This window comes from Streptomyces sp. NPDC052079 (assembly GCF_040680275.1).
Classification (GTDB): Bacteria; Actinomycetota; Actinomycetes; order Streptomycetales; family Streptomycetaceae; genus Streptomyces.
The window spans coordinates 1-56,576 of the sequence record NZ_JBFAWL010000025.1; the positions used below are offsets into that span (position 1 = coordinate 1).

General features: G+C 71.1%; 48 protein-coding genes, 3 tRNA genes and 1 pseudogene (1 of these 52 running past the window's edge). 22 read left to right on the forward strand and 30 right to left on the reverse strand.

Annotated features, from left to right (window positions below; all coding sequences use genetic code 11):
• Window positions 1–192: 192 nt before the first annotated feature.
• From AB0L56_RS27150 to AB0L56_RS27175, 6 genes are all read right to left on the reverse strand, one after another.
• Window positions 193–2,013, reverse strand: coding sequence for a DUF6339 family protein (locus AB0L56_RS27150; RefSeq protein WP_365427566.1), 1,821 nt, complete (start codon window positions 2,011–2,013; stop codon window positions 193–195).
• Between the two features lie 2 nt (window positions 2,014–2,015).
• Window positions 2,016–2,909 (reverse strand): hypothetical protein, encoded by an 894-nt coding sequence (locus AB0L56_RS27155; RefSeq protein ID WP_365427569.1) that lies wholly within the window; start codon window positions 2,907–2,909, stop codon window positions 2,016–2,018.
• Window positions 2,906–4,858 (reverse strand): hypothetical protein, encoded by a 1,953-nt coding sequence (locus tag AB0L56_RS27160; RefSeq protein WP_365427572.1) that lies wholly within the window; start codon window positions 4,856–4,858, stop codon window positions 2,906–2,908. The genes AB0L56_RS27155 and AB0L56_RS27160 overlap by 4 nt, the downstream gene beginning before the upstream one ends.
• Complete coding sequence (locus tag AB0L56_RS27165) at window positions 4,858–5,883, reverse strand: PD-(D/E)XK motif protein (protein WP_365427575.1); 1,026 nt, start codon at window positions 5,881–5,883, stop codon at window positions 4,858–4,860. Before AB0L56_RS27165 ends, AB0L56_RS27160 begins: the two co-directional genes overlap by 1 nt.
• Complete coding sequence (locus AB0L56_RS27170; RefSeq protein ID WP_365427578.1) at window positions 5,880–8,429, reverse strand: Z1 domain-containing protein; 2,550 nt, start codon at window positions 8,427–8,429, stop codon at window positions 5,880–5,882. Before AB0L56_RS27170 ends, AB0L56_RS27165 begins: the two co-directional genes overlap by 4 nt.
• Window positions 8,430–8,629: 200 nt before the next feature.
• Window positions 8,630–9,022: a very short patch repair endonuclease gene (locus tag AB0L56_RS27175; RefSeq protein ID WP_365427731.1), complete on the reverse strand. Its 393-nt coding sequence runs from the start codon at window positions 9,020–9,022 to the stop codon at window positions 8,630–8,632.
• A gap of 145 nt (window positions 9,023–9,167) precedes the next feature.
• On the opposite strand from AB0L56_RS27175, the gene AB0L56_RS27180 reads away from it, so the two are divergent.
• Complete coding sequence (locus AB0L56_RS27180; RefSeq protein ID WP_365427581.1) at window positions 9,168–9,533, forward strand: DUF1801 domain-containing protein; 366 nt, start codon at window positions 9,168–9,170, stop codon at window positions 9,531–9,533.
• A 64-nt stretch (window positions 9,534–9,597) separates the two neighbouring features.
• On the opposite strand, the gene AB0L56_RS27185 is transcribed toward AB0L56_RS27180, so the two are convergent.
• Together AB0L56_RS27185 and AB0L56_RS27190 are read right to left on the reverse strand one after the other, a co-directional pair.
• On the reverse strand, window positions 9,598–10,056 hold the full coding sequence (locus AB0L56_RS27185) for a DUF3592 domain-containing protein (protein WP_365427584.1): 459 nt from the start codon (window positions 10,054–10,056) through the stop codon (window positions 9,598–9,600).
• A 100-nt stretch (window positions 10,057–10,156) separates the two neighbouring features.
• On the reverse strand, window positions 10,157–11,170 hold the full coding sequence (locus AB0L56_RS27190; protein ID WP_365427587.1) for an SEC-C domain-containing protein: 1,014 nt from the start codon (window positions 11,168–11,170) through the stop codon (window positions 10,157–10,159).
• A 211-nt stretch (window positions 11,171–11,381) separates the two neighbouring features.
• Between AB0L56_RS27190 and AB0L56_RS27195 the strand changes: the two genes are divergently transcribed.
• Window positions 11,382–11,696, forward strand: coding sequence for a DUF6412 domain-containing protein (locus AB0L56_RS27195; protein WP_365427590.1), 315 nt, complete (start codon window positions 11,382–11,384; stop codon window positions 11,694–11,696).
• Window positions 11,697–11,826: 130 nt separating this feature from the next.
• Window positions 11,827–12,543: a YidC/Oxa1 family membrane protein insertase gene (locus tag AB0L56_RS27200; protein WP_365427593.1), complete on the forward strand. Its 717-nt coding sequence runs from the start codon at window positions 11,827–11,829 to the stop codon at window positions 12,541–12,543.
• A gap of 158 nt (window positions 12,544–12,701) precedes the next feature.
• On the opposite strand, the gene AB0L56_RS27205 is transcribed toward AB0L56_RS27200, so the two are convergent.
• Together AB0L56_RS27205 and AB0L56_RS27210 are read right to left on the reverse strand one after the other, a co-directional pair.
• Window positions 12,702–13,190: a heme-degrading domain-containing protein gene (locus tag AB0L56_RS27205; RefSeq protein WP_365427596.1), complete on the reverse strand. Its 489-nt coding sequence runs from the start codon at window positions 13,188–13,190 to the stop codon at window positions 12,702–12,704.
• A complete protein-coding gene (locus AB0L56_RS27210) occupies window positions 13,187–14,254 on the reverse strand; it encodes a Gfo/Idh/MocA family oxidoreductase (protein ID WP_365427599.1) in 1,068 nt (355 codons plus the stop codon). The genes AB0L56_RS27205 and AB0L56_RS27210 overlap by 4 nt, the downstream gene beginning before the upstream one ends.
• 64 nt (window positions 14,255–14,318) lie before the next feature.
• Between AB0L56_RS27210 and AB0L56_RS27215 the strand changes: the two genes are divergently transcribed.
• The 4 genes from AB0L56_RS27215 to AB0L56_RS27230 all read left to right on the forward strand — a co-directional run bounded on the left by AB0L56_RS27215 (window position 14,319) and on the right by AB0L56_RS27230 (window position 18,507).
• Entirely contained in the window at window positions 14,319–15,443 is a 1,125-nt protein-coding gene (locus AB0L56_RS27215; RefSeq protein ID WP_365427602.1) for an ROK family transcriptional regulator, read from the forward strand.
• A 124-nt stretch (window positions 15,444–15,567) separates the two neighbouring features.
• The gene (locus AB0L56_RS27220) at window positions 15,568–16,347 is read left to right on the forward strand and encodes an HAD-IIA family hydrolase (RefSeq protein ID WP_361030513.1); all 780 of its coding nucleotides are present in this window, start codon (window positions 15,568–15,570) and stop codon (window positions 16,345–16,347) included.
• A gap of 96 nt (window positions 16,348–16,443) precedes the next feature.
• Window positions 16,444–17,076, forward strand: coding sequence for a sortase (locus tag AB0L56_RS27225; protein ID WP_365427605.1), 633 nt, complete (start codon window positions 16,444–16,446; stop codon window positions 17,074–17,076).
• 396 nt (window positions 17,077–17,472) lie between these two features.
• A complete protein-coding gene (locus AB0L56_RS27230) occupies window positions 17,473–18,507 on the forward strand; it encodes a glycoside hydrolase family 6 protein (RefSeq protein WP_365427608.1) in 1,035 nt (344 codons plus the stop codon).
• A gap of 102 nt (window positions 18,508–18,609) precedes the next feature.
• Here AB0L56_RS27230 and AB0L56_RS27235 read toward each other — a convergent pair whose 3' ends face one another.
• The 4 genes from AB0L56_RS27235 to AB0L56_RS27250 form a co-directional block, all read right to left on the reverse strand.
• Window positions 18,610–22,839 (reverse strand): trypsin-like peptidase domain-containing protein, encoded by a 4,230-nt coding sequence (locus AB0L56_RS27235; RefSeq protein WP_365427611.1) that lies wholly within the window; start codon window positions 22,837–22,839, stop codon window positions 18,610–18,612.
• Window positions 22,840–23,018: 179 nt separating this feature from the next.
• Window positions 23,019–24,959 carry a galactose oxidase-like domain-containing protein gene (locus AB0L56_RS27240; RefSeq protein WP_365427614.1) on the reverse strand — a complete coding sequence of 647 codons (1,941 nt, stop codon included), beginning with the start codon at window positions 24,957–24,959 and terminating at the stop codon, window positions 23,019–23,021.
• Window positions 24,956–26,989 (reverse strand): glycosyltransferase family 2 protein, encoded by a 2,034-nt coding sequence (locus tag AB0L56_RS27245; protein ID WP_365427617.1) that lies wholly within the window; start codon window positions 26,987–26,989, stop codon window positions 24,956–24,958. Before AB0L56_RS27245 ends, AB0L56_RS27240 begins: the two co-directional genes overlap by 4 nt.
• Window positions 26,990–27,447: 458 nt before the next feature.
• Window positions 27,448–27,521: transfer RNA gene (locus tag AB0L56_RS27250), tRNA-Lys, on the reverse strand.
• A 389-nt stretch (window positions 27,522–27,910) separates the two neighbouring features.
• On the opposite strand from AB0L56_RS27250, the gene AB0L56_RS27255 reads away from it, so the two are divergent.
• Together AB0L56_RS27255 and AB0L56_RS27260 are read left to right on the forward strand one after the other, a co-directional pair.
• Complete coding sequence (locus AB0L56_RS27255) at window positions 27,911–29,029, forward strand: SPFH domain-containing protein (protein ID WP_365427620.1); 1,119 nt, start codon at window positions 27,911–27,913, stop codon at window positions 29,027–29,029.
• Window positions 29,030–29,650: 621 nt separating this feature from the next.
• Entirely contained in the window at window positions 29,651–30,256 is a 606-nt protein-coding gene (locus AB0L56_RS27260; RefSeq protein ID WP_365427623.1) for a lytic polysaccharide monooxygenase, read from the forward strand.
• Between the two features lie 65 nt (window positions 30,257–30,321).
• On the opposite strand, the gene AB0L56_RS27265 is transcribed toward AB0L56_RS27260, so the two are convergent.
• The 6 genes from AB0L56_RS27265 to ehuB all read right to left on the reverse strand — a co-directional run bounded on the left by AB0L56_RS27265 (window position 30,322) and on the right by ehuB (window position 34,492).
• Window positions 30,322–30,395: transfer RNA gene (locus AB0L56_RS27265), tRNA-Lys, on the reverse strand.
• Between the two features lie 83 nt (window positions 30,396–30,478).
• Window positions 30,479–31,237: an IclR family transcriptional regulator C-terminal domain-containing protein gene (locus AB0L56_RS27270; protein WP_365427626.1), complete on the reverse strand. Its 759-nt coding sequence runs from the start codon at window positions 31,235–31,237 to the stop codon at window positions 30,479–30,481.
• 196 nt (window positions 31,238–31,433) lie between these two features.
• Window positions 31,434–32,204, reverse strand: coding sequence for an ectoine/hydroxyectoine ABC transporter ATP-binding protein EhuA (gene ehuA / locus AB0L56_RS27275; protein ID WP_361030869.1), 771 nt, complete (start codon window positions 32,202–32,204; stop codon window positions 31,434–31,436).
• 13 nt (window positions 32,205–32,217) lie between these two features.
• Window positions 32,218–32,868 (reverse strand): ectoine/hydroxyectoine ABC transporter permease subunit EhuD, encoded by a 651-nt coding sequence (gene ehuD, locus AB0L56_RS27280; protein WP_361030474.1) that lies wholly within the window; start codon window positions 32,866–32,868, stop codon window positions 32,218–32,220.
• Entirely contained in the window at window positions 32,865–33,575 is a 711-nt protein-coding gene (ehuC, locus tag AB0L56_RS27285; protein WP_365427630.1) for an ectoine/hydroxyectoine ABC transporter permease subunit EhuC, read from the reverse strand. Before ehuC ends, ehuD begins: the two co-directional genes overlap by 4 nt.
• Window positions 33,572–34,492 carry an ectoine/hydroxyectoine ABC transporter substrate-binding protein EhuB gene (ehuB, locus tag AB0L56_RS27290; RefSeq protein ID WP_365427633.1) on the reverse strand — a complete coding sequence of 307 codons (921 nt, stop codon included), beginning with the start codon at window positions 34,490–34,492 and terminating at the stop codon, window positions 33,572–33,574. Before ehuB ends, ehuC begins: the two co-directional genes overlap by 4 nt.
• A 97-nt stretch (window positions 34,493–34,589) precedes the next feature.
• On the opposite strand from ehuB, the gene AB0L56_RS27295 reads away from it, so the two are divergent.
• Window positions 34,590–35,084, forward strand: coding sequence for a DUF3830 family protein (locus tag AB0L56_RS27295; protein ID WP_361030465.1), 495 nt, complete (start codon window positions 34,590–34,592; stop codon window positions 35,082–35,084).
• Here the strand turns inward: AB0L56_RS27295 and AB0L56_RS27300 are convergent.
• Window positions 35,065–36,456: an amidase gene (locus AB0L56_RS27300; protein ID WP_365427636.1), complete on the reverse strand. Its 1,392-nt coding sequence runs from the start codon at window positions 36,454–36,456 to the stop codon at window positions 35,065–35,067. The genes AB0L56_RS27295 and AB0L56_RS27300 overlap by 20 nt on opposite strands.
• A gap of 18 nt (window positions 36,457–36,474) precedes the next feature.
• Window positions 36,475–37,422 (reverse strand): D-2-hydroxyacid dehydrogenase, encoded by a 948-nt coding sequence (locus AB0L56_RS27305; RefSeq protein ID WP_365427639.1) that lies wholly within the window; start codon window positions 37,420–37,422, stop codon window positions 36,475–36,477.
• Between the two features lie 160 nt (window positions 37,423–37,582).
• Between AB0L56_RS27305 and AB0L56_RS27310 the strand changes: the two genes are divergently transcribed.
• From AB0L56_RS27310 to AB0L56_RS27330, 5 genes are all read left to right on the forward strand, one after another.
• Window positions 37,583–38,416 carry a decarboxylase gene (locus AB0L56_RS27310; protein WP_365427734.1) on the forward strand — a complete coding sequence of 278 codons (834 nt, stop codon included), beginning with the start codon at window positions 37,583–37,585 and terminating at the stop codon, window positions 38,414–38,416.
• Complete coding sequence (locus AB0L56_RS27315; RefSeq protein ID WP_361030456.1) at window positions 38,413–39,144, forward strand: decarboxylase; 732 nt, start codon at window positions 38,413–38,415, stop codon at window positions 39,142–39,144. The genes AB0L56_RS27310 and AB0L56_RS27315 overlap by 4 nt, the downstream gene beginning before the upstream one ends.
• Before the next feature lie 936 nt (window positions 39,145–40,080).
• Window positions 40,081–40,446, forward strand: a complete 366-nt coding sequence (locus tag AB0L56_RS27320; RefSeq protein WP_361030453.1) for a hypothetical protein — start codon at window positions 40,081–40,083, stop codon at window positions 40,444–40,446.
• Window positions 40,447–40,583: 137 nt separating this feature from the next.
• Entirely contained in the window at window positions 40,584–41,177 is a 594-nt protein-coding gene (locus AB0L56_RS27325; protein WP_361030450.1) for a hypothetical protein, read from the forward strand.
• A tRNA-Lys gene (locus AB0L56_RS27330) sits at window positions 41,168–41,241 on the forward strand. The genes AB0L56_RS27325 and AB0L56_RS27330 overlap by 10 nt, the downstream gene beginning before the upstream one ends.
• A 51-nt stretch (window positions 41,242–41,292) precedes the next feature.
• On the opposite strand, the gene AB0L56_RS27335 is transcribed toward AB0L56_RS27330, so the two are convergent.
• Window positions 41,293–42,612, reverse strand: coding sequence for a M6 family metalloprotease domain-containing protein (locus AB0L56_RS27335; protein WP_361030447.1), 1,320 nt, complete (start codon window positions 42,610–42,612; stop codon window positions 41,293–41,295).
• 353 nt (window positions 42,613–42,965) lie between these two features.
• Here AB0L56_RS27335 and AB0L56_RS27340 point away from each other — a divergent pair, with 353 nt between their 5' ends.
• A complete protein-coding gene (locus AB0L56_RS27340) occupies window positions 42,966–44,801 on the forward strand; it encodes an EAL domain-containing protein (RefSeq protein WP_365427644.1) in 1,836 nt (611 codons plus the stop codon).
• Here the strand turns inward: AB0L56_RS27340 and AB0L56_RS27345 are convergent.
• The gene (locus AB0L56_RS27345) at window positions 44,777–45,868 is read right to left on the reverse strand and encodes an LLM class flavin-dependent oxidoreductase (RefSeq protein ID WP_365427647.1); all 1,092 of its coding nucleotides are present in this window, start codon (window positions 45,866–45,868) and stop codon (window positions 44,777–44,779) included. The two genes, AB0L56_RS27340 and AB0L56_RS27345, sit on opposite strands and share 25 nt — an antisense overlap.
• Window positions 45,869–46,298: 430 nt before the next feature.
• On the opposite strand from AB0L56_RS27345, the gene AB0L56_RS27350 reads away from it, so the two are divergent.
• A complete protein-coding gene (locus tag AB0L56_RS27350) occupies window positions 46,299–46,583 on the forward strand; it encodes a hypothetical protein (RefSeq protein ID WP_365427650.1) in 285 nt (94 codons plus the stop codon).
• Complete coding sequence (locus AB0L56_RS27355; protein WP_365427653.1) at window positions 46,580–46,819, forward strand: hypothetical protein; 240 nt, start codon at window positions 46,580–46,582, stop codon at window positions 46,817–46,819. The genes AB0L56_RS27350 and AB0L56_RS27355 overlap by 4 nt, the downstream gene beginning before the upstream one ends.
• Window positions 46,820–46,973: 154 nt before the next feature.
• Here AB0L56_RS27355 and AB0L56_RS27360 read toward each other — a convergent pair whose 3' ends face one another.
• The 4 genes from AB0L56_RS27360 to AB0L56_RS27375 are packed head-to-tail and all read right to left on the reverse strand — an operon-like array spanning window position 46,974 to window position 51,964.
• Window positions 46,974–48,323 (reverse strand): AAA domain-containing protein, encoded by a 1,350-nt coding sequence (locus AB0L56_RS27360; protein ID WP_365427656.1) that lies wholly within the window; start codon window positions 48,321–48,323, stop codon window positions 46,974–46,976.
• Complete coding sequence (locus AB0L56_RS27365; protein WP_365427659.1) at window positions 48,320–49,921, reverse strand: hypothetical protein; 1,602 nt, start codon at window positions 49,919–49,921, stop codon at window positions 48,320–48,322. The genes AB0L56_RS27360 and AB0L56_RS27365 overlap by 4 nt, the downstream gene beginning before the upstream one ends.
• Entirely contained in the window at window positions 49,912–51,054 is a 1,143-nt protein-coding gene (locus AB0L56_RS27370) for a hypothetical protein (RefSeq protein WP_365427737.1), read from the reverse strand. Before AB0L56_RS27370 ends, AB0L56_RS27365 begins: the two co-directional genes overlap by 10 nt.
• Window positions 51,005–51,964 (reverse strand): phosphatase PAP2 family protein, encoded by a 960-nt coding sequence (locus AB0L56_RS27375; RefSeq protein WP_365427662.1) that lies wholly within the window; start codon window positions 51,962–51,964, stop codon window positions 51,005–51,007. The genes AB0L56_RS27370 and AB0L56_RS27375 overlap by 50 nt, the downstream gene beginning before the upstream one ends.
• A gap of 133 nt (window positions 51,965–52,097) precedes the next feature.
• On the opposite strand from AB0L56_RS27375, the pseudogene AB0L56_RS27380 reads away from it, so the two are divergent.
• Window positions 52,098–52,184 (forward strand): annotated as a pseudogene (locus tag AB0L56_RS27380) (histidine phosphatase family protein); the annotation flags it as partial.
• Between the two features lie 175 nt (window positions 52,185–52,359).
• Here the strand turns inward: AB0L56_RS27380 and AB0L56_RS27385 are convergent.
• Window positions 52,360–53,808 (reverse strand): hypothetical protein, encoded by a 1,449-nt coding sequence (locus tag AB0L56_RS27385; RefSeq protein WP_361030424.1) that lies wholly within the window; start codon window positions 53,806–53,808, stop codon window positions 52,360–52,362.
• 289 nt (window positions 53,809–54,097) lie between these two features.
• On the opposite strand from AB0L56_RS27385, the gene AB0L56_RS27390 reads away from it, so the two are divergent.
• Both AB0L56_RS27390 and AB0L56_RS27395 read left to right on the forward strand, forming a co-directional pair.
• Entirely contained in the window at window positions 54,098–54,502 is a 405-nt protein-coding gene (locus tag AB0L56_RS27390; RefSeq protein WP_365427740.1) for a hypothetical protein, read from the forward strand.
• Window positions 54,503–54,829: 327 nt separating this feature from the next.
• Window positions 54,830–55,702 carry a fused MFS/spermidine synthase gene (locus AB0L56_RS27395; protein ID WP_365427666.1) on the forward strand — a complete coding sequence of 291 codons (873 nt, stop codon included), beginning with the start codon at window positions 54,830–54,832 and terminating at the stop codon, window positions 55,700–55,702.
• A 29-nt stretch (window positions 55,703–55,731) separates the two neighbouring features.
• Here AB0L56_RS27395 and AB0L56_RS27400 read toward each other — a convergent pair whose 3' ends face one another.
• Window positions 55,732–56,274 (reverse strand): hypothetical protein, encoded by a 543-nt coding sequence (locus tag AB0L56_RS27400; RefSeq protein WP_365427669.1) that lies wholly within the window; start codon window positions 56,272–56,274, stop codon window positions 55,732–55,734.
• A 109-nt stretch (window positions 56,275–56,383) separates the two neighbouring features.
• Here AB0L56_RS27400 and AB0L56_RS27405 point away from each other — a divergent pair, with 109 nt between their 5' ends.
• Window positions 56,384–56,576, forward strand: the beginning of a protein-coding gene (locus tag AB0L56_RS27405; protein WP_361030415.1) for a response regulator transcription factor. The gene runs 527 nt beyond the window's last position; only the first 193 of its 720 coding nucleotides appear in the window; its start codon is at window positions 56,384–56,386; the stop codon falls past the right edge of the window.

A 56,576-nucleotide genomic window follows, 5' to 3' on the forward strand; every position in this document is an offset into this window, starting at 1 on the left:
GAACAAGGACCTCGACAATCCTCATTCTTGCTGGTCAGAGGCACTTCTGCGTTTCTGATCAACCACTGGACAGGCCACCTCGTGAAAGCGCGAGGTTAGTCACTCGTGCCCGCCGAACGGGTGCAGGTACGGGAGATCGATGACGACGAGGGCCGAAGATTGCTGCGGGGGCGAACGTTGCCTGATGCGGCACTAGCTGCGCAGTGCTGCCGCGATGCTGCGGCCCACAGCAGTGGCCAGAGGCGGGGGCATGGCATGGCCGATCTGGCGGTAGCGGGAGGTCTTGCCACCGACGAACGTCCACTCGGTGGGGAAGGATTGGATGAGCGCAGCCTGCTCCACGGTCAACTTGGGCATGTCGGCCGGGGAGAAGTCGGCACCGGGCGGCTCGTCGCCCAGGCTGTTGCCGTTCACTCCCAATGTGGCCCAGGCCTTCTTGCTGCCTGTGGGGCCGAGATCGGCGCCCCCGCGCCGGTCGGAGCCGCCGACGAGGGTCGGGGCGATCCGGTCGGCGTTCCTGGCCCACGTCCCGGCGCCGGACCAGCCGCAGGACGCCATGGAGGGGCCCAGGATTTGACCCACGGTGGGGGTCGGGGTCCCGCTCGGCTCGGGCCACGAGAAGGCGCCGTACCACGGCTCGCGCATCGCGACGAGAAAGCCGCTTCTCCGATTCTGCGGTACACCGAAATCCGACGCGTTCAACACTTTCCAACTGCATCGCAGCCCGATTTGCGCCAGTGTGCTCTCGATCCAGTGCCGATCCGACTCGAATTCCTGTCCTTCGACGAGTTCGGGCACGTTCTCGAAAACGACGGCGCGGGGTCCGATTCTCCATGCTAGGTCGATCGCCACGCGCAGAACCCGGCGCTCCTCGGCGTCCTCGGGGCAGGAAAGGGTCGCCACCGACTTCACCCGGGGCAGCCCACCGCTGAGAAGATCGACGTTCATCACGTCGGGGCGCTCGTCCGGCTGGAACTGCGCGAGGTCGATACAGATGGTCTCCCACCGGGGGCGGTTCCGGATGAGGGTGGAGCAGGCGTCGGGCTTGCTGTCGATCAGCACGACCGGGTCGAAGCCGGCTGCCTCCAGTCCAAGGGCCTGGCCTCCGGCTCCTGCGCAGATTTCCACCGACGTGAACCGCCGGTCGACAGTGGCGGGCGCAGGTACGGGCTGTGGGGCGGAATCGACGGCGGTGGGTGCTTTCACCTCGCCCATCTGCTGAGCGGGGATCGAGGGCGTAGGTGCCGGGCCGGTCGAAGACGATCCGCGCTGGGCATCGACTGCTTCTTGGGCTACGGCACGCAACTCGTGGTCCAGAGCCTGCTCGTCGATGCCGTCGAACAGCACGAAGGGGGCGAGGCGGAGCAGACGCTTGAGGAAGTCCTGCAGCGTTTCGCGCCTCTTGAGCCCGGTCAGATCCACGCCGTTCCAGACCCGGAGGATGGCACGCACGAGATGAGGGCTCCCACCCAGCGCGGCACGGCGGGCGTAGATCTGGTCGAATGCGGCTTCTCCCAGGATCTGCAGCGCGTGGTACGGCTCCGGATCCTCAGGCGCCCGAACCAACTGGGCCCGCCACCAGAGCCGACCGAACACATGACGCGTCAGGTCCGTGGCGAGGATGCGGTCCCCCGGTGGCTGCGGATAGCGCCAGAAGGCCACGTCCGGCATCAGGACCAGCGCGAGGAACGCCCACACGTCCCGGGCCGCGGCCTCGGCCGGCACCATGCCCGTCTCGGAGTGCAAGAACGCGGCCAAGGCCAGGTCGAACTCGGAGTTGTGCGCACGGTCCGAGTCGTCGGGGAAGCCTGCCCGTCTCGCGAGGTCGAGCACGCCCTCCCGTAGTTCCTTCAGACGAGACTCGGGGACCCGGTCTCCCCCCGTCGCCACGTAGACGGCGGATTCGTGCGTCACGTCGACGCGGGCGGCCAGTTCGGTCACGGACAGCTCGCGGTACTCGTGGAACAGCGGACTCGCCTGGTCCGCGAGCAGCCGAGGATAGAGGAAGCCCATGTCTACACCTTGAAGATCTTCACTGCCGCCTGCAGGTCGGAGGCGAACAAGGCAGGGGACTGCTGTCGGCGCAGTCGGATGTCGGTGATCGACTGTCCGGGGAAGAGCTGTTCCACGAGGTTCAGGAGGGTGGCTCCCAGTGATCCCTCGGAAAAGTCGGTGTCCTCGGTGAAGTCGTCCTGGTTGAGCGCATGCTCGACCATGGTGCGTGCCGCGTCCGCGTAGACGGCGGACAGCACGACCCGGTCGACGGGGCCGGGTTTCGACGCCTTCCGGAAGGCACTGGCGGTGGTGCTGTTGCGCTCGTTGACGAGGAGCAGCAGGGAACCCATGGTCGCGCTGTCGAGACCGCCGCTGATCTGCAGGTGCCAAGCGGCATCGTCGGGGAACGACGTCCGCGCGAAGTCGATGACAGCCATGGGGAACTGCGGTGCGTCACCCTGGAGTCGCAGAGTCTGTCGGTCGCTCCACAGCACCGATCCAGCTCTGCGGGGGGTTGAGGGGCGTGCGTCGACCCTGCGTTCGGCGAGCAGTAGCGCGGTGTCCAGGAGGACCACGCCTCCCAGGTCGGCGCCGCGCAGACGGAAGTCGAACTCGGCAGTGCCGGTGGCTTGCGCGGGCATCCGGACCTGCTGGGCCGGACCGCTCAGGTTGGAACCGGTGGCCGTCCAAACTGCGGACAGCACGAGCGGCGCGTCGTCGGGCAGTCCCGACTGGCGTCGTGCGCGTTCGAGATCGACGCGAACGGTCCGGCGCAGGAGCAGGTCCATCTGGTAGTCCCAGTCAGGCATGGCTTCAGGCAACGGCACCTCGCCGTCCTCGACGACAAGCCGCCAGGACTGCGCCGCGACGACGTCCTCCGTCGGGACGCGGTAGGGAAGGACGCGGCGGGTCACGACTCCTTCACTCCCTCGACCTTGATGCCGATCTCGGTCATGGTGTCAGGGGCGGGACGGACAAGCACACGCCACAGAGCATCGCTCCCCTCGACGACGCAGGGGTCGCCGTCGTGCACGCGCCCCGCCGCGTCCCGCCAACCGACGAGCACGGGCATGGTCGCCCCGATGGGCGGGTCCGTCTCGCGTCCACCCGTTCCCGGCAGCGTGACGGCCAGGTCGCTCCGGACGCGCTGCGGACCGGGCACGGGTAGCCGGAACTCCTGCACCAGCAAAGTGCTCTCCCCGTGGTCCTCGTAGTAAGGGTCGCCGACGTACTGGACCCGGGGGCGTCGGCGAGGCGTCGAGTCGCTCGTACCGTGCGACGCACCGGCGTCCGCCTGGTACCCACCACCGGCAGTCGCCGCTCCAGCAGCCCGGCCCTTCCTCGTGGTCCGCCGTCCGCGTCCACCGGTGTCGTCGTCGACGTCGGTCGACCGGGTGGCGGTGCTGCCCGGCTTGGAGTAGTCGGTGGCTCCGCCGATGCCCCATGCTCCGCCCACCAGGCCGGAGAAGTACGAGCTGGCGGCTCCCAGGGCCACGGTGCTTGCGCCCTGGCCGGCGTTCCCGTTGAGGGAGAGCAACCCGTTCAGCGCCTCGCTGATACGGGTGAACGTGGTGTGGACGTAAGTGCTCTCCGGCCGCTCCAGCGAGTGAGGGTTCCAGGCGTCGTGGGTGGGTGGTTCGGCCTTGGCGTAGACCTCGTCCATGGACTCGTCGGCTCGGAAGACGCCCGCGTAGCCCTGATGAATGCTGGGCGGCTTCGGTCCCGGACGGTAGGTGACGACTAGTTCTGCCGGGCGCATCAGGCACATGTGATGAACGACGTCGTCGATGCCGAGAAGCTCCCTGGCACGGGACCGTTCGAGCGCCGGCATGATGCGCCTGTCCAGGCCGAGACGACCCAGATGTTTCTTCGGCTTCAGACATGAGAGGTCACGGCCCTGCCCACTCTTCATCACCTCGTACGCCTTGACGAACATGTGCAGCGGGGACGTGGTGCGAGGGTCCGGTACCTCGTACAGGACGCCGTCGCAGGTGACGGAGAAGCGCATTGCGGGGGGCTTGCCGTCCGTCGAGATCATCTTGGGCCAGAGGTGCCAGGCGATCGTCTCGGCCAGGTAGTCGGCCGCGTCCGTCGGCTGCTCGAACTCGTCGAGGTTCGGGTCGATCACCACCACGGTCGTGCCCGTCTCCTGTGGGCCGAACGGCCGCAGACCCAGCCGCTGGGCGGCGGCGTCGGCCGCCGTGCCCACGAAGGGCTCGACCACGTCGCCAGAGGTGTCACCCCACCAGTGCCGGCCCGTGTAGCGACGGTCTTCTCCGCGCTCGGTGGCCACGTAACTCTTCCAGAGCGTGCACCCGATGAGACGGGTCTCGTAGCCTCCATCGGAGGTGCGGCAACGGGAGTGCACCAGCACGGAGCCGGACTTGGAGAGCAGGTAGAAGATGCCCTTTCCGAAGCCGTACGTGCCGCCCCCCAGAGCCCTGTCACGGGGCTCGCCGATGTTGCGGATGAACGACACGAAGTCCCGATCGGTACCGACCGCGTCGTTGGCGCGCGTCGGACCTCCCAAGCCACGTGTCCCCCGGTCGGATACGGCGAGCACGCGGATGACGGGGTGCCTCAGCGTGTTGCGCAGCGGGAAGTGATCGGGGTTCGTGGGGGCTCCGGCCGGGAGGAGAGTCCGCCATGCCCCGGCGTGCGCGGGTCCGACCGTCCACATGTCGATGCCGTAGTCGACCGGTGCCGAGGAGTCTGGTAGGCGGGCGTCCCAACTGTTCTGCGCCGACTCCCGGACCAGGATGGTCAACAGGTCCAGTTCCGGACGTCCCAGCTGGTTACGAATGCCTTCGGCGGCGCTGGCCCCCTCGGGCGGGTAGGGCTGGGAATACCACGAGGCTTCCATCAGTCGGACTCCTGAGTGATGCGCTCGACGACACGCGACACCTCGTCGGGCGTCAATGTGCCGGCGACCTCGCCCGTGAGGTCGATGGTGTATTCGACCTCCAGTACGGAGACCGGAAGGCCGGCCGCGGCGAGCGCGCCGCCGGTCAGTCCGGGAAACCCGGGGAGCACGCTGAACCACGTCTCCTCCCCGACACCGAAACGGACGTCCCGGTAACGGTCGGCCTCGAAGTGGCGGTAGCCCGCCTCGGAGAGGAGGCCGAGCAGGGCGCTCTCGTCGTCGCAGCGTTGCAGCGTGCGCTCGACCAGTTCCACGAAGCCCGTGCCGCCCCCCGACGTCGTCATCCGGTGCAGCCCGACCCACACCAGGTGAAGACTGCCGTCCTGCAGAGGCTCCAACTGGTCCAGTCCGTGTATGCGGGGCTTGCGACCGGAGGGGTCCACCGCCGCCTTGACCTCGATCGCGTCGAGGCCCGTCGAGAAGTCGTGGCGGTGTCCCTTTGGACCGACCCACAGGCGGTGGGCGCCGGGATCGCGTTGCAACAGTCGGTCCAGGACGAGCAGCTCGCCGAACAGGCCCGCAAGCTGCTCCGGCCCCAGAGCGGTCCCCTGGGTCTGGAACAACGCCTTCCAACGGTCGAGAACGCGATACAGCCCCTTGACGGGGTGCTCGGGAGCTTCCTGCACCGTGGACAGCACATCGGCGCACAGTCTGGTGAACAGGTCCTCGAAGTCGTCCCGGAGACAGGCCAGGTCCGCGTACGTCTGGTAGGTCTCCTCGTCCTCCAGCGGGCGCTTGCGCAGGCGCAGCACCGGACCGTCGAGGCCGGAGCGGACCTTGGTGCGGCTGTTCACCGGCACCAGCAGATGATGGTGCCCTTCGTGGTCGACGGCAGCGGCTATCGGCCCCTCGTCGGTCGATACCGGGAGGTGCGACACACGGAGGCGGTGCTCACCGGAGGTGGGCCTCGCTTCCAGTGCGCTCCATCGGTCCTCGACGAGCTTGTTCAATCCGGGCTCGATCACGCCTCCTCACTCTCCAGGAGGCTGAGGTCCTCGTCCTCGATGCGAACGCCGGAGAGGTCGGCCGAGATGTACTTCTCCACGGTGCTGTCCGCGTTGCGAGGTTCGGGGAAGACGAGGCCGACACCGATGACGTGCTCCTCGGCGTTCAAGGGCCGACGCGTCGGCTTGGGCGGGTTGGGCGCGGACGTCTTGTCGATGGGGTACAGGATGAGGAGTCCGGTGTCCGGGAGCTGCGCCTTCCGCTCCTTCATGATCTCCTCCTCCTTCAGCTTCGACACGTCGCCCGACAGGTCGACCGCGGCGTCGCGACGGCTCATCAGCGTCTTGATGTCGGCGTGCTCGGGGCCCAGCGTGTCGGCCAGACGGGCACGGACACTCCGGCCAACGGCCACGTTCGGCGTCAAGGCGAACGGTTCTCCCTTGGGGTTGCCGACGACGGCCACGTTCCAGCGGCGCAAGGAGCCGGCCGCGGAGACGCGCTTGCGGATGTACGCGCTCATGAGCTCGCCGTCGTTCTCCGGCGACTTTTCGTGGAACTTGTACTCCGCCAGGAAGTCGGTCACCACGTCGTAGGGCACGTCGCGGAACACGAAACGCCCCTCGGTCGACCGGTCCTCCACCCGCACGGCGTTCGCGATCGACGCGCCGACCAGCTTGCGGGCTGCGTCGATGTTGCCGCGCAGCCACTCGGCGTCGGTGCGGAAGTAATGGGTCTGCACGCGCCGGCCACCGTAGGAGGACGCGGCCGTGACCGCCGAGCGCATCTTGGCCGCTGCCGTGACGCGCAGCGAAGGGTGCGTGCGCAACCGGACCGCGAAGGTCAGGGGGGTCTCGGACTCCGTCATGTAGACGTCGACGTCCCGCCTCATCTCTGTCTCGACCGTCGCCAGGTGACGGAACCACTCGGCCAGTTCGTCCGTCATCCAGATCCTGGGCAGGTCGGCGTAGCCGTTGCGGAACCCGAACCAGCGCCCCATCTGCAGAAGCGTGTCGTAGGCGGAGACCGCCCGCACGAAGTAGCTGACGGACAGGCCCTCGAGCGTCAGACCACGCGACAGGGTGTTGCCACCCACGGCGATCCCGACCACCGGGCCGTTCTCGTAGTCCAAGCGGTCCTCGCTGCTGGAGTTGTCCATGATGACCCGGCAGCTGTCGAGGACACCGGGCAACTCGGGGAGCAGCGAGTCGAACGGCACCTTGGTCTCGCCGAACTCCTCGGCGGCGACGCGAGCCGTCTCCTCGTCCCACAGCGCGCGCAGTCGCCGGAGCACGTCGGCGTCGCCGAGCGACTCGGCCCTTCTCCGCCTCAGGTGTTCCAACGGCTCCTTGAAGCTGTTGTGCACCGCCGTGTTGACACTCGTGTGGACGAGCATCGTGCTGTGCGGGTTGCCGGTGCCACGGACCCTGCGGGCGGCCGTGACCAGCCAGAAGTAGTCGATGGCCCGCTGAAGGCTGTCCGTGATCACGGGCTCGAAGCCCTCGACGTCGGCCTTCGTCTCGGGGCGGACGCACTGCACGTCGTCCTGCGGCACCGAGCGGATCATGTCGTGGCCGTCGTCGACGTCCTCCTTGTCCTCGCCCTCCAGCGCGTATCGGCCGAACAACACCTCGGTGCCGAAGTGGCCCTTGGGCTTGGGCAGGTTGACCACGAAGTCACGGGGATAAAGGTCCTCGGCGGCGGGGTCGATCAACAGGTTGGCGAACGGGGAGGCCGTGTAACCGACGTAGGCGGAGCGCGGCAGGCTGTTCATGATGCTGAGGATCAGCGGGTTGATGGACTTGGTCGCCACCGTCGCCTGGTCGGCCTCGTCGTCGATGATCAGTGCCGGGCAGTCCTCCAGGTAGTCGGAGGCTTTGGCCAGCCACTGCGACAGCTTGCGCAGCACCGTCGCGTTCTTCTTCACCACGCACAGGACGTGCGTCTTGTTGCTCTTCCCGAAGTAGCCCGCGGGGTTTTCCTGCGGCGTGAAGTCCTTGTCCAGACCCGTGAGTTGCGACCACATCGAGGGGTTGGGCTCGACGAGTTGTTGCACCAGTCGGGCCTGCGTCTGGCGGCGGAGTCCGTTGTGGATGCCGGCCAGCACGATGAAGAGCTTGTAGCCGCGGTCGGCCGCCTTGGCCATGACCGAGGTGAAATTCGTGGTCTTGCCGGACTGCACGTACCCGACCACCAGGCCGCGGGTCGAAAATGCCTTTTCCTTGGGGTGGTTGAGCAGGGAGACGACCCGGGTGGACGAGTCGTCGAGATCTTGGATGGCGGGTTTCTCCGGCCAGCCGTCCTTGCGGAGCAACTTCTGGATCGCGGGCCAGCACTTGTCCTTGGCCTGCGGGCCCGTGTACCAGGTGTCCCGGTTGCCCAGGACCACCGCGTGGGGCTCCTGGAGCTCCCTGATGCGGATCGTGCGCTCCTCGTGACGCCGGCGGATCTCCTCGATGACGTGTTGTTCGACGCCGAGCAGTTCGAGCCGCTTGACGGCCTCCGAGGGCGGAAACGTTTCCAGAAGTGCCTGGAACGTCTCGTACATGGCATCGAAATCGTCGGTCATGTGTCGACCGCCCCCGCTTTCGTTCATCGTTCGCCTGTTCGGCAGGCATCCTGCGACACAGATCAACGCCCCCGCGTTCACATCGCCTACACATTATTGGTGTAGGTCGTTGCTTAGTAAATCGATCTCGCAACCCGCTTTACGAGCATGCGGACTCATAACGGACTAAATGGGACGAGGAGTGAGGAGCCCGTCTCCGTTCAGGATCGGTTGTCGGCCTCCCGTCGCGGTTCCACCACGGCGGTGATCCGGGAGGCCACGTCGTCGACGGCCTCGTGCTCCCAGAAGCGGAGGACGGTCCATCCCTCCTCTGTCAGATGCTCGGTCGTTTCGGCGTCGCGCGCAATGTTCTTGTCGAGCTTGGTACGCCACCACTCGGCGTTCGCCTTCGGGCTGGTCGCATGCTGCGGGCATCCGTGCCAGAAGCAGCCGTCGAGGAACACGGCGACCTTGGCCTTGGGGAAGACGATGTCGATCGTGCGTCGCGGCATGCCGGGCACGGGCACGTTCACCCGGTACCGCAGGCCGTCGGCGTGCAGGATGCGCCGGACAGCCACCTCGGGAGCGGTGTCGCGGCGGTTCTGGCGACTCATGCGGGCGGAGACGCCGGGGGAGGACGGGATCGCACCAGGCACACAAGCATTCTGCCGGCGCCACCGAAGGTGCGGGAGGCGGTCGGGGACGTCGGCTGACTGGCGTGCGCACACCGACTCTGCAAGCCCGCAATAAACTCCCCACATGGTGCAGAGCAGCGCAGGAGATGTCGATGCCTACCTGGCCGAGGCCCCCGAGGAGCGCAGGGACGTTCTCGGCAGGCTGCGGCGGCTGTGCCGGGCCGAGCTCGGCGGGTTCGACGAGGTCATGGCGTACGGCATGCCCGTGTATGAGCGGGGCGGGGTCGGGGAGATCGCGTTTGCGAGTCAGAAGCAGTACATCTCGTTCTATCTGATGCGCGGCGACGTCCGGGACGCGTTCGAGGAGCGGCTGGCCGGACATGACATGGGCAAGGGATGTCTGCGGTTCCGCAGGCCGGATCGCGTTGATTTCGAGCTCGTGCGGGATCTGCTGAGGGCGGTCGCGACTGCGCCGGGGGCCGTCTGCTGAGTGACGGTTGGCACGCCGGCGCGGGCCGCGCTGGACGGCATCGAGGAGTGGGTCGCCGGGTGCTTTACAGGAACGCCGCCATGCCCATCCCCACCCCGAACAGCACGAAGAAGACCCCCCAGGTGAGATTCGCCGTCGCCGAGTACGACACGTTTCCCGGTCTGCCGTCCTTCGTGTGGACGACGACCACCCGGCGCGGGTCGCTCGGGTCGTAGCGCACGACGACCGGGACGCCCGCGTACAGGGGGTGGGACTCGTGGTTGAGCGGGGCGCGGCGGTAGGTCTGGGTGCGCGGGGCGTCGGGGCGGCCGACGGGCGGGCCTTGGTAGCGGACCTGCGGGGGATGGATCGTCGGGCCCTCGCGGCGGGCGTTGCGGGCCACCTCGCCGCGGGTGCGGACGCCCCGGACGCCGAGGCGGTACAGGGCCCGCCGTTGGTGCAGGGCGCCGCGCATGACGTGGACACCCAACGCCACCGCGGCGGCAGCAACGATGAGCATGATCGTGAGCCATGGCTGGTCCATGCGGCCTCCCCCGAGTTGATTTCTTCCCCACGAGACGAACGCGGTCGGGCTCCGGTTCCGGCCAGCCGACACCGACCGGTGGTGGCACCTGTGCGTCCGGTCAGTCGGCCCCGTGACACTCCCCGTACGCCCGGCCCGAGCCGCACCAGCACGCGGCCGTCCGCTCCGGGGGCCACGCCACCGCGCGGCCCCGGGCCGCCAGGGTCGTGGCGTACTGGGGGAGCAGGGCCGGGTCGGCGGGGGAGCTGAGCTCCGAGGCCGCGAAGGCCTCGTACGACGGGACCGTGCCCGTGACGATGCCCAGGTTCGGTGTGCCCGACAACGCGAGCTCGCGCAGGGCCGCCTCTATCGTCGCCAGGTGGGCCTCGTAGGACGGGTACTCCTCCGCCAGGGCCGGGTACGCCTCCGTCAGCTCGGCCAGCTCGTTCGCCGGCCAGTGCAGGACCGCCACCGGGAACGGGCGGGACAGGGCCTCGCGGAACGCGCCCAGTTCCGCGCGCAGGCGGATGATCTCCGCCTCCAGTTCCGCCGGGTTCTCCGAGCCCAGGGACCACACGCGCTTGGGGTCGTGGAGTTCGTCCAGGGTGATCGGCAGCGTGTGGACGGTGTCCGCCAGGGCGTCCCACTCGTCGTGCGCCGCGCCGAGCATCCTGCGGACGCGGTGGCGGCCGAAGAGGAGCGGGTGGGTGGCGCGGGGAGGCCGGGTCCCCTCGGTCAGCAGGAGGCGTACCGCCTGCGTGAACGTCTCGTGCGCCTGCTCCAGCTCGTCGTGCGACTCCAGGGACTCCGCGACGATCACCCAAGGGGCCGGGTCGCGCGGGGCCGCCGCGCGGATGCCGGTGATGATCGCGCGGGCCTCCGCCTCGTGGCCGTACTCCCACAGGTTCGACGCCTTCAGGGCGCGGACAAGGAACGGCTGGTCCAGGTTCGCGTCCGAGGCGAGGAGGCGGTCGTAGAGGGTCGTCGCGGCCGGGCGGTCGCCGGAGAGTTCCCGGTGGGCGGCGGCCCGCAGGAGCAGGGCCTCGGCGTCCTCGGGGTAGAGATCGGCGGCCCGCTCCAGTCGAGCGGCTTCGGCGGTGTGGTCGACGTTTTCGGCAGGCGTGTCGGGGCGCATGGGGGACACCGTACTGCCGAGGGGTGACAGGAGGTGAGAGCGCGGGGGGAGGTCGGTTCGGGGCAGGGCCGTTCTCGCAGAACCAGGAAGGTCCGGCCTGTGGAACTGTGGTGCCGTGGCGGACGTTGTGGGGGTGCGGGCTCGAGCGGGACCCGGTGAGGTCGATCCGGTATAACTCCGGTACGGGCTGTTTCGATAGGGGAGGGGCGACGTGATCCGTCAGTGGGTGACCGTGCGTTCCGTGCTCCTCCCGTTGCTCCCGGTCGTGCTGCTTCTGCTGCCCGCCGCCGGTGGTCTCTCCGTGGTCGACGTCGCGCTCGCCGCGACCGCCGCGGCCGGCACCGCGCTCTCCGTCTGCGCGTTCGTCGCCGCGCGCTGCGTGCCCGCCGTCCCGCCCACCCGGGTGCGTACGGCCATCCGCGACCGCGACCGGCGTACCGCCTTCCTGCCTCAGCGCGATCCCGACGCCAAGGGACGCACCCGGCCCCGGGCGCCCGGACACGCCCTGCCGGCGACCGCCGCGTAGGGCACGGCACCTTTTTCGCGTTCGTTCATCATGTTCGTCCGCCGCGCCTTGCTGCGGGTCGTCATGCCGCCATTTCACATACCGGTTTTCCGGTACTTCCGGCACGACGAGACCCTCGGAGGGCTCACCCATGTCCGTCTTCGCCAGCCTGGTCGGCCGCCTGGCTGACCTGCTTCAGCCGGTGTTCGGCGTCTCCGCGGCGGCCGCCGCGATCGTTCTGTTCACCGCGCTGGTACGTCTTCTCGTCCACCCTCTCTCGCGGGCCGCCGCGCGCGGTCAGAAGGCTCGGGCGGCGCTTCAGCCGCGCATCGCTGAGCTGCGGCGCAAGCATCGGCATAACCCCGAGAGGCTTCAGCGGGCCGTGCTGGAACTGCATACCGCGGAGAAGGTTTCGCCGGTGTCCGGGTGTCTGCCGAGTCTGTTGCAGCTGCCTGCGTTCTTTCTGCTGTACCACCTGTTTTCGAGCGAGACGATCGGTGGGCGCGCCAATGAGCTCCTGGGGCACCGGCTGCTCGGGGCTCCGCTTGGCGGGCGGTGGGCGGATGCGCTGGGGGACGGCGGGGTGTTTGGCGGGGCGGGGCTTGTCTATCTCGGGCTGTTCGCGGTCGTCGCGGTGGTCGCGTGGTTCAGCTATCGGCTGTCGCGGGGCATGATGGCTGCGCAGCCGGTGGTAGCGGGTGCGGGGGACGGGGAGCAGGTGCCGGGGGTGGGGGCGGTGGTCAAGGTGATGCCGTTCATGTCCTTCTTCACGCTTGTCACCGTGGCTGTGATGCCGCTGGCGGCCGGGCTTTACATGGCGACGAGCACGGCCTGGAGCGTGGTGGAGAGGGCCGTGCTTTATCGGTGAGTGCCGTTCACCTACGTCATCCTTTTTTCGCCCCCGCCGCCCCTTCCCTTCCCGTCCCTGGGGCTCCGCCCCAGACCCCGTTGCGCAGTTCCCCGCGCCCCTAAGCGTCCTGGGCCTGGGCTTCGCGCCAGACCCCGTTTGCGCAGTTCCCCGCGTTCCTAGGCGTTCTGGGGCTGGGTCAAGTAGTGGGTCAGGGCTTCTACTACCAGCTTGTGGTCTTCCAGTTGGGGGAGGCCTGAGACCGTTACCGCGCCGATGACGCCTGCGCCCTCCACCGTGATGGGGAAGGAGCCGCCGTGGGCCGCGTAGGTGTCGGGGTCGAGGCGGGAGGAGGCCTCGAAGGTCGTGCCCTTGGCGCGGTGGCGGGCGCCCACCAGGTAGGAGGCGGAACCGTAGCGCTCCACCACACGGCGCTTGCGGGCGATCCACGCGTCGTTGTCGGGGGCCGAACCGGGCAGGGCGGCGTGGAAGAGCTGCTGGCCGGAGCGGTGGATGTCGATGGCCACGGGGGCCTGGCGCTCCCGGGCCATCTCCACCAGCAGCGAGCCGAGCGCCCACGCGTCGTCGTAGGTGAACCGCTGGAAGACCAGGCGGCGTTCCTGGGCCTCGAGTTCCTCCACCGTCGGGGTCGGTTCGGGAGTGGTCACAGGGTCACCGTCACCTTCTCGTCGGCGGAGCGGCGGGCCGCCTCCAGTACGTCGAGGGCGGCGGCCGCCTCCAGCGCGGTCACCGGGTTGGGGGCGCCGTCCAGGAGGGCGCGCGCCACGCCCGTGTAGTAGGCGGGGTAGTCGCCCGGGAGGGTCGGTACGGGGGTGCCGCCGCCGGTCACCGGGGACTCGCCGGCGCCTACGCGGCCCCACAGCTCCTCGGGCTCCGTGCCCCAGCCGGGGCCGGGGCGTGCGCCGTCGCGCAGGGCGGCCTCCTGGGGATCCAGGCCGTGCTTGACGTACCCGGCCTTCGAGCCGAGGACGCGGAAACGCGGGCCGAGCTGGGCCGTGGTCGCGGAGACATAGAGGTGGGAGCGGACTCCGCTTTCGTGCGTGAGCGCGATGAACGTGTCGTCGTCGGTCCGCGCGCCCTCGCGGCGGATGTCCGACTCGGCGTACACGGAGGTCACCGGGCCGAAGAGGACCAGGGCCTGGTCGACGACGTGGCTACCGAGGTCGTAGAGGAGACCTCCGATCTCCGCCGGGTCGCCGGACTCGCGCCAGCCGCCCTTGAGCTGCGGGCGCCAGCGCTCGAAGCGGGACTCGAAGCGGTATACGTCGCCGAGCCCGCCCTCGTCGATCAGCTTGCGCAGGGTGAGGAAGTCGTTGTCCCAGCGGCGGTTCTGGAAGACGGAGAGGAACAGTCCGCGCTCCTCCGCGAGCGCCGCCAGCGCGCGGGCCTCGGCCGCCGTACCGGCGATGGGCTTGTCCACGACGACCGGCAGACCGGCCTCGAGCGCGGCGGTGGCGAGCGGGACGTGCGTCTTGTTCGGGGACGCGATGACGATCAGGTCCAGCTCGTCGGCGCGGTCGAACAGCTCGTCCGGGGTCGCGGCGATGCGTACGTCCGGGAACGCGGCGCGGGCCTGCTGCTGCCGCTCGGGGTTCGAGGTGACCACCGTGTCGAGCGCGAGGCCCTTGGTCGCGGCGATCAGCGGGGCGTGGAACACGGAGCCCGCGAGGCCGTAGCCGACGAGGCCGACGCGGAGGGGAGTGCCAGTCATGGGACTACTTTCGCAACGCTGTTGCCAAAGTGCAAGCGGGAGGGAGAATGGGCGGGTGAGGAGCATGAACGAGGGCAGTGACGCGGGCGGCGCGGGGCGGGCGGGGCAACTGGGGGCGAATCTTCTTGCCCTGCGCAGCCATAACACCGCGCTCGTGCTGGATCTGCTGCGGACCGCGGGGACGGAGGGCATCAGTCGGCTGGAACTCGCCGAGCGGACCGGGCTCACCCCGCAGGCGGTCAGCAAGATCACGGCCCGGCTGCGGGAGGACGGGCTCGCCGCGGAGGCGGGACGCCGGGCATCCACGGGCGGCAAGCCGCGCACGGTGCTGCGCCTGGTGCCGGAGGCCGGGCACGCGGTGGGCGTGCATCTGGACCGCGACGAGACGCGGGCGGTGCTGGTCGACCTTGACGGGGCGGTGGTGGCCCGGCGGAGGGCGCCGCTGGATCTGGGGGCGGGGGCGGATGAGGTGCTCGCGGGAGTGGCCGGGGTTGTTGAATCGCTGCGGGTGGAGGTGGACGGAAGCCGGCGTGCGCTGCTCGGGGTGGGGGTGGCGCTGCCGGGGCCGCTCGATCACCGGCGGGGTGTGCTGCACCGGGTGACCGGGTTTCCCGAGTGGGACGGCTTTCCGCTGCGGGACGCGCTGGCGGAGCGGCTGGATGTGCCGGTGGTCGTCGACAAGGACACCAACGCGGCGGCGCTGCGGCTTGCGGTCGGGGGAGTGGGCGGTTCGTTCGCCTATCTGCACCTGGGGACGGGGCTGGGGGCGGGGCTGGTGATCGGCGGGAGCGTGCACCGGGGGCCGCGGACGGGGGCGGGGGAGTTCGGGCACCAGGTGCTGCAGTTGGACGGGCCGCCGTGCGGGTGCGGGGACCGGGGGTGCGTGGAGGTGCTCTGTCTGGGTGCGGTGGCTCGGGGGGAGGTCGAGGAGGCGGCGCGGGTGCTGGGGGCGGCTGCGGCGAATCTGGTGGGGTTGCTGGATATTGACCTGGTCCTCCTCGGGGGGCGGACGATCGAGGCGGGGGCCGGGGCGTTTGTGGAGGGGGTGCAGGCGGTGTTGGCGGCGCGTGCGGAGCGTACGGGGGAGACGACGGTGCCGGTGCGGCTTGCGGGGGGTGGGGTGCTGGGGGTTGCGGAAGGGGCGGCGCAGCTTGTGCTGGCGCCGGTGTTCGGGCGGGGGGACGCGTGAGGGCGGGCCGTTAAGGTGCTGCGGGAGTCGCGATTGCCCGCGCCATGCGTGGGGCATTCCCTCATGATCCCGGGCTGTTTAGGCTGGGCGGACGCAGGAACGCGTACGGCAGGAGATCCCGCACATGGCAGACCGCAAGCCGATCACATCGTGGCTCACCGACATGGACGGGGTGCTGATCCACGAGGGCGTACCGATCCCCGGCGCCGACGCCTTCATCAAGAAGCTGCGTGAATCCGGCAGCCCCTTCCTGGTCCTCACCAACAACTCGATCTACACCCCGCGCGACCTGCACGCCCGGCTGCGCCGCATGGGCCTGGAAGTCCCGATCGAGAACATCTGGACGTCCGCCCTCGCCACCGCCCAGTTCCTGGACGACCAGCGTCCCGGCGGCTCGGCGTACGTCATCGGCGAGGCCGGACTGACCACCGCGCTGCACGACATCGGCTACATCCTCACCGACCACGAGCCCGACTATGTCGTCCTCGGGGAGACCCGGACGTACTCCTTCGAGGCCATGACGAAGGCGGTCCGTCTCATCAACAACGGTGCCCGTTTCATCTGCACCAACCCCGACGAGACCGGCCCGGCCCCCGAGGGCCCGCTCCCGGCGACCGGTGCCGTGGCCGCGCTGATCACCAAGGCGAGCGGCAGGGACCCGTACTTCGCGGGCAAGCCGAACCCGCTGATGATGCGCACCGGGCTGAACACCATCGGGGCCCACTCCGAGAGCAGCGCGATGATCGGCGACCGCATGGACACCGACGTCCTGGCCGGCATGGAGGCGGGGATGCAGACCTTCCTGGTGCTCACCGGCGTGACCAAGCCGGAGCAGGTGGAAAACTTCCCGTATCGCCCTTCGAAGGTCGTGGACTCCGTCGCGGACCTCGTCGACCTGATCTGATCCGCCGCGTTCACCCGTACGGAGCAGTCGGCGCCGGGGCGGGGATGCGGGCCCCGGGCCCGCGCGGGAACCTCCAGGTGTGTCTGGAGGTTCACGATGGGTTCCCTGCGTATCACTGTCCGTGCGGGTGGGGGTCGCGAGGAGGTACGCCTCCCGTCGGGCATGGGGCGGCTGCTCGCCGGGGTGGCCTGGCTGGTGCTGCTGCTCGGGCTGTGGCTGTGGGGCGGTCCGGCGCCGGCCGGTACGCCCGCCGGGCTGACCGGGCCCGCGACCGGCGACATGGCGGCGGCCGGACGCCCGTCCCTCGCGCACTCCGCCACGGTGCCGCGCCGCCTCGACATGCCCGCGCTCGATGTACGGGCTCCGGTGACCGCCCGCGGTCTGGACGAACACGGCGTCCTCGCACCGCCCCCGCCCGGTGCGGTCGCCTGGTATGCGGACGGGGCGGTCCCGGGTGCTCCCGGCACCGCGCTGATGGCGGCGCGGATCGGCGACGCCGGGAACCTGCCCGCCGTCGGCCAGGAGATCAGGGTGGTCGGTGCGGACGGCGAGGCCGCCGCGTTCACCGTGCGGGACGTCCGGGTCGTCGACCGGGACGGCCCCGACGCCCGGCAGGCCCACGCCCCGCGCCGCGACGGACGGGCCGAGCTGCGGCTGATTACCTGCGGCGAGGCCGCCGGCGCCTGCGCGGAACACGTGATCGTCTCCGCGTACCCGGCCGGCGGCTGAAACATCGGACCCCGAGCCCGCCTCGCCCTCACACTCACCGGGCCTCGACCGCGCGGGCGGCCCGGGCCGCGGGAGTGACCCGCGGCCGCGCGGGAAGCCGGTAGGGACCGGGGCGCGGGAGTGACCCGGACGGGTCGGTGCGCACGACTTCAGAGAGAAAACGGTGCCGGGCCGCACCGGAATGATCGACGCCAACGTCCTGTACCGGTAGCGGTCCGTGACATCGCCGCAGGTGGCCCCAGGCACGGGCCCCGTCGGCGCGCCGGTGCGCTCCCGCATCGGCACCATGCTGTAACAGCTCACGGACAAGGCGGACTTGGCCTCGTGGGTGCCGCGGGGCGTATGTCAGGATTGGGGCTCGGAACACTTGGAACAAGTGCACCCAAGGGGGGTTGGATGTACGGCAGCAGGGGGGTCGGGGCGTTCGCCGGGAGGCGGGCGTCCGCAGCGGTGCTGGGGGCGGCACTGCTGATCACGGGGTGTTCCTCCTCCGGCGACGACAAGGGGAAGGGCCAGGGGGATGCGGCCGGTGTCATCACGCAGCAGCCGAAGGAGGCCGACCCCTTTTGGGTCAATCCCGAGGGTCTCGCCGTACGGAAGGTCGCCGAACTGCAGCAGGACGGCAAGAAGGCCGAGGCCCAGCAGATCCGCAAGATCGCCGAGCAGCCCGTCGGCGAGTGGATCAGTCCGGAGAACCCCGAGGAGCAGGCACGCGGCTTCACCGAGGGAGCCGACAAGGTCGGCCGCACCGCACTGCTCGTGCTCTACAACATCCCGCACCGCGACTGCGGCCAGTACTCCCAGGGCGGCGCCGCCGACGGCAACGCCTACCGGGAGTTCGTCGACGGGGTCGCCAAGGGCATCGGGAACCGTCCGGCGACGGTGATACTCGAGCCCGACGCGGTGCTGCACCTGGCGGACGGCTGCACCCCGGAGCAGTTCCACGAGGAGCGCTACGACCTCCTCAGCGGCGCCGTCGCCAAGCTCAAGAGCCTGAAGAACACCAAGGTGTACCTGGACGCCGGCAACGCGGGCTGGGGCAACCCCGATCAGATCTACGACCCGCTCAAGCGGGCGGGCATCGACCAGGCCGACGGCTTCTCGGTGAACGTGTCGAACTTCTACACGACCGAGGACTCCATCGCCTACGGCAAGCAGCTCTCCGCCAAGTTCGGCAACAAGCCGTTCGTCATCGACACCAGCCGCAACGGCAACGGCCCCTACACCGAGGGCGCCGCGGACGAGCGCTGGTGCAACCCGCCCGGCCGCGCGCTCGGCGAGACCCCGACCGTGGACACCGCGGACCCGCTGGTCGACGCCTACCTGTGGGTGAAGCGCCCCGGCGAGTCGGACGGCGAGTGCAAGGGCGGCCCGAAGGCGGGCCAGTGGTGGGCGGACTACGCCCTGGACCTCGCCAAGGCCAGCGACTGAAACCCGTGCCGCGCCCGGGGCAGGCCGACGCGCCTGCCCCAGGGGGTCGGCCGTGCAAGGCCCAAGGCTTGACGTGCTGCCGGACCGTGGTCGGAGGGACGCTCAGTGACCGGAGCACAGGTCGTCGACCTCGCCCCGGTCGGCCGCGAGGTCCTTCTCGGCGTCGGTCAGGTTCCGTTGGGCGAGTGTGCAGACCCGCTCGATCCATCGCTCGGGGTCGAGCGGAACGACGGAGGCACGCGATCCGTCCAGGAGGGCGAGCTTCTTGCCGTCCGGACTCGGGGAGCCCGTCGCCCCGGGGCCGACGTAGTAGCGGTACAGCTCCTGACGCTTCGCCACGTCCCACACCAGCTGCTCACCGGCCTCGGTGGTGGTGTGCAGGACGCGGTCGTCCAGGAAGTGGCCGAGCCAGTACACGTCGTCGTAGGTGAGGTCCAGATCGGTCCAGTCCTTCTTCCGGACGTCCCAGCTCCGCACCTGTCCCCCGGTGAACAGCACGACCAGCAGTTTTCCGTCGGGGGACAGGACCATGGACCGTATCGCCCGCTCGTCGCGGTCCCGCGGGAACCACCGGGTGAACTCCCCGGTGTCGAAGTCCCAGACCCCGACCTCGTCCAGCGAACGCACGACCGCCCGGGACGTGCCCGGGACGGCACCGGCGAAGGTCCAGGCCGCCTCGTTGGCGAGCTGGTACCGCTCCTGGACCGAGGGCTGATACGTCCTGCCGTCCTGCTCACCGGTGTCGAGCCGCCAGCGCGAGACGTACGACAGTCCAGAGATCACCGCGTGGGTGTCGTCCGGGAAACCGATGTTGATCCACGACGGGGTGAGTCCCGTGAGCGGATCGGGACCGGCCGCTGTCAGGCCGGACGGTGCGGGAAGCTTCAGCCGGTGCGCCTCGGTGAGCCGGGTCCTGCCCGACTCCTCGGCGATCCGCCACACCAGGACCGTGCGCTGGTCCTCGGCGATGGTCAGGACCCGCTTCCCGTCCGGAGTGAACGCGGCGTACAGGGCGGCCAGCGGCTGTGACGCTCGCGCCCTTGCGAGCAGCCGCCGGTCGGAGAGGCTGAAGAGCCGTAGTCCGGTGCCGTCCCTGTCGACCACCGCCATCCTGTCCTGCGCCGCGTCCAGGGTGCGGATGCGGTGGATCAGCGCGTTGGTGTCGAACTCCGCGGGCGGCCGGACCCGTACGGTGACGATGCTCCCGCCGACGCCGACCGCCGCCCGCAGGTCGTCGGGGGGCCCGGCCAGGGCCACCGGCGGTGCGAACGCGCGGCCGGTGACGTTGTGGTCCTCGACCGCCGGGGCCGGCGTGTCGAACGTGGCGGGCCAGCCCTTCTCCAGGTCGAGGACCAGGAAGCGCAGTCGGCCCAGGTCGGCGCCGATACGGCCCGTGGGGTTGACCAGATAGCGGCCGGAGGCGTCGAGACGGGGTGCGTACAGGGGGCACAGCCCGGGAAAACCGGCGTTGTTCCAGTTCTGGAAGCGGCGCGGTGTCCCGCCGAGCCGCCAGGCCTCCAGCACACCCTGTTCCGTACAGGTGACCAGGACCCGCCCGTTGCCGCTGACCGCGGCGGATGCGGTGGCCCGCTCGCCCCAGGGGCGGTGGAGCGTCCCGCGCTCCAGGTCCCAGGAGACCAGCCGGCCGCGCCGGTCGTCCGCCTCGGCGCCGGCGGGCACGATCCGCGCCACCACCGTGCCGTCCGCGCCGAACCACGCCTGCGCCGCGTCCCAGCCGCGGGGCGCGGTGAGCGTCCGTCCGGTACGGCGGCCGTCCTCGGTGCGCCACACGAGCACGCCCTCGCGGGGGATCGCGGCGAGGACACGCTCACCGTCGCCGTCGAAGCGCAGGTCGTGGACGCCCCGCAGGTTGTCCTCCACGTCCGCGACCTTGCGCAGGGGGACAAGCCTCAGCGCCCGCGAGCGGGGATCGGCGGTGTCGCGCACCCCGAGCGACACCAGGCCCCAGTCGTTCGCCCGGGCCACGACGCTCCCGTCGGGGGAGACCGCGATGAGCTGGTTGTCGCTGTCCTTGGTACGCGAGAGGGGTTTCTGCCGTTCTTTCCGCCGCAGGTCCACCTCCGCGAAGGCGCCGTTCTTCAGCAGCGCGTACAGCCGCTCGCCGTTCTCGGTGAGCGCGACGCTCTCGACCTCGTCACGGTCCTCCAACGCGATCCGCTCCACGTCCCGCAGCCGCAGATACTGCGCGAGCAGCGCGGACCGCGCGTCCGGGCGGGCGTCCGTGCGGTACGCGGCGGCGGTGAACAGCGCGGAGGTCACCAGCGACACGTCGTCGTACGTCGCCGCCTGCTGGGCCAGCCGGTCCGACGCCAGCCGGCGCTGCTCCTGAAGCAGATTCAGGTACAGCACGGACACCACCGAGGCGGCCACCACGGCCAGGACCGTGACCGTCACGCCCAGGTACCGCAGCCACCGTCTGCGCCGCTCGGACTTGTGCGCCTCGCGTCGCTTGCGCTCCCGCAGAGCGGTACTCGCCGCGATGAACTCCCGGTCGTCGTCCGTCAGTTCGTCGCCCCGCTCGGCGAGCCGCTGCTCCGCCGTGGCGAGCGCGGGATCCTCCAGCAGGGCCCCGTCCGGCCGTCCCTCCCGCCACCAGCGCGCCCGGTCGTAGCGCAGCTCGCCGCGCCAGGCGAGGAACGCGCGGTCGCTCTCCAACTGCTCGGCCAGCGGCTGCCAGTGCTCGATGAGGGCCTCGTGGGCCAGCTCCACCGTCTCGCCCTGCTCAGGGTCCGCGCCCAGCACCAGCACGCGTGCCTCGGCCAGGCGCCGGGCGATGGCCCACCGCTCCTCGCCGGCATCGCGGCGGGCGAGCCGGGCCCGCAGCGCCGTGGTGCCGCCCGGGGGCAGCTGGATCAGCGCCCGGAGCAGACCGGCCGCCGTGTGCGGGGGCGCGCCCCGCAGCGCGCGGCGCCAGGCCGAGTCGGCGGTGCTGCTCAGCACACCGCCCACACCGCCCAGTTCACGGTAGGTGTCCAGGCGCAGCAGGCCGCCGACCTGTCGTTCCCACAGGGTGGTCAGCACGAACCCCAGCAGGGGCAGGGCCCCGGGCCGGCCCGCCGCGTCCTCGACGAGCCGGTCGGCCAGCCCGTTGTCGTACTCCACTCCGGGGAACGCGCGCAGCGGCAGCCGGACCACCTCGGTGAGCTGCTCGCGGCTCATCAGGCCCAGGGGGTGGGCGGGGGCGCCGCCGACCAGCCGGCTCAGCTCGGCGTGGCGCAGGGCGGCGTCCTGGAAGTCGGTGCGCAGGACCACGAGCACGCCGACGCCGTGCCGGGCGCAGGCGTCCCGGAGGGCGTCCACCAGTTCCCGCAGTTCCTCCTCGGGGCGCAGCAGCAGGGTCTCCGCCTGGTCGAGGGCCAGCACCGTCCCCCGGGCGGGACCCCGGTCCGTCAGCGTCTCGCGGACCGTGCGGGCGTCGGGCAGCCGTCCCTCGGCGCGCAGGATGACGACCTCCGCCCCCTGTTCCCGCAGTCGGGGTGCCACACCGGCCATCAGCAGGGAGGACTTGCCCGAACCGGAGGGCCCGGTCAGGGTCACGCAGCCCTCGGGCGGTCCGTCCGGGCAGAGCAGGTCTATGACGGCGGTGACATCCTCGTCCCGGCCGAAGAAGTGCGCGCTGTTCTCCTCGGTGAAGGGGCGCAGCCCGGGGAAGGGGGAGGCGGGCGCGAGGAGTCCGGCCAGGGCCGGTACCTCCTCAAGGACGGTGCCGGTGGGGATGCAGAAGCTCTGGCCGCGGCGCGGTGACGAGACCGACGCGACGATGCCGACCACGGCGCCGAGGTCCAGGTCCCACACCGCCGAGCCGCTGAAGCCGCGCTGGACCGGGTCGGCCTGGGCGTCGGACGGGGACATCTGCAGGCGCCCGGTGCCGGTGCGGGCGCGCAGCACGGCGGTGTGCCAGCCGCCGCCGGTGCCGTCGTCGGGCAGTCCGAAAATGATCGCCGGGTGGTTCCACACCGTGCGGGGCGCCACCATCGGCACCGGGCGGGCGCCGGGGAGCGGGCCGGCCAGCGACAGGACGGCGACGTCCCCGCTGCCGTCCTCGCGCACCGGCACCCAGTCGCGGACGACCGCCTCGGTCTCCTCACCGTCCCTGAGGGCGAGACGCACCCGGACGGGGGAGGGCGGCTGTTCGGCGCGGGTGAGGGGGAGCCGGGAGGCGCCCAGGACGACATGGGCGCACGTCAGGACCAGGGTGGGGGCGATGAGCACCCCGAGGCCCCCGATGTGTCCGTCGGCGGCCGCGACCTGGACGGTCGCGGCGGCGAGGACGTCCTCGGCCACCTGTTCCGATGCGGTCGACTCGGCCATCTTCCGTTTCCCCCGCCACGGCTGACCCGCACGCCGGCACTGTCGTACCGAGGTCACACCAGTGCCATGCGCCCGGCAAGATTGTTTCGGGCCAACAGCGTCGGCTCGGACAGCCGCCGTACGTACGCGACAGGGGGCGCCCCCACGCGGAGGGCGCCCCCTGTCTCAGCTGCGTGCCGCTACGGCACCTGGACCCACTGGGCCTTGCTGGGCGTGCCGTCGCCGGTGTTGACGAAGATCATGTACCAGCCGGACTGGACCAGGTTCCGGTTCTCCGGGACCGTCACGGTGATCTTGTCGCCGTCGGTCTTGAAGTCCAGCGCGATGGAGCGCTGGTCCACGTCGGTGACGTGGGTCGAGGCGCTCGGCCGGATCAGCCGCACGCTCTTGATCGACGCGGCGTCCCTCGAGGTGAAGGTGCCGGACTCACCGCGCTCGATGGTCTTCGGACCGCCGGACAGGTCGGGCTGCTCGGTGTCGCCGTACAGGTACGGCGGGGTGTAGATCTCGATGCGCTGCTCGAACTTGCCCGGCTTGGTGTTGGCCTTGTCGGCGTAGAGCGAGTCGGAGCCGAAGACCATCACGCGGCCGTCGGGCAGCAGGATCGAGCCGGAGTGGTAGTTGCGGCCCACCAGCGGATCGGCGACCCGCTGGAGCTCGTTCTTCTCCGTGTCGTAGATCCGCGCCTCGAGGATGTTGGAGTCGCCGCGTCCCCGGTAGTCCTCCGAGCCGCCCGTGATCAGCACGTCGTCGTTCGGCAGGACCGAGGCCTGCGGGTAGCGGGTGCCCTTGTCCAGCGAGGGGCCGTCCACGAACTTCGGGTCGTCGGCCTTGAGGTCGACGATCCGGGTCTTCTCACTGGACAGCTTGGACTCGCCGACGCCGCCGCCGCCGATCACCATGTACTTCTCGTCCTGGGCGGGCGGCAGCAGCACCGTGCCGGACGTCTCCATCATGTTCGGGTCGCTGAGCCCGGGGACCTTGTCGAACTTGTTGGTCTTCAGGTCCCAGACGCCCGGCTCGCGGCCCACGTCGTCCGGTCCGTAGCCCGCGTTGGAACCCGAGTAGAAGATCTTGCCGTTCTGCATCAGGAACAGCGCCGGGTACGTCGGGAACTGACGCTCCTCCTCGGTGTACGTCCATTCCTTGGTCTTCGGGTCGTAGACCTCGTTCTTGCCGGGGACCAGCTGGCCGATGTCGTCGAGGCCGGAGACGCTGAGGATCTTGCCGTCGCTCAGGGTGGTGAGCGTCGGGTACCAGCGGGACTCCTTCATCGGGTCGACCTTGATGTACTTCTCGGCGACCGGGTCGAACTCGAAGGCGTCGTCGATGCCCTGGAAGTCCTTCTTGTCCAGGGCGAGCTTCTCGGCGATGCCGTACGTGTTCTTCGCGTCCTCGCCGGTGAGACCCTGCACGGTGTAGTTGTCCTGCGTGCCGGTCGCGTACTTGTTGCCCTCCCTCTCCGCCTCGACGTAGGTACGGCCGTAGCCCGGGGTGTTGCCCAGGAACGCGCCGGTCTCCTTGTCGAAGTTCTTCTTGGCGCGCGGGACCAGCACCGGGTCCTTGGAGACGAAGGTCTTGCCGTTCTCCTTGCCGGTGAACCTGGTGCCGGCCGGCAGGGTGATCGGCTTGTCCGGGTTCTCGTTGTGGACGACCATCAGGCCGCCCGCCTTCTTCACGTCACCCTTGAGCTTCTCGTACCGCTTGGTGCCGCCCGCGATCAGCAGGTTGCCGTTGGCCAGCTGGGTGTGGCCGGTGCAGAACAGGTCGGCGGGCGTCGGCACCTTCTTGATGGTCCCCTTGACCGGGTCCCAGATGCGGGTGTCGTACTTCTTCGCGTCGAAGTTGTCCTGGTTGTTGCCCGAGCCCGCGACGAGCAGCACCTTGCCGGTGCGCAGCAGCGCCGCGTGGATGGTGTTCAGCCGGTGCTCCTCGGGAAACTCGATGATCTCCCACTTGCCGTTCGCGGCTTTGTACTCGGGCTGATTGATCTTGTACTGGTGGTATTTCTCGGTGCCGAAGCGGTACAGCCACGGCCCGTTCATTCCGGCCAGCGCTAGTACCACCGCCGTGCCTATCGCGATCCGACGGGCGCGACGGCGGCCTGCACGGTCAGTCATTCCTTACGTCCCCCAAGTCCACCAAGGGCGATTTGCATGGTCTGGTCGTTGCCGGGGGTGCCGCCCCGGGGTCCTCCCGGCCCTTCGGGGCCGCCCGATCCGCCCGGTGCGCCAGGGGAACCGGCCCAGCTGGGCCGGGCGTGCGGCTGGTGCGGGGCGTGCTGCTGCGGCAGCTGCTGCGTCCGGGGCGCCTCGGCGTCCTCCGGCCGGCGTCCGCCCGCATGGGCACCGGGCTTCTTGCGGTCCTGCCGCATGCCGTGGCGCCAGGCGAACATCGGCGCGGCGGTGATCAGCAGGGCGAAGGTGGCCCAGATGACCATCGCGGGGTGCGAGTGTCCGTAGACGAAGCCCGCGGCGATGGAGCCACCGAAGATGAGGATGAAGTACCAGTGGTACCGGAAGGTGCCGAACCAGGTGTCCGGGCTGGCCGAGTCACCCTTGGGGGTGACCACGAACTTGCTCTTCTTGCGCAGGACGGAGTCGATCAGCGCCTTCGCGTAGAGCGGGGCCGACAGCGCGGACATCACCATGCCGGCCACACCGCCGGAGCCCTCCGGCTCGTGCGGCGAGACGTTGTGGCGGCGGTTCCAGACGTAGAGGCCGATCTGCAGCGCGGAGGCGTTGCCGTAGAGCATCAGCCAGATGGTGGGGTCGATGTTCACACCCGAGGCGCCCAGGCCCAGGAACAGCGCACAGCTGATCGCCGCCAGGATCCAGTTCAGGGCGGACATCGGGTAGAAGATGATCATCATCGTGTAGTTGAAGAGCTTGCTCGGCGGGAGCGAGTAGAAGCCCTTCCAGTACTGCCCGAGGATCGTCTCGTACGTACCGCGCGACCAGCGCATCTGCTGGGTGAAGAAGTCCGTCCAGGCGTTGGGGCCCTCGCCCACCGCGAGCACGTCCGGGGTGTAGACCGAGCGCCACTTCCGGCCCGTCGCCGGGTTCTTGTGGCGGTGCATCTCGAAGCCGGTCGCCATGTCCTCGGTGATCGAGTCGTACAGACCGCCGATCTGCTTCAGCGCCTTGATGCGTACGGCGTTGGAGGTGCCCACGAACATCGGCGAGCCGTAGCGATTGCCGGCGCGCTGGATCAGGGCGTGGAAGAGGAACTGCTGGGACTCGGCGGCCTTGGTGACAAAGTTGTCGTAGTTGCCGTAGACCTGCGGGCCGATGACGAAGCCGACGTCGGGGTCGCGGAAGAAGCCGAGCATCCGCTCCAGGTAGTTCGGCAGGGGCACGTGGTCGGTGTCGACCGAGGCGAAGTAGTCGTAGTCGTCACCGTGCGCGTCGAGCCAGGCGTTGTAGTTGCCGTGCTTGGTCTTGGCGCGGTGGGCGCCCTTCTTCTGGTTCCACTTGGCGATGCCCTTGCGGGAGAAGTGGCGCACGCCGAGCCGGGCGCAGACCTCCTTCACCTCCGGGTCGTCGCCCTCGTCCAGCAGCCAGACGTGCATGGTGCCCCGGTGGCGGATCTTCACGGCCGCCTCCAGGGTCTTCGTCACCATCTCGATCGGCTCCTTGCCGGGCACGAACGAGGTGAGGAAGGCCACACGGGTGCCGGTCTCCGGCACGACCGGGATCGGGTCGCGGGCGACCAGGGTGGCGTGCGCGTTCGACAGCACGTTCATGCAGCGGAAGAACTCGATCAGACCGATCGAGACGAGCATGACGATGTCGAGGGTCGGCAGCCACTCGAACTCCACGTAGTCCCGCTCGGTCCAGTGCGAGGGCTGGAGCAGCCACACCAGCAGCACCAGCGACAGCACCGGGGCCGCGGCCAGCATCAGCGCGATGCGGATGCGGTGCGGCTCCTGGCCTATCAGCGAGCGGTACTGGACCTTGTAGGGCTTGTTCGGATCGGGCTGGGTGAGGGGACCCGCGAGCCGGCTGTAGTGCTCGTAGTCGTATCTCGGCAGCGTCTTCTTGATCCGGCGGAACGTGCCCGTGTTTCCTGTCCGATGGCCAGGCACCCTGAGCTGGGTGGTCTGTGACGGGTCATTGTCCTCTCGGGCGCCCGTCGGTGTCGACGTCATGAGTCATCCCCCCACACGCGCACCCGCGCGTGTTTCGTCGCTTCCTCACGTCCGCGGCGATCCCCCTCGACCTTCACGGACGTATCAGTGGTGAACGTCTGTCACCACGTCACCCACACTGTATAGACACGGCACAGTGCTGCTCCGGTTGCATGATGCCCCCCTCGGCATCGCTTCATGAACGGGACCCTCGCCCCGCCGGTGGCAACCGGTTTCTTGCCCCCAACAGCCGCGTAACCGCAGCATCTTGAAGAGACCAGGTTCTACGGTGTTCATCATGATCGCAAGCTGCGAAACGCGATGCACCCCGGACATACGTGGCCATTTGTGACGCCTGGGTGGGACCGGTGGGTCATGGTCAGATACGTGGGGCGGGGGATGCTTGCTCAACGCACGCGAGAGGAAATCCGGCCAAAAGCGACGGGCTCCCCGTCTGCACGAGGAGCCCGTTCTGTCGGTGCGCCGCCAGGGACTCGAACCCCGGACCCGCTGATTAAGAGTCAGCTGCTCTAACCAACTGAGCTAGCGGCGCGCGCTGACGGCCGCAACTCTACCGGACCCCGGAGGCTGCCCCCGACCACCGGCGGGTCGCGACCGGGGCGCCCCTACATCATTCGGACCGTCAACATGCGCGCCGGGACGACAGTCGCAAAACTGACTATCGTGCACAGATGTGGAGGAATTGAGCAGGGGTGTGAGGGGAATCGCAGGGAGTCTCCGGTGTGCGAGGAATTCGATCCGGCGGGCGACCGCGACTGCCCCGGCTGTCCGCACTGGCGGGGGGGCCCTGCCGCATTCCCCCGCCGGCCGTTCCCCGGCGCGCCGGCGCGGCGGACGGCTGTCCGGGCCCCGAGACCTGGCGGCGGCTGTTCTCATGACCCACCCGATGTGACGCATCTGGCGCGGAGGCTGGAGGCACGCATGACCACCACGACGTCCCAGATCCCCGATTCCGGGGAGCCGTCGGACGGTGCGGCGGCGGCCGCGCGGCCGGTGCGGCTCATCCACAGCGAGTCCACCACCGAGATCCCGGTCCATCTGCTCTTCCGCGACGCCCCGGGGGCGGCGCCCGTACGGCTGCGGGCCACGGTGGCCGCTCGCCGGTCCGGCACGGGGCGGGACAAGGAGGAGCCGCCCCGCTCCGCCGTCCCCCTGGTCGACCCCGCCTTGCAGGAGCGTCCCGCCCGGGTGCTGCCCGGTGCCGCGGGGGTGCTCGCCGGGCTGTGCGGGGTGGCCGGGTGCGTGGCCACCTCGTGGTGGGCGGGGGTGCTGCCGCCGTTCGCGACGGAGGCGCTCGGCCTCACCGCCCGCGCCGGTGCGGCCGGGCCCGGACCCGCGCAGTGGGCGGCGTACGGCGCGGCCGGGGCCCTCGGGCTGTTCGGGTTCGGCGGGCTGGCCCGCGGGCGAACCGGGCGGGCATGGGTGCTGGACCTGTTCGGCCGCTACCGGGGGACGGTGCGGCGGACCGGGCTGATGTGGGTCAACCCGCTGCTGCTGCGCCGCCGGGTCGATGTGCGGCTGCGGCACTGGCGCGGGGAGCCGATGCAGGCGGCCGACCGGGGCGGGGTGGCGGTGCGGGTGGCCGTGCTGGTGGCGTGGCGGGTGCGGGACACCGCGCGGGCCACCCTGGGTGTCGAGGACCACGAGGGGTATCTGCGCGCGTGCGTCGAGGCCGCGCTGCTGCGGGTGCCGGTGGCGGCGCCGGGCTCGGGGCGGGGCGCGACGCAGGCGACGGAGGACTCGCTGACCCGGCTGGTGGCGGCGGACGTCGCGCCGGTGGGGGTGGAGGTGTTCGCGGTACGGCCGGTGCGGGTGGAGTACGTGCCCGAGGTGGCCGCCGCGATGCACCGGCGCCGAATCGCCGCCCTGGACGCCCAGCACCGGGCGAGCGTGCTCAGTTCCGTCGTGGATTCGGTGGAGGACACGGTCACCCGGCTCACGATGCGAGGACTGGTGGAACTGAACGACGACGAACGCAAGGTACTGGTGAGAGACCTGACGGTGGCGTTCTGCGCGGGCCGGGGGGAGGCGGGGTCGTGAAGGGCCGGAGGACGGGGCCTGTCGGTGGTGTTCTGTGCGGGCCGTGGGAGACGGGGTCGTGAAGGGCCGGAGGATGGGATCTGCGGATGGCGTTCTGCGCGGGTCGTGGGGAGACGGGGCCGTGAAGCGCCGGAGAACGGGACCTGCCGGTGGTGTTCTGTTGGGGCGGAGGGGAGATGGTGCCGTGAGCGGCCTGAGAACACGGCCTGTCGGTGGCGTTCTGCGGGGGCCGAGGGGAGACGGGGCCGTGAAGCGCCGGAGGACGGGATCTTCCGGTGGCGTTTTGCTGGGGCCGTGGGGAGATGGTGCCGTGAGCTGCCTGAGAACACGGCCTGTCAGTGGGGTTCTGCGGGGGACGCGGGTGCGTGAAGGGCCGGAGAGCAGGGCATGACGGTGGCGTCCCGGCGGGGGCCGTGGGGGAGACGGGGCCGTGAGCGGCCTGAGAACACGGCCTGTCGGTGGGGTTCTGCGGGCGCCGCGGGAGGCGGGGCCGTGAAGGGTCGGAGAACAGGGGCTGTGATTGGTATGGACTTGTTGAGTGCGCGACAATAATCTGGGACTTGGTCTAGACCTACCTGCACGGCTCACTGAAACTCCCCCACGTCTTCCAGGAGCGGCAGCATGCGCACACGGACCAAGTTGTACGCAGCCGCGGTGGGACTGGCCACGACCGGAGCGCTCGTGCTCTCCTCCGGTGGTGCCAGCGGCCACGGCTACACCGATCTGCCGATCAGCAGGCAGAAGCTCTGCCAGAACGGCACGGTCACCAACTGCGGTGCCATCCAGTGGGAGCCGCAGAGCGTCGAGGGCCCGAAGGGCTTCCCCGCCTCCGGTCCCGCCGACGGCCGGCTCTGCTCGGCCAACAACACCCGGTTCGGCCAGCTCGACAGCCCGCGCACCCCGTCGGGCGGGGCGTGGCCCACCACCCGCGTGTCGGGCGGCCAGAACTACACCTTCCGGTGGCAGTTCACGGCCATGCACGCCACGACCGACTTCAAGTACTACGTCACCAGGCCGGGCTGGAACCAGAACCACGCCCTGTCCCGGTCCGACCTCAACCTCACGCCGTTCCTGACGGTGCCCTACAACGGCCAGCGTCCGCCGGGGACCCTCTCGCACAGCGGCCGACTGCCGTCCGGCCTCAGCGGCCACCACGTGATCCTCGCGGTGTGGACCGTGCATGACACGGGCAACGCGTTCTACGCCTGCTCCGACGTCACGTTCTGACCGCCCCCGCCCGGATGACCGAGCACGTCAAAGGGCCTCTCGCTCCCACGAGAGGCCCTTCACGGTGCGCCGCCAGGGACTCGAACCCCGGACCCGCTGATTAAGAGTCAGCTGCTCTAACCAACTGAGCTAGCGGCGCATGACTCCCGCCGTCCGCTTCCGCGGGCGGCGACAAAGAAAATAATACCTGGTCCGGAGGGATGCTCCGGACCACCGCCTGTCCTAGATCGTCAGCGACAGCAGCACCGGGGCCGCGTTGCGGTTCAGGGTGTCCGCGGCCTGGCGCAGCCGGTGGGCGTGCTGGACCGGGAGGGACAGCGCCAGACAGCCCACCGAGGAGCCGGCCGTGATCGGGACGGCCGCGCAGACCGTGCCGACCGCGTACTCCTGCAGGTCCAGCACCGGCACCGTGGGCGGCTGGGACGCCAGCCGGGACAGCAGCAGCCGGTCACTGGTGATGGTGCGCGAGGTGAGCCGGGCCATCTTGTGCCGGGCGAGGTGGTCGCGCCGGCCGTCGTGGTCGAGCTGGGTGAGCAGGCTCTTGCCCGCCGCCGTGGCATGCGCCGAGAAGCGGAAGTCCACCCACTCGTTGACCTTGGGGGCGGCCGGGCTGTCGGCGTACTGGGTGACCCTGACCTCGCCGTCGATGTACCGGCTGAGGTAGACGGCGGCGCCCACGGAGTCGCGCAGCCGGTCCAGGGTGTGCTGGAGCTTGTCGCGCAGCGCCCGGTCGTGTCCCTCGGCGGAACCCAGGCGGGTGAAGGCAGCCCCGGTGACATACGCACCGTCGGCGAGCTGCTCGACGTAGGCCTCGCGGCGCAGCATCCGCAGGAGGGTGGTCAGCCGCTCCGTGCCGATGCCGGTCTCGCGGGCGATTTCGGTGTCGTCGACTCCTGTCGTGTGCCGCGCCACCGTCTCCAGGACGCGCAGCGCGTCCTGGACCGAGTGGTACGACGCGGTCGGCTCGTGCCTCAGCGCCACGGTTTCCCCCTGCGCTCGCTCTTGGGGCCGCAATCCGGTCAGCGAATCCCCTCCACGATAGCCGTCAAACGGCTCCCGGGAAGCGGGTGTTGACAAGGTTGCGGCCCCACTCAGCTGCGACACCGACCCCCTGGCATATGTCAGAGGTATGCCACACTGCGTGGACCTCGGGCCTTCGCCCGTGCCCGTGCCGTGATCAGAGAACCGCGCTCAGGAATTCCCTGGTGCGGTCGTGCTCCGGCTCGCTGAAGATCTTCTCCGGGGTGCCGCTCTCGATGACCCGGCCGGAGTCGAACATCAGCACAGTGTCGGAGATGTCCCGGGCGAAGTTCATCTCGTGGGTCACGCAGAGCATCGTGATGTCCGTGCTGCGGGCGATGTCCCGCAGCAGGTCCAGGACACCCGCGACCAGCTCCGGGTCGAGGGCGGAGGTCACCTCGTCCAGCAGCAGCACCTTGGGCTGCATCGCCAGCGCGCGGGCGATCGCCACCCGCTGCTGCTGGCCGCCGGAGAGCTGGGCCGGGTGCGCGTCGCACTTGTCGGCCAGGCCCACCATGTCCAGCAGACCCTTGGCCCGCTCCACCGCCTCGTCCTTGGACATACCCAGGACGGTGACCGGCGCCTCGGTGATGTTCCGCAGCACGGTCATGTTCGGGAACAGGTTGAACTGCTGGAAGACCATGCCGATCTTCTTGCGGACCTCCCTGACCTCCTTGTCGGAGGCCGGGAACAGCTTCTGTCCGTCCACCGTGATCGTGCCCTCGTCGGGCTTGAGCAGGGTCATCAGCAGCCGCAGGATCGTCGTCTTGCCCGATCCGGACGGCCCGATCAGGGTCACGTGCTTCCCGGCGTTCACCGAGAAGTCGAGGTGGTCGAGGACGGTGTTGCTGCCGAACCGCTTGGTGACCTGTTCCAGCCGGATCAGCTCCCCGCCGCCGGCCGCGGCCTTCTTCTCGGGATTGGGCAGGGTCTCGGGGGTCTCAGTGGACAAGGCGTCGCTCCAGGGCTCGCAAGGCAAGGGAGGCCAGATAGGAAATGACGATGAAGGCCACGCCGATCACCGTCAGGGGCTCGGTGAACTGGAAGGTCTCACGGGCGAAGAGCTGTGCCTCGCCGAGCATCTCCAGCACGGTGATCGCCATCAGGATCGGGGTGTCCTTCAGCATGGCGATGACGTAGTTGCCGAGGGCCGGGACGACACGGCGGATCGCCTGCGGCAGGATCACCGCGGTCCAGGTCCGGCGCAGCGGCAGGTTGAGGGCCGTGGCGGCCTCCCACTGACCCACCGGAACGGCCTCGATGCCGGCCCGGTACACCTGCATCGTGTACGTCGAGTAGTGCAGGCCGATACCGGCCACACCGGTGGTCAGGGCGGAGAACGTCAGCCCCCACTCGGGCATCACGTAGAAGAGGAAGAACAGCTGCACCAGCAGCGGCGTGTTCCGGATGAACTCGGTGATCGTGCCGACGGGCCAGGTGACCCAGCGCGAGGGCACCCGCATCAGCAGGGCCCACACCAGGCCCAGCACAAAGGAGATCACCGAGCCGATGGCCAGGATCTGCAGCGTGACCAGCAGTCCGTCCCAGAAGTGCGGCATGAAGTCGGCGACCGCGCCCCAGTCCCAGTTCACGAGACACCTCCCACACCCGTGACCTCGGGCTGCCGCGCGGCTCCGGCGCCGGCCCCGGCTTGCTTGCCCACCCCTGCCTTCAGCTTCTTCTCCAGACCTCGCATGCCCCGGGTGAGGAGGAAGGCGATGACGAAGTAGATCAACAGGACGTACGTGTAGATCTCCGCGCTCTCCTGAAGGGCCAGGCGCACCAGGTTCCCGCTGAACGCCAGGTCGCCCATGCCCATGAGGGACACCAGCGCGGTGCCCTTCAGCAGCTCGATCAGGAGGTTGGAGAACGGCGGGATCATCTCCGGCACCGCCTGCGGCAGCAGGATCAGCCGCATCCGCTGCCACGGGGTGAAGCTGAGCGCGATGCCGCCCTCACGCTGCGCCGGGTCGACGGCCGCGATCGCGCCGCGCACGATCTCCGCGCCGTACGCCCCGTAGGTGAGACCCAGCGCGAGCGTTCCCGCCCACATCGGCACCAGCTGCCAGCCGAAGCTCAGCGGCAGCACGAAGTAGATCCAGAAGATCATGATCAGCGCGGAGGTCCCGCGGAACACCGTCGTGTACAGGGCCGCGAGGAAGCGGACCGCCCGCGACCGATGCGTGCGGGCCACGCCGACGACGAACGCGACTGCCGCGCCCAGCAGGGCGCTGAGGACGAGCAGCTGGACGGTCGTCCAGATGCCTCTCAGGACCAGTTCCCAGAGTCCGGATGTCATCCGCAGAGCTCCTTCGCGGTCATGTCCGTCATCTCGCTCTCGGTGAACCCGAAGGGCTTGAGAATCCGGAGCAGCTCGCCGCTGTCCTTGAGCTTGTGCAGCTCCCGGTTGAAGGCGTCACGCAGGTTGCTCTCGCTCGGCCGGAAGGCGAAGGCGCCGCCGTCGACGTGCGGCTTTCCGCCGACGATCGGCTTGAACGGCTCGGTGACCTCGGCCTTGGCGGACTTCTTCACCACTTCCCGGGTGGTCAGCGCCGTACCGGCGAAGACATCGGCGCGCCCGGTCTCCACCGCGTTCAGCCCGGCCACCTGGTCCGGCACGATCAGAATGTCGCCCCGGTCGTAACCGGCCTCCACGGCGTACGCGATCTCCGCGTAGCCGGTTCCGGTCGCGAACTTGGCCTTCTTCTCGACGGCGTCCTGGTAGTTGTGCAGACCCAGCGGGTTGCCCTTGCGCACGATGAACGAGTCGAGCATCTGGTAGTCGGGGTCCGAGAAGATGACCTGCTCGCACCGCTCGGGGTTGATGTACATCCCGGCGGCCACGATGTCGAACTGCTGGGAGTTCAGGCCCGGAATCAGCGAGCCGAACTCGGTGGGCACCGGCTGGACCCGGTCCACCCCCAGCCGTTTGAAGATGACCCTCGCCAACTCCGGCGCCTCGCCGGTCAGCTTGCCGTTCCTGTCGATGTAGCCGAAGGGGATCTCCCCGGCGATGCCGAGCCGGGCGACGCCCTGCGCGCGCAGACGCTCCAGCAGCTCACCCCCTTCGGTGTCCGAGGCGGTGGCCACGCGTGAGCATCCGGTCGCCGCGAGCGCGCCGAGCGCCGCGACCCCCGCGAGCAGCGACCGGCGGGAGGGCCCGGATATGCGATCACGCCCGATCGCGGGCGGCATTCTGTCTGGTGGTGAAGCCATGGCGGCGCGGCTACCCGAAGCGATGCGAGTTATTCCGGCCAGTTTCGGCCCCGTTCGGCGGTCGGGCGGTCTTGACCCGGGCGGGACCATGGGGGACATGGCAGACCGATATCTCGAGATCTCCCTGGTCGCACGAGGAGTCACCGGCACGGCCCGGCTGCTCGACGACCGGGCGCCGATCACCTGCGAAGCCGTCTGGAAATCTCTCCCGCTGTCCGGTGACGTCTACCACGCCAAGTACGCACGCAACGAGATCTACGCCCTGTTCCCGCCGTTCGCGGACACCGAACCACCCCTGGAAAACCCGACGGTTACCCCTATTCCGGGCGATCTGTGCTATTTCTCCTTCGCCGGTGCCGAGTTGGGCACCAAGGCCTACGGCTACGACCGCGACGTCCGCCCCGGCACCACCGTCGTGGACCTGGCCCTGTTCTACGAGCGCAACAACCTGCTGCTCAACGGGGACGTCGGCTGGGTCCCGGGCATCGTCTGGGGCCAGGTGGTGGAAGGGCTCGACGCCCTGGCCGAGGCGTGCAACGACCTGTGGCGCACGGGCGCGGCCGGGGAGACGCTCAGCTTCCGGCGTTTGTGACGTCTGTCTCGTACAGCGTGTGCGCCGCCCGCAGGACCAGGTCGTCCCGGTGCCGGGCGGCCACCAGCTGCAGTCCGATGGGCAGCCCGTCGGCGTCGGTGCCCACGGGCACGGTCGCGGCGGGCTGCTGGGTCATGTTGAAGGGGTACGTGAACGGGGTCCAGCCCGTCCAGCGGCGGTGACCGGAACCCTTCGGCACCTCCGCCCCCGCCTCGAACGCCGTGATGGGCAGGGTCGGGGTGACCAGCAGGTCGTAGGTGTCGTGGAAGCGGCCCATCCGGCGGCCCAGGTCCATCCGCACGTCCACCGCGGCCAGATAGTCCAGCGCCGAGAAGCGGGCGCCCGTCCCGCAGATCTCCCGCAGCCCGGGGTCGAGCAGCGCCCGCCGCTCCGGGGGCAGATGCTGGACCACCCGTGCGGCACCGGCGAACCACAGGGTGTGGAAGGCCTCCACCGGGTCGGTGAGATCCGGGTCGGTCTCCTCGACGTACGCGCCGAGCCCGGCCAGCCGCTCCACCGCCCGCCGCACCGCCGCCGCGACCTCCGGATCCACCCGCACCTGCCCGCCCAGCGACGGCGAGTACGCCACCCGCAGCCCGCGCACCCCGCCCGCCAGGCCCTCCGAAAAGGTCCCGGGCGCGGGCCCGAGCGCCGACCAGTCCCGCGAGTCCGGCCCCCCGATCACATCCAGCAGCAGCGCCGCGTCCGCCGCGTCCCGCGTCATCGGACCGACGTGCGCCAGCGTGCCGAACGCGCTCGCCGGATACAGCGGCACCCTCCCGTACGTCGGCTTCAGCGCGAAGATCCCGCAGAACGCCGCCGGGATCCGGACGCTGCCCCCGCCGTCCGTCCCCAGGGCGAGCGGTCCCGCGCCCCGTGCCACGGCCGCCGCCGCGCCCCCGCTGGAGCCGCCCGCCGTACGGGACGGGTCGTGCGGATTGCGCGTGACGCCGTGCAGCGGGGAGTCCGTCACCCCCTTCCAGCCGAACTCGGGCGTCGTCGTCTTGCCCAGGAACACCGCGCCGTGCTCCCGCAGCCGGGCCACCGAGGGCGCGTCCTCGTCCCAGCGGCCGCCCGGGTCGGTCGTCCGCGACCCCTTCAACGTCGGCGCGCCGCGCAGCAGCAGGATGTCCTTCACCGTGACCGGCACCCCGTCGAGCAGCCCGCACGGCTCACCGCGCCGCCACCGCTCCTGCGACGCGGCGGCCCGCTCCAACGCGTCCTCGGCGAACAGCCGGACGAACGCGTTGACCTCCGGCTGGATCTCCTCCGCCCGCTCCAGTGCCGCGCGGGTCACCTCCACGGGGCCGATCTCCCCGCTGCGGTACCCCTCGACGAGTCGTACGGCGGTCAGCTCGGTGAGCTCGGACATCCGGCCTCCTCGGAAACGTCAGTGACCGGGTACATACCCGCGCTGCTTGTCGACCACGTTCTCCAGCGGCTCACCCGCCGCCCACCGTTCGAACAACTCCACGAACTGCTCACCGAGTTGGTCCCGCCAGCCCACCGTGTCCCCGCTCATGTGCGGCGACACGATCAGCCCCGGCAGCTCCCAGAGCGGGCTGTCCGGGGTGAGCGGCTCGGTCTCGAAGACGTCCAGCGCGGCGCCCGCGATCCACCGGCCGCGCAGCGCCTCGGCCAGCGCCTCCTCCACCACCAGCTGCCCCCGGCCGATGTTGACGAAGTGGGCCGACGGCTGCATCACACCGAACCGGCGGGCGTCGAACATGCCCCGCGTCGCCTCGGTCAGCGGCGCGGCGGCGATCACCCAGTCCGCGCGGGCCAGCAGCCGGTCCAGGTCCTCCGGCCCGTGGACACCGTCCCGCGCCGCGCGCCCGACCAGCGCCGTCGTCACCCCGAGCGCCTCCAGGGTGCCGGCGATCGCCCGGCCGATCGGCCCGGAGCCGACCACACAGGCCCGGGTCCCGGCCAGTCCGCGTGTCTCCCGGTGCCGCCAGGTCCGCTCCCGCTGAAGCCGCAGCGTCCGCGGCAGGTCCTTGGCGAACGCCAGGACGAGGGCCGCGACGTACTCGGCGATCGGCCGGTCGAAGACCCCGCGCGCGTTGGTGACCACGGTGTCCGAGGCGGCGAGTTCCGGACAGAGCAGATGGTCCACGCCCGCGCTCGCCGTGTGCACCCAGCGCGGCCGGGGACCCTCACCGGGCCACGCCCGGCGCACCGCGTGCGAGGTGAAGTCCCAGACCAGCAGCACATCGGCGGACGGCAGCCGCTCGGCGAGCGTCGACTCGTCCGCGTGCTCGACCCTGACCCGGCCGGTCAGCCGCCCGAGACGGGGGAGCGGGTCGGCGTCCAGCACGAGGAGCGTGGGGGTGGTCATGAGCCGCCGTTTCTCCGGGCGGGCCGGGGTTTTCGGGACAGGATGGCAAGAGTCTGAGATGTGCGGATTGACCACGCTGGCACCCGAACCTACCGTCGTCAACACGGGCGTTCCCGCGATCCGTTGCGTGCTCGTCTCCCAGCGTGAGGCCGGTGCTGACATGGACGTCTCCTTTCTCGGCGGTCCGGGCCCACAGCGCGGTGTCGGTGTGGTCGCCCCCTTCGACTTCGCGCTGGACCGGGAGCTGTGGCGCTGGATACCGGACGACGTGTCGCTGCACCTCACCCGCACCCCCTACGTGCCGGTCGAGGTGAGCCTCGACCTCGCCCGGCTGATCAGCGAGCACGAGACCCTCGGCGACGCGGTGCGCACCCTCACCGCGGTCGCGCCCGAGGTCGTGGCGTACGCCTGCACCTCGGGCAGCTTCGTCGGCGGGATCGCCGGCGAGCGCGCGATGTGCGAGGCGATGAGCCGGGCCGGCGCGGTCCCGGCGATCACCACCTCCGGCGCACTCCTCGAGGCGCTGGTGGAACTGGACGTCCGCCGGGTCGCGCTGGTCACCCCGTACACCGTGTCGGTCACCCGGGCGCTGGAGAACTACGTCGCCCGGGCCGGTGTCACGGTCACCGGCTGCGCGTACATGGGCCTGACCCGGCACATCTGGAAGGTCACCTACCGCGAGGTGGTGGACATGGCCCGGCGGGCGGCGGTCCGCGGGCGGCTCGGCGCGGCGGACGCGCTGTTCCTGTCCTGCACCAACCTCCCGACCTACGACGTCATCCCCCAACTGGAGGCTGAACTGCGCATACCGGTCATCTCGGCCAACCAGGTGACCATGTGGGCGGCGCTGCGCCGATTGGGTACCCGAGCGGTGGGACCGTATCAGGCGCTGATCGACGCGTCGGCGCGCTCCGGAACCGTTCTGCCGGGCCAGACGTCCGGCTCCGTACTGCCCGACGTGCCGGAAGAGAAGCAGCAGGAAGGCTGGACATGACCGCACTGGGATTCCTCTATCCGGGCCACTCCGCAGAGGACGACTATCCGCGTATCGAGCAGTTGCTGGGCAGCGACATCCGGGTGGACCTGGTGCACACCGACATCGGCGAGGACGCCCACCGGGTGGACGCGCTGCAGCAGATGGGCGCGCCCGAACGGCTCGCGGCCGGCCTTCAGCAGCTGCGCCTCTCGGGCGCCGAGGCGGTGGTGTGGGCCTGCACCAGCGGCAGCTTCGTGCACGGCTGGGACGGCGCCCACGAGCAGGTGCGCAGCCTCGCCCTCGCGGCGGGGATGCCCGCCTCGTCCACGTCCTTCGCCTTCGTGCACGCCCTGCGGGAGATCGGGGCGCGCCGGGTGGCGGTCGGCGCCACCTACCCGGACGACATCGCCGCCCTCTTCGCCGAGTTCCTGCGGACCGGCGGGGCCGAGGTCACCGGCGTACGCAGCTCCGGGATCATCACGGCCGCGGAGGTCGGCACCTGGGGCGAGGAGGAGCTGTTCGCCCTGGCCCGCGCCGCCGACACCCCCGACGCGGACGCCCTGCTCCTGCCGGACACGGCCCTGCACACCGTCGCCCACATCCCCGCCCTGGAGAAGGAGCTGGGCAAGCCCGTCCTCACCGCCAACCAGGTCACCGCCTGGGAGTGCCTGCGCCTCACCGGCCGCCGGGTGAACGCCCCCGAGCTGGGCGACCTGTTCACCCGGGAGCCGATCGTGCAGGTGTGAACGACCTCGCACCCGGACGCACGGTTTCGCCGCGCGCCTGCGCCGTGTCTCGGTCGCGCGCCCGCGTCGTGTCTCGGTCGCGCGCCTGCGCCGTGTCGGTCGCGCGTCCGTGCCGTGCCTTGGTCGCGCGCCTGCGCCGTGCTTCCGTCGCGGGCCCGTGCCGTGCCTCGGTCGCGGGCCCGTGCCGTGCCTCGGTCGCGTGCCCGCGCCGCGGGCCCGTGCCGTGCCTCGGTCGCGTGCCTGCGCCGCGCGCCCGGGCCGTGCGTCCGTCGCGCGCCCGCGTCCTGCCTCCGCGGCGCGTGCGCGCCGCGCGCCCGTCGCCGCCCTTGCGCGCCCGGCGGCTCGGGTAGTGACCGGTCGGCGCATCGACCCGTGGAGGGCCTTTGGTCGACGTCGGCCGGAGGCCTCTTGCGTGGGCGCGGGCGCCGTGCTTCCGTCGCGGGCCCGTGCCAGCCTCGGTCGCGTGCCCGCGCCGCGCGCCTGCGCCGTGCGTCCGTCGCGCGCCCGCGTCCTGCCTCCGCGGCGCGTGCGCGCCGCGCGCCCGTCGCCGCCCTTGCGCGCCCGGCGGCTCGGGGAGCGACATCGGTCGGCGCGTCGAGCCGTGGAGGGCCTTTGGTCGACGTCGGCCGGAGGCCTCTTGCGTGGGCGCGGGCGCCGTGCTTCCGCCGCGGGCCCGTGCCGTGCCTCGGTCGCGTGCCCGCGCCGCGCGCCTGCGCCGTGCGTCCGTCGCGCGCCCGCGTCCTGCCTCCGCGGCGCGTGCGCGCCGTGCGTCTGTCGCCGCCGTTGCGCGCCCGGCGGCCCGGGGAGTGACCGGTCGGCGCGTCGACCCGCGGAGGGCCTCCGGCCGGCCGGAGGCCCTCTTGCGTGGGCGCGGGACAATGGACGGTGGCCCGCTTTTCCCGGGGGCCGAATCGCGACGTACGTGAAGGAGACGTCATGGCGGAGCACACGCCGCGTCGGGACCAGCCGCGGCTACGCCCCGCGCCCTTGCTGTTCGAGCCCGCGCAGGCGACCTCGGATCCCGAGCACTTCTTCGACCTGGAGTCGATCGAGGATCCGCGCGCGCTGCTGGAGCGGGCGACCGAGCTGACGCTCGCGTTCCGTGCCGCGGCGGACCGGGCGACCGAGTTCCAGGCGATGGCGGCGGCACAGCTCGCCGATCCCCGGCGCTTCGACCGGCTGACGCCGGCGGACATCGCGGAGCGCGCCGAGTGGACCGAGGACTACGCGAAGAAGATGGTCGAGTTCGGCCGGGATTTGATGCGGGGCGGGGAAGGTCCGGGGCACGCCGACCCCGTGTGAGCCCTGCGCCCCCGCGCCTCTCCTCGAACGGGCGTGGCATATGCCGGGTGGGCAAGATACTCGCTCGGTCGCCTCCGTGTGACCGATTCGGACAACTCTGCGGAACCGTTCCCTCACGGCGGGTAGACGTATCCCTCATGAGCAGCACACGGAATGCCTCCGACCCCGGCGATGTCACCCCGGACGGCGCCGCCTGGCTCGCCTCGGCCGGAACGTATCCGCGCGGCACGCTCGCGCACGGGGAGGAGCGGCCGTACGCCCCGGTGGTGCTGCCCTGCGGTGTGGTCTTCGACGTGGTGAGCGCGCCCGCGGTCTTCGGGCGCCGGATGCTGGACCGGATGTGGGAGGAGGGCCCCGGCTCGGGCCCGGTCGCGGAGTTCCGCGGCCGGACGCTGCTCTTCGCCGCGCCGGGCACGGCGCAGCGCCTCCCGGTGCTGATGGAGTGGGAGGAGTGGGGCGCGCGCGGTGCGCGCACGGACGGGGTCCCGCCGCTGCTGTGCCACGGCACCGGGGACGCGGTGACCGTCCCGGCGGGGGCGGCGGGGCGGGCCGGCGAGCCCCTGCCCACCGCCCGCTGGCTGGTCGCCCCGGACACCCGTCGTCCCTGGTTGCCGGGCCCGGAGGTACTGCTCTGGGCGGCGGTCCGGGCGGCCCGCGCGGCCGTGCGGATATCGATTTTTCCTCCCGCGGATCGTGATGCTAATGTCTACGACGTCAGCAGGCGCCGCTAGCTCAGTTGGTTAGAGCAGCTGACTCTTAATCAGCGGGTCCGGGGTTCGAGTCCCTGGCGGCGCACGACACGAAGAAGGCCCCTCGCCTCGAGCGGGGGGCCTTCTTCGCGTCCGGTCACCCCCTCGTGATCTTGACCGTCCAGGCCCCCGACGCCGTACGCCCCTCCACCTCCACCCGTACGGCCTCCCCGGGCACCGTGAAGCTCTCGCCGAGGGCGACCGGCGCGTCGGCGAGCGGGGGGTAGACGGAGTCCTCCGGGCACGCCTCGGTGTGCGGATGGGCGTCGATGACGTCGATCGGCCCGCGTCCCGAGCGCCTGTCGCTGCTCACCCGGTAGACCAGCACGCCCTGCCGGCAGGCCGCCGCGTCGTTGCCGACCGGCCCGCGCGCCTCGAAGGCGAGCGCGCTGGCGGGGCCGGTGCGGACGACCGCGAGCTTGGTGCCCCGCCCGAGGCCGAAGGAGGGCGACCCCGCGGCACCGGTCACCGGCGTTCCCGGACCCGCCCCCAGCGGCTCCAGCGTCAGCCGCACCTGCCCCGCCTTCCGTACGCACCGCACCTGCCGGGGTTCCAGCCAGCCCAGCTTCCACTTGTGCCAGCCGAACAGGTCCGGCGCGAGCGCGAACTGGCTGCCCATCAGATCCCAGTCGCCGACGTGCGTGTCCCAGTCGCCCTTGCCGTCCACGGGCCGGTGGTACAGGTCGGGCAGGTCGAAGACGTGTCCGGTCTCGTGGGCGAGGACGAGCCGGTCCGGGGGGTGGTCCTCGAACACGGTGACGACCCGGCGGATGTCGGTGCCGTCGGCGCGCAGGGGCCGGTCCAGATTGACGACCTTGGTGGCGTCCGAGTCCACGCCCGGCGCGTACGGGTCGGCGACGAAGTACACGACGTCGTAGCGCGAATAGTCGACGTGCCGGTCGGTCACGGCGAGCGCGTCGCGCAGATAGGCCGCGCGGTGGGCGACGGTCCAGTCGCGCTGTATGGCGTACGCCGTGGAGGGGCGCGGCATGCGGAACCACTTCCGGACCGGGTGCGGGCGCAGGGTGAACCTGCCGTAGGAGGCCTGCCGGAAGAAGCGGCTGGTCGCCGGGAAGTGGTCGGCGGCGAGTTCGGCCGGCGTGACCAGGGGCGGCTGGGAGTCGGGGAAGGACAGGAACACCATCACCGCGTCCAGCCGGCGGGCGGGGCGGGGGTAGGCGGCGTTCCAGGTGTCCAGGCCCTCGGAGTGGTGGGCGTCGGTGCGGGTGAGGGCGCACGGGGCCGCGGAGAACGGCTCGGCGACGGAGGGGACGCTCACCATCGAGGTCGCCGCGAGCGCCGACATGGTGGCGCACATGGCCGCCGTGCTCCGCATCCGGGGCCGTACACCCGTACGGCTCAACCGGTCCCGCAGCGCCTCACGGCCGAGTCCCCTCGGGGTGAGCTGACGCGGCACGAGGACCTCCTGGAGACGGTTCGCGGGACACCGCACCCCAGACTGTGGTGATCTGTCGTACTACGCCCTGTTCAACTGCACCGGACGGGTGAGAACGGAGGGAATCCGGGCGGCTCCGGACGGAGTCGGCACCCCGTGCACTCACGGAACGTCACAACTGATCGGAGGCCCGCATAAGCCGTCCACGCACGGGCAGAAACGATCGGGCAGAGATGCGCTACCCGCCAGAAGGCCGGACAGTGGCTGGAAGGCCCCGGCGCGGGCCTCTATGATCGGCACACTTTCCTGGTACTGAGAGACTTTCTCGCACGGACAGCGGCGGACAGCGATCGAGTGCACTGCGGGAGCGAGTGGTGAGCGGAACGTCCGAAGGGCCGGCGCCCGCGACGGAACTCGACCGGCCGACCGTCACGGAGGGTGATATCATCACCTCTGCCGGTACCGACCCGCCCGTGCTGTGCTCCCCGTCGCCCCCCTCCTACCGCTCGGTCTTCACGGCCGCGCCGCTCGCCATGGCGGTGGTCGACCGCGAGGGCACGGTGACCGGCGCCAACGCCGCCCTCGCCGGGCTGCTGGGCCGCGACCCGGACAGCCTGACCGGTGCCGTCGCCGCCGACCTGGTGGACCTGGCCTCCGACGCCCGCACCTGGCACGCCTACCGGGAGATGCTGCGCGGACGACGGGCCAGGCTGCGCTGCACACGCCGGCTGAAGCACCCCGAGGGCCATGTGCTGTGGGTGCGGGTCACGGTTGCCCCGTTGCCCGCCGACCACGGGGGAGTGCTGCTGTCGGTCGCCGACATCAGCGACCACCGGGAACTCCAGGAGCGCCTGCGGCATCTGCGCATGCACGATCCGGTCACCCGGCTGCCCAACCGCACCCTGTTCTTCGAACGGCTGACCGCCGCGCTGGACGCGGAGTCGTACGAGGACAGCGGCACCGGCCGCATCGGTCTGTGCTACCTGGACCTGGACGGGTTCAAGGCCGTCAACGACACCCTCGGCCACCGCGTCGGCGACCAGCTGCTGGCCGCCGTCGCGGAACGGCTCAGGCAGTGCGCCGAGAACGCGGCCAGGACCGGCACCCCGCTGGTCGCCCGGCTCGGCGGGGACGAGTTCGCGCTCCTGGTCGAGGACTCCACCGGCACCGAACAGCTCGCCGACCTCGCCGAATCGCTGCTCGACGCGATCCAGGCGCCCTTCGACCTCTCCGGCCGGAGACTGTCGGTCTCCGCGTCGATCGGGGTGGTCGAGCGGCATGCCGCCGGCACCACGCCCACCGCGCTGATGCAGGCCGCCGACACCACGCTGTACTGGGCGAAGGCCGACGGCAAGTCCCGCTGGACGCTGTTCGACCCCGAGCGCAACGCCCACCGCGTCACCCGCCAGGCCCTCGCCTCCACGCTCCGCCCGGCCATCGACCGCGGGGAGTTCGCGCTGGAGTACCAGCCGCTGGTGGGCATGGAGGACGACCGAGTGCACGGCGTGGAGGCGCTGATCCGCTGGCACCACCCGCGGTTCGGCATCCTGACGCCGAATCGGTTCATCTCACTGGCGGAGGAGGACGGCTCGATCGTGCCCCTCGGCCGCTGGGTGCTGCGCACCGCCTGCCGGCAGGCACGGGACTGGCATGTGGAGCACCCCGACGGTCCGCCGATCTTCGTCAGCGTGAACGTGGCGGTCCGTCAGGTATGGGACTCCGACCTGGTCGCGGATGTCGCCGACACCCTTGAGCAGACCGGCCTGGCCCCGCAGCTGCTCCAGCTGGAGCTGACCGAGTCGGCGGTGATGGGCTCCTCCGGCCGGCCGATCCAGGCCCTGAAGGCGCTCAGCGACATGGGCGTACGCATCGCCATCGACGACTTCGGCACCGGCTACTCCAACCTGGCCTACCTCAGCCGCCTTCCGGTCTCCGTGCTGAAGCTGGACGGCTCCTTCGTCCGGGGCTTCCAGCTCGAGGACCGCGCCGCCAAGGCGAGTGCGGCGGACGAGGTCATCGTCGAGGCCATGGTGCAGCTCGCCCACCGGCTCGGCCTGACGGTCACCGCGGAGTGCGTGGAGACCTCGGCGCAGGCCACCCGGCTGCGCCGGATCGGCTGCGACACCGGTCAGGGCTGGCTGTACTCGCGCCCGGTGTCCCCGGACCGCATCTCCGAGCTGCTGGTTCAGGCGGGCGTGGGCAATCCGTAGACGTCGGCGATCAGCTCGTAGGAACGCAGACGTACGTCACCGCTGTGCGCGTTGGCGGTGAGCATCAGCTCATCGGCGCCCGTACGCTTCTGCAGCTCGTCCAGTCCGTTGCGGACCTCGTCCGGCGTCCCATGAACGACATTGGCGTTCCACGAGTCCACGAACTCCCGCTCCATCGGACTGAAGTCGTACGCCTCCGCCTCCTCGGGCGTCGGCACCAGTCCCGGGCGGCCGGTGCGCAGCCGCACCATGTTCAGCGCCGAGGCCAGCACCTGCCGGCGTGCCTCCTTCTCGTCGTCCGCCGCGAGCGCCGAGACGCCGATGAGGGCGTAGGGCGCGTCGAGGACCTCGCTGGGACGGAAGCTCTCGCGGTAAAGATCGAGCGCCGGGATCGTGTTCTGCGCCGAGAAGTGGTGGGCGAAGGCGAAGGGCAGGCCGAGCATGCCGGCCAGCCGGGCGCTGAACCCGGACGAGCCGAGCAGCCAGATGGGCGGGCGGTGCGGCGACTGCACCCCACCCGGCGAGGTCGCCTGCACCGGGCCGGGCACGGCGTGGATCCGGCGGTAGGGATGCCCGTCGGGGAAGTCGTCGTCCAGGAAGCGGGTGAGCTCCGCGAGCTGCTGCGGGAAGTCGTCGGCGCCCTCGTTCAGCCGCTCGGCACGGCGCAGGGCCGCCGCGGTGGCACCGTCGGTACCGGGGGCGCGCCCCAGCCCGAGGTCGATCCGCCCCGGCGCCATGGCCTCGAGCGTGCCGAACTGCTCCGCGACGACCAGCGGCGCGTGGTTGGGCAGCATCACCCCGCCCGAGCCGAGCCGGATGCGCTCGGTGTGCGCGGCCAGATACGCCAGGATCACCGCGGGCGAAGAGGAGGCCACCCCCGGCATGGAGTGATGCTCGGCAACCCAGTGCCGATGGAAACCCCGGGCCTCAGCAAGCCGCGCCAGCCGCACGCTGGTCCGCAGAGCATCACTCGCGGTCATCCCCGCCCCGACGGTCACCAGATCCAGCACGGAGAGGGGAACAGGCGCCGTGCCGTGCACGATGCCCCGTATCTCGTCTGCGGCCACGGTGAGATGCCTCCTGCTCCAGTACGACGCTGAACTCCGCTGCCACAACGGGGGACGGCCTGCGCGTATTCCCCCGGGGGCGGCCCAGGTCCCAGCAGGTGCGGACGATCTGCCGCACGTGGCGGGCGACGGCGAGTCGGGGCAGGGGCCGGGACTGTCCGGTGCGCTCGCAGGCTGGCCGAGCCTCGCCGCACGCTTGCCGAGGGCCCACCCGGCGGCCGACCGGCGAGCCGCCACGAGGTGCCCGGCCCGCACAACAGTCTTGACGGCAGTAGCGACGGCAACAACATGGGCCGAAACGACCCGGACGGGTGGCTTCCGAGCAGGTTGACGCAAGGCCCGCACGGGTGACCACACGGCGGCTACGCTGGCATGGCAGCATCTCGGCAGGGGCCGGGAGGACGTCAGTAGCCAGAAGGGGACGGATGCCGTGAGCACACAGGAACCGTGGACCGTCAGCACCATCAGCGAGGCACTCGGCAGCACGGAACTCCGTCGGCAGTTCATCTCCGAGATCAACAGCGCCCCCGTCCACGAACTCAGCCACGTGGCAGCTCGCTGGCAGGTCCGCGCGGAGATGCTCGCTGCCGCGGCCGAACGCGTCCGCAAGATCCAGGCCATTGAGCTGGATGGCCGCGAGGTGCCCGGCGACCGGGACGTCACCGACAAGATCCTCGCCATCGCTGAGCAGGCCCGCCACAAGGGGGCTGCGTGAGCTGGAAGCTCCGCATGGACGTCGTCATCGAGGCAGCCTTCGACGCACTCCCCGATGACGTGCGCGAGCGGCTCGCCCTGGCTCTCGCCGATGCCTGCAGCGACCCCTACGCCTCCACCACCCCCTTCGGCGAGGACGACGGTGTTATGCGCCTCCTCGTCCTCCCCGACGTCATGGCCGTCCTCCTCGTCAGTAGCGCACTCGGCACCGTCCGCGTGGTCCAGATCGACCACTGATCTCGCCACTGCTGTCTGACGGCAACGCTGACGGCAACCGGACCCGTCGACTGCGTACGCCAGCGAACCTCCGCGGACTCACCGAGCGGCGCTGACCTGCGAGAACGCCAGCGAAAGGAACCCGCTGCGTTCCTGACGCTGTTTCGATGATGGGTCAGGGCCGCCATCGCACCCGGTGCTCGGTCAGGTGGGCCAGGATCGCGTGGTTCGCTTCCCAGCCGTCTGGGAATTTGACCAGCGTGCCCAGCTGGACCGGTTCGGTGGAGGGGTAGTCGTCCAGGAGGTCGGTTACTCCCTCGCGGCAGACGACGATGCAGGCGTGGCGGTGGCGGGAGGCCAGGACGCACAAGCGGCCGGTTTCCAAGTGGAACGCGGTGGCGTCGGGGCGGCCGGAGAGGGGGTGGAGGACCACCGTGACGTCGTACTCGCGGCCTTGGAGACGGTTGGCCGTGTCCACCGTCACGTCGGTCACGCCGTGGTCCGCCAGTGCCGCGCGGATCGCCGCCGCTTGGTCGCGGTGGGCCGTGCCTACGGCGATGCGGTCCGCGGTCAGGGGGGTGGGGTCGGGGGAGCGTTCCGATGTTGCCGCGCCGCCCCGGTCCAGGAGGCGGCGGACGATCAGGGCCACCGCCCGGACCGCCTCCGGGTCCGTGCGCGGGGTGTGCCGGGCGGGGAGTTCCAGCAGGCCCCAGCCGGATTCCGCAGCCTCGTCGATCACCCGGTCGGGGCCGGAACCGTCGGAGGGGACGGAGAGGGTGAGGGTGCGGTCGCCGTGGGCCGTGCCGCTGCGGAACGGGGTGTACGGGTAGAAGGCGTCCGAGACCAGGGGCGCGGCCGAGGCGGGGAGGCGCCAGGACACCGGCAGGCGGTGCTGGGGGAGGTCGGGGTTGTGGGCGAGGAGGGTGGTCACGGCGGAGCCCGAGGGGTCGTACGACAGGCCCGCCCACTGGTCCGCGCCCACGATGGAGAACGGGTCCAGCTGGCCCGGGTCGCCCACGAACAGTGCCCGTTCGAACAGGCCGGCCACCGCCAGGAGTGAGTCCGAGCGCATTTGGTACGCCTCGTCCACGATCGCGTGGCCCCACGGCTCGACGCCCTTGACGTGCGCCCACTTCGCCGCCGTGGAGATCACGACCGGCAGTCCGGTCAGATCGGCCGCCTTCGCCGACGTCCGGACGTGCTCCAGCGCGTCCAGCGCCTTGTCGTACGGGTCGGTGTCGCTGCTGTGCAGACGGCCTACGGGGAGGTCGGGGTTCTTCTCGGCGAGGCGGAGGATCAGGTCGTCGACCTGCGCGTTCGTCTGCGCCACCACCATCAGCGGGCGGCCCGCCTCCGCCAGTTCCAGCGCCGCGCGTACGACGAGGGTGGACTTGCCGGCGCCGGGCGGGGAGTCGACGACGACACCGCGCGCGGTGCCGTGCAACGTGTCGTGGAGGATCGCGTCGGTGGCGCGGCCGGCCGCAGCTCCCGGGTGCAGCGCCGTCTCCTGGGCAGGGGCGGTCACAGGATGTCCTCCTCGGTCACCTGGTCGGCGGGCTCCGGTACGGCCTCCTCGCCGGGCGGACCGCCGTGGGTCCACGGGGTCTCCTCCGGGTCGGGGAGTTTCGCTCCACCGCGCGGCTCGTGCTCGAAGAGGGTGAAGCAGACGTGGTCGCCCTTCTCGGGGACCGATCCCTCTTCCGGTTCCTTGCCACGGCCCATCTTGTCCATCACGCGCAGGATCAGCAGACCGCCCTCCGGCCCGTCGGCGTATCCGACGAACTCCGCCGTCTGCGGCTTTCCGGCCAGTGAGCGGTATGCCTTCACGCGCTCGCCGAGATAGGGGCTGTCGTCCGTGCGGACCGTGACCAGCGGGCGCGGGCTCGGGCGCTTGCTCTCGCTGTACGCCATCACCACGTCGACCACCTCGCCCGCGAACGCCTCCCCGGACAGCCGCCGCGCCGCCATCACCAGCGGGTCGTCGAGGGCTTCCTGTGCTTCCAGACGGGACTGTTCGCGCTCGCGCGCGGCGAGCTTGTTCGCGGCGGTGACCGCGTCGTCGCGGCGGGGCTGGGGCGGTTCGCCGGACACGACACGGTCGCGGTGGCCGGTGAAGGACCAGCGGTCGCGTGTCCAGCGTTCCTCGACGCGCGCGCCCTCGGGGAGTTGCCGGAGGAGGTCGAGGCCTTGCCACACCGCCTTCCATGTGGGCAGGGTGCGGCTTTCCACCAGCGCGCGGATTTCTCGTTCGGCTCTCGTCAGGGAGGCCAGGCGGTCGTCGGCCTCCAGGCCGTCCTCCGCCGCCGCCAGCGCCGTACGAGCGCGGTCGTAGCGCTCGATGGCCGGGGCGAGGAGCTTGTTGTCGAAGGCCGGGTCGGTCGCCGGGCCCGCGGGCGGGCACAACAGCTGGCCGTCCGCGTCCCGCGCGAGCTCCGCCTCCTGCGCGGCCTCGGCGCCCGAGCGGCCCTCGGGCGGGGCGATCCACGCGAGCAGCGCGCCCAAGTGCTGGTCCTCCAGCGTGGACTGGCCCGTCGCCCAGTGCCGGCCCAGGACGTCCGTCATGGCGAGGAGGAGGGAGGAGCCCGGGACGCGGGCCCGCTCGCCGAAGTGCGTCAGCCACCGGCCGAGCAGCGGCACCCGGGGCGGGGCCGGGAAGGGAGCCTCCGGGTCCTGCTCCGCCGTGCGCCGGAAGCGTATCGAGCGTCCGAGCAGCCGTACGAGGTCGATGCCGGCCCGGCTCGGCACGATCAGCTGCGGCGCGTCCGCGCACAGCTCGACCTCGACCTTGACCCGCTTGCCGGTCTCCGGGTCGGTCTCGGAGCGCTCGGCGGCCTCCACGGCGTCCGAGAAGCCGTCGACGTACGGCAGCACCACGTCGGCCAGCTCGGCCAGGAACGCGAACCGCAGCTCGCGGTCGCGCGGCTGCGGGACGACCAGGAGGCGGGGGGCGTCCCGGTCCGTGCCCACCAGTGCGCCGAGCGGGGCGCCCGCCTCACCGGCGGTGATGAGCGGGACGAAGACGAGAGGGCGGTCGGAGAGGTGCCGGTGCCGGACGGTGGCGGCGGGCTGGGCTCGGCCGGTGCTGACGGCCTCGAGGCGGGCGAGGGTGGCGATCAGGGACAAGGGGCCACCTCCCGTGCAGTGGTCGTGGCCAGTGCCTCCGCGCGCAGGGCCGCCGCCCTGCGCAGTGCCGCAACCGCCGGGTCGTCCGGGTCACCGGCTTCCCCGCGCGCCGCCGCCAGCACGTCCTCGACCGTCGTCAGACCGCCCAGCTCCGCCCGCACCGGACGGCCCAGAGAGGTCACCGCGCCGGCCGCGCGGGAGCGGTCCCGGCAGTGGAAGGCCAGCTCGCACGCGGACAGGCATTCGGGCGCATACGTCGCGGGGACCGACTCGACGGCCTCCGTCAGCCGTTCGGCGGGCAGCTCCGGCGAGAAGCACGTGCCCTCGGGGAGCGCGTCGGCGATCTCCTCGATACGGGTGAGCCGCGTCAGCTGCCGGGCGGTCACCGCGCGCTGCTTGCGCACGTCCACGGCGGACGCGGTCGGCAGGTTGGAGAAGTCCTTGGGGCATACGAGCAGGACGCGGTGGCGCACGCGCGGGGCCGGGTCGAGCCGGGCGGCGACCTGTTCCAGGGCCAGGACGTACACCGCCGCCTGGCGCGCCGCCGCGCCGACCTTCGCCGGGTCCGCGGCGCCGTCCAGCATCGGGAAGGACTTGATCTCCACGACGGTCCAGCTGCCGTCCGGGTGCACCACCACCGCGTCCGGCTCCAGGAAGGCGGGGGAGCCCGCGACGTCCAGGGCGAGCATCGGGTGGTCGAGCAGCGTCCAGGTGCCGGGCGCCTCGGCGGCCTCGCGCAGCGCCAGCTCCGTACGGGCGGTGCGGCCCTGGGGGCCCTGTGCGGTCAGATCGGGCACGAGCGCGCCGGCGGGCGGTTCGGCCGCGCGGTCCAGCTTCTCGTGGGCGAGGCGCAGCAGCTCCGTACCGCCGTCGGCCTTGACCTTCGCCTCGAACGCGTTGCCCCGGACGAACGCGAACTGCGACTGGCCGAAGACCGACGGGGAGCCCAGCGCGCTCGCCAGCGCCGCCTTGTTCACCCCGGCGCCGTCGAGGATGGCGCGCCGTCTGCAGCCCGGGTTGGCGGCGAGGGCGGCCAGGGCGCGCGCGTCCAGCGCCTTGGCCGGGATCTCCGGGCCGCGCAGCTCAGCGAGCCGGTGCCGGAGCGCTTTCTCCCGCCTCCGAGGGGGAGGCACCCGGTTCGGCTTCTGGTCCGTACCGCGACTCGGGATGCCGCTGCCGTGGAATTCGCTCACCCGCGGAAGTCTGGCATCCGGCACTGACAATCGGGGAACGCGTGTCGGACGCGTCCGATGCGACGGGGGCGGGGCGGGGCAGGAACCGGGCCTTCGCCAGGTCGGCGTACCGCATCACATGGGGGGCCAGCAGCAGGCCCGCACCCATGACGGCGGCGCCCGCGGCCGCGTCGAGGAAGTAGTGGTTGGCGGTGCCCATCACCACGAGCGTGGTCACCAGCGGGTAGACGACCGCGGCCGTCTTCGTCCAGCGCGTGCGGCCGTACTTCCACAGCATGACGCCGCACCACAGCGCCCAGCCCACATGCAGACTCGGCATCGCCGCGTACTGGTTGGTCATGCCGCCGAGCCCGCGCGGGGCGCTGGCCTCGCCGCCCCACCAGCCCCACGCGCTGTAGTACGCCATCGTGTCCACGAAACCGTGGCTCGCGTCGAGCAGCCGGGGCGGGCAGGTGGGCAGCAGGGTGAAACCGATCAGGCCGATGAACGTCGACGCCATCAGCCAGGTGCGCTCCGCGCGGTAGCGCACCGCGCGGGACCGGAACAGCCAGACGAGGATCGCCGGGGTCACCAGGTAGTGCAGCGACGCGTACCAGAAGTCGGCGGGTATGCCTATCCACGGTTCCCCGGTGAAGAGACGGTTCAGCGGGTGCTCGGCGTTGAGGAACAGCGCCTTCTCTATGCGCAGAATCGCCAGGCCGTGGTCGACGGCGTCGGCGACGTCACCCCGGACGACCAGCCGCCCCGCCGAGTAGCAGGCGTACACCAGGAGGATGAGCGGCAGCTCCCGCCACCAGCGCAGCCGGGTCGCCGGGACCGCCTCGGTGCCCGGTGTCTCGGTGTGCGGCATCCGATCGCTCCCCCTTCGTCCTCGCGCGCCGCTTGTCGGCGGCCAGTCACTCTACGGTGTGTGCGCGTCCCCCGTGAGACGCCCTCGGCCCGGATAGACGCAAAGATCTCCCACCGGGTTGCCCACGACAAGGAACCCGACGTCGCTGTCTGTGCTGGGGTGGGCCTACGGTGAGCCGGCGATCGAGTCTTGGAATGAGCAGGGGCACTTGGCTGTGTGACGCCGGGCCGGTGTTCACCGGGTGCCGGTAGTGCGCAGCCCTGCGTTTGCGGGGTGCCTCCCCCACTCTCGGCTTCGCTCGAGCGGGGGGACCCCCATCGCCCACCCGTGCCGCCCTGGGGGTACCTCCCAGGCCTTTAAGGCACTGGGGGAGGCACGACTGCCCGCAGTTACGCTCAGACCGCTCGCGGCAGTGATGCGTGGCGGTCCAGGAAGGCTGAGACGTCTGAGGCTCGGCGGTGGGGGAGGAGGACGCGGGATGTGCCGGCCAGCATCGTGCGGACCCGGGAGGACTGGACCTCGTTCAGCAGGTCGAGCACGCGCATGCCGGCCGCGGCCGCCTCGTCCGGGCGGCCGCCGCGGGCCAGGTCGTCGGCCAGCTCCGCCGTATACAGCGCGATGTTGCGCGTGAAGTGCGGATCCTGCAGTTCCGCCGCGCGCCGCGCGTGCCGCGCCGCCCGCGGCCAGTCGCCCAGTGTCGACCAGCACTGGGCCTCCAGGCCCTCCAGCTCCGCCTCCCCGTAGAAGCTCATCCACTCGGGGTCCGCCTCCGAGGGCCCGCGCTCGAAGTACGCCCCCGCGCGGGCCAGCGCCTGCTCGCACCCCGCGCGGTCGGCCAGCCCCGCCCAGCCGCCCGCCTCGCGCAGTGCCAGCAGCGACATCAGCCGGAGTGAGCCCAGCGGCCGCGCCACCCGCTGCGCCGCCTGCGCCGCCCGCACCGCCTCCCGGGGCCTGCCCGCGTCCCGCGCGAGGAACGCCGTATTGCAGAAGGCGTGCGCCTCCAGCCCCGGATCCCCGGTCACCCGCGCGGTCGCCAGTGCCTCCGCGTAGTGCGAGCGCGCGTCGTCGAAACGGCCCGAGTCGTGCGCCAGCCAGCCCACCGAGATGGCCAGTTCCCCGGCGCCCGAGTACAGCCGGTCCGCGGTCCGTTGCCGGGTCGTCCCCGCGTCCAGCAGCGCGTACGCGGCACGCAGGGGCGCTGCCGCGCGGCGGTAGAGCCCGTCCGCCCCGTGCCGGTCGTCCAGCAGCCGGATCCGGCGGACGGCCTCCTCCAGGGCGCCCGCGTCACTCGCCCCCGCGCGGCGCACGGCGCGCTGCGCCGCCGAGGCGTCGGAGGCGAACCCGTAGGGGCTCAGTGAGGCGGCGGCCACCGTGGCGCCCCCGCCGGTCATGAATGCGCGACGCAGCACGTCGCTCTCCTCGTGGTCGTGCGGGTCGTAAGGGTCGTACCTGTCCTGCGTCTCATACGGCTCATCCGCCCCGCTGTTCTCACTCGTGGCGTTCGCCGGGTTGCCGGTTCGGGCCGGTGGTGCGTCCCCCGCGGCCCGTGCCCGGCGCCCGCGGACCGACGAGCGGGGCGCGAAGCCCAGGTCGGTCAGCGTGCGGCCGGGAAACATATGCAGGAACACCCGTTCATAGGCGTAGTTGGGGCAGCGGATCTCGCCCGCTTCCACCCGGTGCACATACCGCGCGTCACAACTGACCCGCTCACCGATCTCGCGGGCGGCCCGCCGTACCGCCGCGGCGAACTCGGCCGGTGAGCGCGCTCCGCGCAGTTGCCGGAAGACGAGATTCGGCCGCGGTGGCCGAGGGGGCGTGGACGAGGGCACCGTTGACGACGCCATGGCCGGGTCCTCTCTGCGAACCGTCGAACCATGCCGGAACGGGGCGAGTTGTCCCTGTGCCGCCCTGTTTCCGGCGGGCATGAACGTACCTGCTGTGACGGAGTCACCACGCGCAGTTTGGCTACAAACCGGATATGTCATACGTGATCTGCCATGAAGTGCCATCCTTTACGGCGTACTTCCGCCGTAGCCGTTGACAGCCCGGCTCGTTGAACTCTGCGGACCGGGAGCCCGCCCGTCTCCCGACCCGCTCGTTTCAACAGGGACTCGTGTGGTGGAGGCCGGGATGATGACGACCAGCCGGAACGACGATCCATTAGAACTGCCGTGTACGGAAGAAGTGCCGTGTACGGACTGTGACGTGGTCACGGTGCCCGCGCGGCAGGGCCTGGAGGCGGTCGACATCCTGCGGCGCGGAGCCGGCGACGCGGTGGGCCCGGTGCTGCACGACGACGGCGGCGCCACGCTCGGCTTCGTGGTGCCGCGGGGGACGGCCGCCGCCTGGGATGTACCGGGCAGCATCTGCATGGAGACCGACGGCCGCGGACTGCGGCTGACCCCCGAGCCGCCGGTGGAGGGCTCGGACTGGCTGCTGCCGCCCGGAGAGGCAGATCTGGCAACGGACCCCGCCGTCCTGCGCGAGGCACTCGGCGAGGCCCAGCGGTTGATCGAGGCGGCGGACGGCTGCAGCTGACCCCCGCGCGGGCCCGCCACTCTTGCGCGGGGTCCGCGCGGCGTGCGAATCCCGCGCGGGCTTCGCGCCGCCTGCCCGTCCTGCGCGGGCTTCGCATCGCCCGCCACTCCTGTTCGGGTTCCGCGCCGTGTGCGAGTCCTGCGCGAGCTTCGTGCCGCGTGCCAGTACCACGCGGGTTCCGCGCCGCGTGCCAGTCCTGCGCAGGCTTCACACCGCCTGCCACCCCCGCGTGGGTTCTTCCGCGCCGCCCGCCACTTCTGCGCGGGCTCCGAAACCCCGGAAGGGCCGGGGAGCGGTCGGCCCGGCCGTGCCTGGGACAATGGCGGTATGGGCAGGGGCAGGAGCGGTGGACGTGGACGGAGCGGCGGCGTGGAAGGCGTCGCCGAGGACGTCGACGGTGGGCTTGCCCGGCTTGTTCCCGACCGGGATCGTGCGCGGGCGTGGACGCTGCTGATTGACGGGGCCCCGCAGTCGCACGTCGACCTGGACGACCCGACGTACCTGTCCTTCGAGTACCAGCGCCGGTTCGGGCATGTCGTCGATCTTGCCGCCCCGCCCGGCAAGCCCCTGCGGGCCGTGCACCTCGGCGGGGGTGCCTTCACCCTGGCCCGGTACGTCGCGGCCACCCGCCCCCGCTCCACCCAGCAGGTCGTCGAACGGGACGCGGCCCTGGTGCAACTGGTCCGGCGGGAGCTGCCCCTGGACACCAGGGCCCGGATCCGGGTGCGTTCCGTGGACGCCCGGGAAGGGCTCGCCAAGGTGCCGGACGGCTGGGCCGGTCTCGTCGTCGCCGATGTCTTCAGCGGGGGCCGCACCCCGGCCCATCTGACCTCGACCGAGTTCCTCGACGACGTCCGCAGGGCCCTCGCCCCCGGCGGGGTCTACGCCGCCAACCTCGCCGACGGGCCGCCGCTCGCGCATCTGCGCGGTCAGATCGCCACCGCCGCCGCCCGGTTCGCCGAACTCGCGCTGATCGCCGATCCCGCGGTGCTGCGCGGCAAACGCTTCGGCAACGCGGTCCTGGTCGCCTCCGACGCGCCCCTGCCGATCGCCGAGCTGACCCGGCGGGCCGCCTCCGACCCGCACCCGGGCCGGGTCCAGCACGGCAGGGACCTCCTCGACTTCACCGGCGGGGCCGCCCCCGTCACGGACCTCGCCGCGGTCGCCTCACCGGCGCCGCCCGAGTCCCTCTTCCACTGATTACCGCTGAACCCGGCGACGGCTGCCGCTCAGTACGTGCCGGTCTCCACCCTTGGCGGGCCGTCGTGCCAGGTGCAGAACACCGACACCCGGTCCGCGCCCGAGGTGAACTCGACCCGGATCCACGACTCCGTCTTCCACACCTGCATGGACCAGCCGGCCCCCGGGGTCGCCGACACCAGCGAGGCGGACGCATCGCCGAGGTCGAAGACCGCCCGGCCGCCCTTGGTGTCATAGGCCTTCACCTCGCCCGAGGCGGCAGGAGGGGAAGAGGCGGGGGACGCCGGGGGCGAACTGCTGCGGGACGGCTTCGGATCCGGTTTCCGGGTCGTGTTGTCGCGCCCGTCCGACGGCTTCCGCGACTTCTCGGCGTCCTTCGAGGGCCTCGCGGACGGCCGCTGCGTCGACGACGCCCGCGCCTGCGACTGTTCCTCCGCCGCCGCGATCGGCAGGGCCCGGGGCGGGTCGTACGCGGTGCCCTCCATCACGGTGCTGACGCCCCACCACGACAGCGTGACCGCCGCGCCCGTGGCGAGCAGCCAGGCCAGTACGTGTACGAATCCTCTGCGCATCGTCGGCCCATAGTGCCCCACGCGCCCCACCGGTGTCGCGCCCGCGGAGGTATTCGGAGTTGTCCACAGGCCCCGGCGAGGCCTGTCGGCATGGCGTACGGTGCCGCCCATGGCAAGTGTTCTCGTGGTCGAGGACGACCAGTTCGTACGCTCGGCGCTGATCCGGCAGTTGACCGACGCCTCGCACACCGTGCGCAGCGTGGGTACGGCGCTGGAGGCGCTGCGCGAGGTCGCTCATTTCCGCTTCGACGTCGTCGTACTGGACCTCGGACTGCCCGATCTCGACGGCTCCGAGGCCCTGA

Bases quoted from the DNA above. Each gene is read 5' to 3' on its own strand.
- AB0L56_RS27150 (WP_365427566.1), bottom strand. From the start codon at position 2,013: ATGGGCTTCCTCTATCCTCGGCTGCTCGCGGACCAGGCGAGTCCGCTG.
- AB0L56_RS27160 (WP_365427572.1), bottom strand. From the start codon at position 4,858: ATGGAAGCCTCGTGGTATTCCCAGCCCTACCCGCCCGAGGGGGCCAGC.
- AB0L56_RS27170 (WP_365427578.1), bottom strand. From the start codon at position 8,429: ATGACCGACGATTTCGATGCCATGTACGAGACGTTCCAGGCACTTCTG.
- AB0L56_RS27175 (WP_365427731.1), bottom strand. From the start codon at position 9,022: ATGAGTCGCCAGAACCGCCGCGACACCGCTCCCGAGGTGGCTGTCCGG.
- AB0L56_RS27180 (WP_365427581.1), top strand. From the start codon at position 9,168: ATGGTGCAGAGCAGCGCAGGAGATGTCGATGCCTACCTGGCCGAGGCC.
- AB0L56_RS27185 (WP_365427584.1), bottom strand. From the start codon at position 10,056: ATGGACCAGCCATGGCTCACGATCATGCTCATCGTTGCTGCCGCCGCG.
- AB0L56_RS27190 (WP_365427587.1), bottom strand. From the start codon at position 11,170: ATGCGCCCCGACACGCCTGCCGAAAACGTCGACCACACCGCCGAAGCC.
- AB0L56_RS27200 (WP_365427593.1), top strand. From the start codon at position 11,827: ATGTCCGTCTTCGCCAGCCTGGTCGGCCGCCTGGCTGACCTGCTTCAG.
- AB0L56_RS27210 (WP_365427599.1), bottom strand. From the start codon at position 14,254: ATGACTGGCACTCCCCTCCGCGTCGGCCTCGTCGGCTACGGCCTCGCG.
- AB0L56_RS27215 (WP_365427602.1), top strand. From the start codon at position 14,319: ATGAACGAGGGCAGTGACGCGGGCGGCGCGGGGCGGGCGGGGCAACTG.
- AB0L56_RS27220 (WP_361030513.1), top strand. From the start codon at position 15,568: ATGGCAGACCGCAAGCCGATCACATCGTGGCTCACCGACATGGACGGG.
- AB0L56_RS27225 (WP_365427605.1), top strand. From the start codon at position 16,444: ATGGGTTCCCTGCGTATCACTGTCCGTGCGGGTGGGGGTCGCGAGGAG.
- AB0L56_RS27230 (WP_365427608.1), top strand. From the start codon at position 17,473: ATGTACGGCAGCAGGGGGGTCGGGGCGTTCGCCGGGAGGCGGGCGTCC.
- AB0L56_RS27235 (WP_365427611.1), bottom strand. From the start codon at position 22,839: ATGGCCGAGTCGACCGCATCGGAACAGGTGGCCGAGGACGTCCTCGCC.
- AB0L56_RS27240 (WP_365427614.1), bottom strand. From the start codon at position 24,959: ATGACTGACCGTGCAGGCCGCCGTCGCGCCCGTCGGATCGCGATAGGC.
- AB0L56_RS27245 (WP_365427617.1), bottom strand. From the start codon at position 26,989: ATGACGTCGACACCGACGGGCGCCCGAGAGGACAATGACCCGTCACAG.
- AB0L56_RS27255 (WP_365427620.1), top strand. From the start codon at position 27,911: ATGACCACCACGACGTCCCAGATCCCCGATTCCGGGGAGCCGTCGGAC.
- AB0L56_RS27260 (WP_365427623.1), top strand. From the start codon at position 29,651: ATGCGCACACGGACCAAGTTGTACGCAGCCGCGGTGGGACTGGCCACG.
- ehuC (WP_365427630.1), bottom strand. From the start codon at position 33,575: ATGACATCCGGACTCTGGGAACTGGTCCTGAGAGGCATCTGGACGACC.
- ehuB (WP_365427633.1), bottom strand. From the start codon at position 34,492: ATGGCTTCACCACCAGACAGAATGCCGCCCGCGATCGGGCGTGATCGC.
- AB0L56_RS27295 (WP_361030465.1), top strand. From the start codon at position 34,590: ATGGCAGACCGATATCTCGAGATCTCCCTGGTCGCACGAGGAGTCACC.
- AB0L56_RS27300 (WP_365427636.1), bottom strand. From the start codon at position 36,456: ATGTCCGAGCTCACCGAGCTGACCGCCGTACGACTCGTCGAGGGGTAC.
- AB0L56_RS27305 (WP_365427639.1), bottom strand. From the start codon at position 37,422: ATGACCACCCCCACGCTCCTCGTGCTGGACGCCGACCCGCTCCCCCGT.
- AB0L56_RS27310 (WP_365427734.1), top strand. From the start codon at position 37,583: ATGGACGTCTCCTTTCTCGGCGGTCCGGGCCCACAGCGCGGTGTCGGT.
- AB0L56_RS27315 (WP_361030456.1), top strand. From the start codon at position 38,413: ATGACCGCACTGGGATTCCTCTATCCGGGCCACTCCGCAGAGGACGAC.
- AB0L56_RS27320 (WP_361030453.1), top strand. From the start codon at position 40,081: ATGGCGGAGCACACGCCGCGTCGGGACCAGCCGCGGCTACGCCCCGCG.
- AB0L56_RS27325 (WP_361030450.1), top strand. From the start codon at position 40,584: ATGAGCAGCACACGGAATGCCTCCGACCCCGGCGATGTCACCCCGGAC.
- AB0L56_RS27375 (WP_365427662.1), bottom strand. From the start codon at position 51,964: ATGCCGCACACCGAGACACCGGGCACCGAGGCGGTCCCGGCGACCCGG.
- AB0L56_RS27385 (WP_361030424.1), bottom strand. From the start codon at position 53,808: ATGGCGTCGTCAACGGTGCCCTCGTCCACGCCCCCTCGGCCACCGCGG.
- AB0L56_RS27390 (WP_365427740.1), top strand. From the start codon at position 54,098: ATGACGACCAGCCGGAACGACGATCCATTAGAACTGCCGTGTACGGAA.
- AB0L56_RS27395 (WP_365427666.1), top strand. From the start codon at position 54,830: ATGGGCAGGGGCAGGAGCGGTGGACGTGGACGGAGCGGCGGCGTGGAA.
- AB0L56_RS27400 (WP_365427669.1), bottom strand. From the start codon at position 56,274: ATGCGCAGAGGATTCGTACACGTACTGGCCTGGCTGCTCGCCACGGGC.